61 protein-coding genes (1 of these 61 cut by a window edge) are annotated in these 53,663 nt (G+C 67.9%); 24 read left to right on the top strand and 37 right to left on the bottom strand.

Annotation, left to right across the window (positions count from 1 at the left end; all coding sequences use genetic code 11):
* Positions 1-105 precede the first annotated feature (105 nt).
* The gene (locus MUG95_RS03000; RefSeq protein ID WP_247009595.1) at positions 106-546 is read left to right on the top strand and encodes a DUF2240 family protein; all 441 of its coding nucleotides are present in this window, start codon (positions 106-108) and stop codon (positions 544-546) included.
* Complete coding sequence (locus MUG95_RS02995) at positions 546-929, top strand: DUF7993 family protein (protein ID WP_247009594.1); 384 nt, start codon at positions 546-548, stop codon at positions 927-929. The genes MUG95_RS03000 and MUG95_RS02995 overlap by 1 nt, the downstream gene beginning before the upstream one ends.
* 15 nt (positions 930-944) lie before the next feature.
* On the opposite strand, the gene MUG95_RS02990 is transcribed toward MUG95_RS02995, so the two are convergent.
* A complete protein-coding gene (locus MUG95_RS02990) occupies positions 945-1,598 on the bottom strand; it encodes an HAD family hydrolase (RefSeq protein ID WP_247009593.1) in 654 nt (217 codons plus the stop codon).
* A gap of 107 nt (positions 1,599-1,705) precedes the next feature.
* Here MUG95_RS02990 and MUG95_RS02985 point away from each other — a divergent pair, with 107 nt between their 5' ends.
* Positions 1,706-2,440, top strand: coding sequence for an SIMPL domain-containing protein (locus tag MUG95_RS02985; RefSeq protein ID WP_247009592.1), 735 nt, complete (start codon positions 1,706-1,708; stop codon positions 2,438-2,440).
* 39 nt (positions 2,441-2,479) lie between these two features.
* Positions 2,480-3,331, top strand: coding sequence for an orotidine-5'-phosphate decarboxylase (gene pyrF, locus MUG95_RS02980; protein WP_247009591.1), 852 nt, complete (start codon positions 2,480-2,482; stop codon positions 3,329-3,331).
* A gap of 8 nt (positions 3,332-3,339) precedes the next feature.
* Here the strand turns inward: pyrF and MUG95_RS02975 are convergent, their stop codons facing one another.
* Positions 3,340-3,540, bottom strand: coding sequence for a hypothetical protein (locus tag MUG95_RS02975; protein ID WP_247009590.1), 201 nt, complete (start codon positions 3,538-3,540; stop codon positions 3,340-3,342).
* 80 nt (positions 3,541-3,620) lie between these two features.
* Here MUG95_RS02975 and MUG95_RS02970 point away from each other — a divergent pair, with 80 nt between their 5' ends.
* Positions 3,621-4,193: a J domain-containing protein gene (locus MUG95_RS02970; RefSeq protein ID WP_247009589.1), complete on the top strand. Its 573-nt coding sequence runs from the start codon at positions 3,621-3,623 to the stop codon at positions 4,191-4,193.
* Here MUG95_RS02970 and MUG95_RS02965 read toward each other — a convergent pair.
* Positions 4,190-5,074 (bottom strand): MBL fold metallo-hydrolase, encoded by an 885-nt coding sequence (locus MUG95_RS02965; RefSeq protein ID WP_247009588.1) that lies wholly within the window; start codon positions 5,072-5,074, stop codon positions 4,190-4,192. The genes MUG95_RS02970 and MUG95_RS02965 overlap by 4 nt on opposite strands.
* A 99-nt stretch (positions 5,075-5,173) precedes the next feature.
* Between MUG95_RS02965 and MUG95_RS02960 the strand changes: the two genes are divergently transcribed.
* Positions 5,174-5,851: a phosphoglycolate phosphatase gene (locus MUG95_RS02960; RefSeq protein ID WP_247009587.1), complete on the top strand. Its 678-nt coding sequence runs from the start codon at positions 5,174-5,176 to the stop codon at positions 5,849-5,851.
* On the opposite strand, the gene MUG95_RS02955 is transcribed toward MUG95_RS02960, so the two are convergent.
* Complete coding sequence (locus MUG95_RS02955) at positions 5,848-7,098, bottom strand: ZIP family metal transporter (RefSeq protein WP_247009586.1); 1,251 nt, start codon at positions 7,096-7,098, stop codon at positions 5,848-5,850. The genes MUG95_RS02960 and MUG95_RS02955 overlap by 4 nt on opposite strands.
* A complete protein-coding gene (locus MUG95_RS02950) occupies positions 7,099-8,355 on the bottom strand; it encodes a multicopper oxidase domain-containing protein (protein ID WP_372608190.1) in 1,257 nt (418 codons plus the stop codon). It lies immediately after the preceding gene.
* A 315-nt stretch (positions 8,356-8,670) separates the two neighbouring features.
* Between MUG95_RS02950 and MUG95_RS02945 the strand changes: the two genes are divergently transcribed.
* Positions 8,671-10,305, top strand: coding sequence for a GTPBP1 family GTP-binding protein (locus MUG95_RS02945; protein WP_247009584.1), 1,635 nt, complete (start codon positions 8,671-8,673; stop codon positions 10,303-10,305).
* A 1-nt stretch (position 10,306) separates the two neighbouring features.
* Here the strand turns inward: MUG95_RS02945 and MUG95_RS02940 are convergent, their stop codons facing one another.
* Genes MUG95_RS02940 through mch form a run of 3 tightly spaced genes read right to left on the bottom strand, consistent with a single transcriptional unit; the run spans position 10,307 to position 12,442 of the window.
* Positions 10,307-10,975 (bottom strand): HAD family hydrolase, encoded by a 669-nt coding sequence (locus MUG95_RS02940; protein ID WP_247009583.1) that lies wholly within the window; start codon positions 10,973-10,975, stop codon positions 10,307-10,309.
* A gap of 58 nt (positions 10,976-11,033) precedes the next feature.
* Entirely contained in the window at positions 11,034-11,513 is a 480-nt protein-coding gene (locus MUG95_RS02935; protein ID WP_247009582.1) for a double winged helix-containing putative transcriptional regulator, read from the bottom strand.
* Positions 11,510-12,442: a methenyltetrahydromethanopterin cyclohydrolase gene (mch, locus tag MUG95_RS02930; RefSeq protein WP_247009581.1), complete on the bottom strand. Its 933-nt coding sequence runs from the start codon at positions 12,440-12,442 to the stop codon at positions 11,510-11,512. Before mch ends, MUG95_RS02935 begins: the two co-directional genes overlap by 4 nt.
* Before the next feature lie 133 nt (positions 12,443-12,575).
* On the opposite strand from mch, the gene MUG95_RS02925 reads away from it, so the two are divergent.
* On the top strand, positions 12,576-12,869 hold the full coding sequence (locus tag MUG95_RS02925) for a DUF7967 family protein (protein ID WP_247009580.1): 294 nt from the start codon (positions 12,576-12,578) through the stop codon (positions 12,867-12,869).
* 9 nt (positions 12,870-12,878) lie between these two features.
* Here MUG95_RS02925 and MUG95_RS02920 read toward each other — a convergent pair whose 3' ends face one another.
* Positions 12,879-13,196, bottom strand: a complete 318-nt coding sequence (locus MUG95_RS02920; protein ID WP_247009579.1) for a thiamine-binding protein — start codon at positions 13,194-13,196, stop codon at positions 12,879-12,881.
* Positions 13,197-13,294: 98 nt separating this feature from the next.
* On the opposite strand from MUG95_RS02920, the gene MUG95_RS02915 reads away from it, so the two are divergent.
* A complete protein-coding gene (locus MUG95_RS02915) occupies positions 13,295-14,170 on the top strand; it encodes a homoserine kinase (protein WP_247009578.1) in 876 nt (291 codons plus the stop codon).
* Here MUG95_RS02915 and MUG95_RS02910 read toward each other — a convergent pair.
* The 4 genes from MUG95_RS02910 to MUG95_RS02895 form a co-directional block, all read right to left on the bottom strand.
* Positions 14,167-15,708, bottom strand: coding sequence for a DUF6114 domain-containing protein (locus tag MUG95_RS02910; RefSeq protein WP_247009577.1), 1,542 nt, complete (start codon positions 15,706-15,708; stop codon positions 14,167-14,169). The genes MUG95_RS02915 and MUG95_RS02910 overlap by 4 nt on opposite strands.
* Positions 15,709-15,841: 133 nt before the next feature.
* Positions 15,842-17,104, bottom strand: coding sequence for an MFS transporter (locus tag MUG95_RS02905; protein ID WP_247009576.1), 1,263 nt, complete (start codon positions 17,102-17,104; stop codon positions 15,842-15,844).
* A 121-nt stretch (positions 17,105-17,225) separates the two neighbouring features.
* Positions 17,226-17,699 carry a pyridoxamine 5'-phosphate oxidase family protein gene (locus MUG95_RS02900; RefSeq protein ID WP_247009575.1) on the bottom strand — a complete coding sequence of 158 codons (474 nt, stop codon included), beginning with the start codon at positions 17,697-17,699 and terminating at the stop codon, positions 17,226-17,228.
* Between the two features lie 79 nt (positions 17,700-17,778).
* Positions 17,779-18,138, bottom strand: coding sequence for a hypothetical protein (locus tag MUG95_RS02895; RefSeq protein ID WP_247009574.1), 360 nt, complete (start codon positions 18,136-18,138; stop codon positions 17,779-17,781).
* Between the two features lie 162 nt (positions 18,139-18,300).
* Here MUG95_RS02895 and MUG95_RS02890 point away from each other — a divergent pair, with 162 nt between their 5' ends.
* Positions 18,301-19,665 carry a hypothetical protein gene (locus MUG95_RS02890; RefSeq protein ID WP_247009573.1) on the top strand — a complete coding sequence of 455 codons (1,365 nt, stop codon included), beginning with the start codon at positions 18,301-18,303 and terminating at the stop codon, positions 19,663-19,665.
* On the opposite strand, the gene MUG95_RS02885 is transcribed toward MUG95_RS02890, so the two are convergent.
* From MUG95_RS02885 to MUG95_RS02875, 3 genes are all read right to left on the bottom strand, one after another.
* The gene (locus MUG95_RS02885) at positions 19,662-20,357 is read right to left on the bottom strand and encodes a TMEM165/GDT1 family protein (RefSeq protein ID WP_247009572.1); all 696 of its coding nucleotides are present in this window, start codon (positions 20,355-20,357) and stop codon (positions 19,662-19,664) included. The genes MUG95_RS02890 and MUG95_RS02885 overlap by 4 nt on opposite strands.
* A complete protein-coding gene (locus MUG95_RS02880; RefSeq protein ID WP_247009571.1) occupies positions 20,354-21,052 on the bottom strand; it encodes a metal-dependent transcriptional regulator in 699 nt (232 codons plus the stop codon). The genes MUG95_RS02885 and MUG95_RS02880 overlap by 4 nt, the downstream gene beginning before the upstream one ends.
* Before the next feature lie 121 nt (positions 21,053-21,173).
* Complete coding sequence (locus MUG95_RS02875; protein ID WP_247009570.1) at positions 21,174-21,428, bottom strand: hypothetical protein; 255 nt, start codon at positions 21,426-21,428, stop codon at positions 21,174-21,176.
* A gap of 94 nt (positions 21,429-21,522) precedes the next feature.
* On the opposite strand from MUG95_RS02875, the gene MUG95_RS02870 reads away from it, so the two are divergent.
* Both MUG95_RS02870 and MUG95_RS02865 read left to right on the top strand, forming a co-directional pair.
* Complete coding sequence (locus MUG95_RS02870) at positions 21,523-22,836, top strand: PQQ-dependent sugar dehydrogenase (protein ID WP_247009569.1); 1,314 nt, start codon at positions 21,523-21,525, stop codon at positions 22,834-22,836.
* A 68-nt stretch (positions 22,837-22,904) separates the two neighbouring features.
* Entirely contained in the window at positions 22,905-24,269 is a 1,365-nt protein-coding gene (locus tag MUG95_RS02865) for a PAS domain-containing sensor histidine kinase (RefSeq protein ID WP_247009568.1), read from the top strand.
* Between the two features lie 16 nt (positions 24,270-24,285).
* Here the strand turns inward: MUG95_RS02865 and MUG95_RS02860 are convergent, their stop codons facing one another.
* The 3 genes from MUG95_RS02860 to MUG95_RS02850 all read right to left on the bottom strand — a co-directional run bounded on the left by MUG95_RS02860 (position 24,286) and on the right by MUG95_RS02850 (position 25,534).
* Positions 24,286-24,441: a rubrerythrin-like domain-containing protein gene (locus tag MUG95_RS02860; RefSeq protein ID WP_247009567.1), complete on the bottom strand. Its 156-nt coding sequence runs from the start codon at positions 24,439-24,441 to the stop codon at positions 24,286-24,288.
* A 107-nt stretch (positions 24,442-24,548) separates the two neighbouring features.
* Positions 24,549-25,325 (bottom strand): DICT sensory domain-containing protein, encoded by a 777-nt coding sequence (locus MUG95_RS02855; RefSeq protein ID WP_247009566.1) that lies wholly within the window; start codon positions 25,323-25,325, stop codon positions 24,549-24,551.
* A 56-nt stretch (positions 25,326-25,381) separates the two neighbouring features.
* Positions 25,382-25,534 (bottom strand): hypothetical protein, encoded by a 153-nt coding sequence (locus tag MUG95_RS02850; RefSeq protein ID WP_247009565.1) that lies wholly within the window; start codon positions 25,532-25,534, stop codon positions 25,382-25,384.
* 125 nt (positions 25,535-25,659) lie between these two features.
* Between MUG95_RS02850 and MUG95_RS02845 the strand changes: the two genes are divergently transcribed.
* A complete protein-coding gene (locus MUG95_RS02845; protein WP_247009564.1) occupies positions 25,660-26,301 on the top strand; it encodes a hypothetical protein in 642 nt (213 codons plus the stop codon).
* On the top strand, positions 26,301-26,984 hold the full coding sequence (locus MUG95_RS02840; protein WP_247009563.1) for a metal-dependent hydrolase: 684 nt from the start codon (positions 26,301-26,303) through the stop codon (positions 26,982-26,984). Before MUG95_RS02845 ends, MUG95_RS02840 begins: the two co-directional genes overlap by 1 nt.
* Here the strand turns inward: MUG95_RS02840 and MUG95_RS02835 are convergent.
* From MUG95_RS02835 to MUG95_RS02820, 4 genes are read right to left on the bottom strand one after another with little or no spacing between them, the layout of a single operon-like run.
* A complete protein-coding gene (locus MUG95_RS02835; RefSeq protein ID WP_247009562.1) occupies positions 26,981-27,823 on the bottom strand; it encodes a beta-keto acid cleavage family enzyme in 843 nt (280 codons plus the stop codon). The genes MUG95_RS02840 and MUG95_RS02835 overlap by 4 nt on opposite strands.
* The gene (locus MUG95_RS02830; RefSeq protein WP_247009561.1) at positions 27,820-27,999 is read right to left on the bottom strand and encodes a hypothetical protein; all 180 of its coding nucleotides are present in this window, start codon (positions 27,997-27,999) and stop codon (positions 27,820-27,822) included. Before MUG95_RS02830 ends, MUG95_RS02835 begins: the two co-directional genes overlap by 4 nt.
* A gap of 44 nt (positions 28,000-28,043) precedes the next feature.
* Entirely contained in the window at positions 28,044-29,600 is a 1,557-nt protein-coding gene (locus tag MUG95_RS02825; protein WP_247009560.1) for an Abi-alpha family protein, read from the bottom strand.
* Positions 29,597-30,940: a DUF445 domain-containing protein gene (locus MUG95_RS02820; protein WP_247009559.1), complete on the bottom strand. Its 1,344-nt coding sequence runs from the start codon at positions 30,938-30,940 to the stop codon at positions 29,597-29,599. Before MUG95_RS02820 ends, MUG95_RS02825 begins: the two co-directional genes overlap by 4 nt.
* A gap of 244 nt (positions 30,941-31,184) precedes the next feature.
* Between MUG95_RS02820 and MUG95_RS02815 the strand changes: the two genes are divergently transcribed.
* The 5 genes from MUG95_RS02815 to MUG95_RS02795 all read left to right on the top strand — a co-directional run bounded on the left by MUG95_RS02815 (position 31,185) and on the right by MUG95_RS02795 (position 34,839).
* Positions 31,185-31,877, top strand: a complete 693-nt coding sequence (locus tag MUG95_RS02815; protein WP_247009558.1) for a magnesium transporter CorA family protein — start codon at positions 31,185-31,187, stop codon at positions 31,875-31,877.
* A 141-nt stretch (positions 31,878-32,018) separates the two neighbouring features.
* Complete coding sequence (locus MUG95_RS02810) at positions 32,019-32,630, top strand: VOC family protein (protein ID WP_247009557.1); 612 nt, start codon at positions 32,019-32,021, stop codon at positions 32,628-32,630.
* A 126-nt stretch (positions 32,631-32,756) separates the two neighbouring features.
* Positions 32,757-33,539 carry a CbiX/SirB N-terminal domain-containing protein gene (locus MUG95_RS02805; RefSeq protein WP_247009556.1) on the top strand — a complete coding sequence of 261 codons (783 nt, stop codon included), beginning with the start codon at positions 32,757-32,759 and terminating at the stop codon, positions 33,537-33,539.
* Positions 33,540-33,620: 81 nt separating this feature from the next.
* Positions 33,621-34,292 carry a sugar phosphate isomerase/epimerase family protein gene (locus MUG95_RS02800; protein ID WP_247009555.1) on the top strand — a complete coding sequence of 224 codons (672 nt, stop codon included), beginning with the start codon at positions 33,621-33,623 and terminating at the stop codon, positions 34,290-34,292.
* Positions 34,285-34,839 carry a hypothetical protein gene (locus tag MUG95_RS02795; protein ID WP_247009554.1) on the top strand — a complete coding sequence of 185 codons (555 nt, stop codon included), beginning with the start codon at positions 34,285-34,287 and terminating at the stop codon, positions 34,837-34,839. Before MUG95_RS02800 ends, MUG95_RS02795 begins: the two co-directional genes overlap by 8 nt.
* A gap of 127 nt (positions 34,840-34,966) precedes the next feature.
* Here MUG95_RS02795 and MUG95_RS02790 read toward each other — a convergent pair whose 3' ends face one another.
* From MUG95_RS02790 to cobN, 3 genes are read right to left on the bottom strand one after another with little or no spacing between them, the layout of a single operon-like run.
* Positions 34,967-35,725, bottom strand: coding sequence for a cobalt-precorrin-7 (C(5))-methyltransferase (locus tag MUG95_RS02790; RefSeq protein ID WP_247009553.1), 759 nt, complete (start codon positions 35,723-35,725; stop codon positions 34,967-34,969).
* Positions 35,722-36,429, bottom strand: coding sequence for a precorrin-8X methylmutase (locus MUG95_RS02785; RefSeq protein ID WP_247009552.1), 708 nt, complete (start codon positions 36,427-36,429; stop codon positions 35,722-35,724). The genes MUG95_RS02790 and MUG95_RS02785 overlap by 4 nt, the downstream gene beginning before the upstream one ends.
* Complete coding sequence (gene cobN, locus MUG95_RS02780) at positions 36,419-40,321, bottom strand: cobaltochelatase subunit CobN (RefSeq protein WP_247009551.1); 3,903 nt, start codon at positions 40,319-40,321, stop codon at positions 36,419-36,421. Before cobN ends, MUG95_RS02785 begins: the two co-directional genes overlap by 11 nt.
* A 34-nt stretch (positions 40,322-40,355) precedes the next feature.
* Between cobN and MUG95_RS02775 the strand changes: the two genes are divergently transcribed.
* Genes MUG95_RS02775 through MUG95_RS02765 form a run of 3 tightly spaced genes read left to right on the top strand, consistent with a single transcriptional unit; the run spans position 40,356 to position 43,518 of the window.
* Complete coding sequence (locus MUG95_RS02775) at positions 40,356-42,509, top strand: ATP-binding protein (protein ID WP_247009550.1); 2,154 nt, start codon at positions 40,356-40,358, stop codon at positions 42,507-42,509.
* A gap of 59 nt (positions 42,510-42,568) precedes the next feature.
* A complete protein-coding gene (locus MUG95_RS02770; RefSeq protein ID WP_247009549.1) occupies positions 42,569-42,754 on the top strand; it encodes a CbtB domain-containing protein in 186 nt (61 codons plus the stop codon).
* The gene (locus MUG95_RS02765; RefSeq protein ID WP_247009548.1) at positions 42,754-43,518 is read left to right on the top strand and encodes a CbtA family protein; all 765 of its coding nucleotides are present in this window, start codon (positions 42,754-42,756) and stop codon (positions 43,516-43,518) included. Before MUG95_RS02770 ends, MUG95_RS02765 begins: the two co-directional genes overlap by 1 nt.
* A 14-nt stretch (positions 43,519-43,532) precedes the next feature.
* Here the strand turns inward: MUG95_RS02765 and MUG95_RS02760 are convergent, their stop codons facing one another.
* From MUG95_RS02760 to cbiT, 11 genes are read right to left on the bottom strand one after another with little or no spacing between them, the layout of a single operon-like run.
* Complete coding sequence (locus MUG95_RS02760; RefSeq protein ID WP_247009547.1) at positions 43,533-44,771, bottom strand: outer membrane protein assembly factor BamB family protein; 1,239 nt, start codon at positions 44,769-44,771, stop codon at positions 43,533-43,535.
* Entirely contained in the window at positions 44,764-45,135 is a 372-nt protein-coding gene (locus MUG95_RS02755) for a DUF3209 family protein (RefSeq protein WP_247009546.1), read from the bottom strand. The genes MUG95_RS02760 and MUG95_RS02755 overlap by 8 nt, the downstream gene beginning before the upstream one ends.
* A 13-nt stretch (positions 45,136-45,148) precedes the next feature.
* Positions 45,149-46,381 (bottom strand): CbiX/SirB N-terminal domain-containing protein, encoded by a 1,233-nt coding sequence (locus tag MUG95_RS02750; RefSeq protein ID WP_247009545.1) that lies wholly within the window; start codon positions 46,379-46,381, stop codon positions 45,149-45,151.
* Positions 46,378-47,067 carry a cobalamin biosynthesis protein gene (locus MUG95_RS02745; protein WP_247009544.1) on the bottom strand — a complete coding sequence of 230 codons (690 nt, stop codon included), beginning with the start codon at positions 47,065-47,067 and terminating at the stop codon, positions 46,378-46,380. Before MUG95_RS02745 ends, MUG95_RS02750 begins: the two co-directional genes overlap by 4 nt.
* On the bottom strand, positions 47,064-47,288 hold the full coding sequence (locus tag MUG95_RS02740; RefSeq protein ID WP_247009543.1) for a ferredoxin: 225 nt from the start codon (positions 47,286-47,288) through the stop codon (positions 47,064-47,066). The genes MUG95_RS02745 and MUG95_RS02740 overlap by 4 nt, the downstream gene beginning before the upstream one ends.
* The gene (gene cobJ, locus MUG95_RS02735) at positions 47,288-48,268 is read right to left on the bottom strand and encodes a precorrin-3B C(17)-methyltransferase (protein WP_247009542.1); all 981 of its coding nucleotides are present in this window, start codon (positions 48,266-48,268) and stop codon (positions 47,288-47,290) included. The genes MUG95_RS02740 and cobJ overlap by 1 nt, the downstream gene beginning before the upstream one ends.
* Before the next feature lie 3 nt (positions 48,269-48,271).
* The gene (locus tag MUG95_RS02730; RefSeq protein WP_247009541.1) at positions 48,272-49,183 is read right to left on the bottom strand and encodes a precorrin-3B C(17)-methyltransferase; all 912 of its coding nucleotides are present in this window, start codon (positions 49,181-49,183) and stop codon (positions 48,272-48,274) included.
* A gap of 1 nt (position 49,184) precedes the next feature.
* Positions 49,185-50,189: a cobalt-precorrin 5A hydrolase gene (cbiG, locus tag MUG95_RS02725; RefSeq protein WP_247009540.1), complete on the bottom strand. Its 1,005-nt coding sequence runs from the start codon at positions 50,187-50,189 to the stop codon at positions 49,185-49,187.
* The gene (locus tag MUG95_RS02720) at positions 50,189-51,121 is read right to left on the bottom strand and encodes a cobalt-precorrin-4/precorrin-4 C(11)-methyltransferase (RefSeq protein WP_247009539.1); all 933 of its coding nucleotides are present in this window, start codon (positions 51,119-51,121) and stop codon (positions 50,189-50,191) included. The genes cbiG and MUG95_RS02720 overlap by 1 nt, the downstream gene beginning before the upstream one ends.
* On the bottom strand, positions 51,114-51,878 hold the full coding sequence (locus MUG95_RS02715) for a cobalt-factor II C(20)-methyltransferase (RefSeq protein WP_247009538.1): 765 nt from the start codon (positions 51,876-51,878) through the stop codon (positions 51,114-51,116). Before MUG95_RS02715 ends, MUG95_RS02720 begins: the two co-directional genes overlap by 8 nt.
* Positions 51,875-52,465 carry a precorrin-6Y C5,15-methyltransferase (decarboxylating) subunit CbiT gene (gene cbiT, locus MUG95_RS02710; protein WP_247009537.1) on the bottom strand — a complete coding sequence of 197 codons (591 nt, stop codon included), beginning with the start codon at positions 52,463-52,465 and terminating at the stop codon, positions 51,875-51,877. Before cbiT ends, MUG95_RS02715 begins: the two co-directional genes overlap by 4 nt.
* Before the next feature lie 118 nt (positions 52,466-52,583).
* Here cbiT and MUG95_RS02705 point away from each other — a divergent pair, with 118 nt between their 5' ends.
* Together MUG95_RS02705 and MUG95_RS02700 are read left to right on the top strand one after the other, a co-directional pair.
* The gene (locus MUG95_RS02705) at positions 52,584-53,399 is read left to right on the top strand and encodes a DUF7839 domain-containing protein (RefSeq protein ID WP_247009536.1); all 816 of its coding nucleotides are present in this window, start codon (positions 52,584-52,586) and stop codon (positions 53,397-53,399) included.
* A 52-nt stretch (positions 53,400-53,451) separates the two neighbouring features.
* Positions 53,452-53,663, top strand: partial view of a DUF7998 family protein gene (locus MUG95_RS02700; protein ID WP_247009535.1) — the start only. Its footprint extends 355 nt past the window's final position; only the first 212 of its 567 coding nucleotides appear in the window; the start codon lies at positions 53,452-53,454; the stop codon falls past the right edge of the window.

Raw genomic sequence — 53,663 nt, 5'->3', positions numbered from 1 at the left:
GTCGGAAACGAGGGGCACGCCGTCGACCGGTCCCCACCACGGGCACAGGCGAGGCCCGCGCCGCCACCGGCAGGTTTACCCTTCGCCCGGTTTCGAAAGAAAACGATGAGTTTGCGGACGGCCGTGGCGGTTCCGTTCCGACAGGCGGGACAGGCGAGCATGCCCGAAAGCGAGTTCGTCGTCGCCCTCTCGTTGGACCGCGACTGGTTCACGCCCGACCAGGCGAAGCGACTGCTCGACGTGGCCGCCAGCGAGGGGGTCGTGACGCGCACGGACGGTCAGGTGACGGTCGAATTCTCCGCCGACGACGTCGAAGTACCGGAGGGGTTCGTGCCCGAGGAGTCCATCCTCCAAGAGCGGTCGACGTTCGAGCGACTCCTCTCGGCCATCGAGGACGCCGGCGTCGAGAAGCAGTCGGCCGTCGCTGAAATCAACGCACTACAGGCTGACCTCGGCGTCACCGTCGAGGCTGCCGCCGTCGTGTACGCCCGTCGCCGCGGCGTCGACGTGGCCGCCGACGCAGAACGCGCCATCGGTGACCTGTGATGGTCGAGGACCGCATCACCGACGGCCGCCGTATCGGGCAACTGCTCGCCTCCGAGGTGACGGGCCGCGAGTCGGGTGTCCTCGGCGACATGGCAGTCGTCGACGCCGACCCGGACGCCGACCCCACCGACGACGGAACGTTCGCCTACCGGGTCGCACTCGCCGGCGACCCCATCGCCGAAACGTACGTCCACCCCGACCGGCTCCGAATCGAGCTCCTGACCGGTGTCGAACGGGGCGCGGCCGCCGCCGAGCGTGCCGACCTGCGGGTCAGACCGAAGGCAGTCGAGCCACCGCGGACGCTCGTGTTCGTCGAGAGCGGTGCCGAAGTCAAGTCGGCGGTGGATGTCGTGGCTGTCGCGAACGAACGAGAGAGCGACTGAGACGGCTGCCCCGCCTCAGACAGACGCGAGAACGTCGGGCAGTCGCTCGGCTATCTCCGCACGCTCGACGGTCGCCGCCGCGGCCGGATGGGGGGACGGGCCGTCGGGGTAGGTTACCTGCACGGGTCGGAGGCCGGCCGCCGCCGCGCCCGCGATGTCGACTTCCGGGCGGTCACCGACGTAGGCCGCCCGCGCCGGGTCGACGTTCAGGTCGGCACAGACGCGCTCGAACGCGCCAGAATCGGGTTTTCCGGCCGGCAGTTCGCCGGTGATGACGACGGTATCGAACAGGGTCGTCCAGCCGAGGCGGTCGAGTTTGTCACGCTGTGCGGCCAGCGGTCCGTCGGTGAGCAGGCCGACCCGGTAGGAGTCTCGGAGGCGTCGGACCAACTCGGCCGCACCGGGAACGGGCCGAAGTGCCTCGCCGACTGCCTCGCGGTAGGCCGCGGCGACGGCCGCCGCCGCCTCGTCGGCGACGAGTCGCTCGAAGATGGGGGCACGGGTCTCCGTCGCCTCTACGGCCCCGTGCGTGTCGAGATAGACGGCGCGGTCCACGTCGGCCGTCCCGACGCGTGCCGTCGCATCGTCGAGGAGTCGCTGTCTGTGGCGGTCCGTGACGGCCAACGTGTCGTCGAGGTCGAACACCACTGCGGCCAACGCCGACTCCATTATTCCCGGCGTAGCGGCCGGCGGGATTTGAGTCTTCCCCGTTGTGTCAAACCGGTGTTTGAGTCACCGGCGAGGTTACGTTCACCAGCGTCGTCTCTCCACCTGCCATGCGATACCGCAACGTCTTGGTGGCCGCTGTCGTCGTCGCCCTCCTGGCGGCGGGGACGGCGGGCGCGGTGCTGACGACTGGTTCGAGCGGACAAACAGCCCAACACGCGGGCGACCGGACGGTCACCGTCTCCGGGGACGGGAGTGCCAGCGCGGCCCCGGACCGCGCCGTCGTCGTCGCCGCCGTCGTCGTCGAGGGTGACGACCCGGCGGCCATCCGCGACGACCTCGCCACCGGTGCCGAACGTCTCCGCTCGGCCCTCGAAGAGGCGGGCGTTCCCGACAGTCAGGTGACGACCGGCGAGTACAACATCCGCGAGAACCGCCCGCGCCGTCCGGACGCTGAACCCGACGCGCAGTACCGCGGCGTCCACGCCTTCGAGGTGGAACTCGCCGACACCGACGACACGGGGGCCGTCGTGGACGCGGCCGCCGGCGCGGGCGCGGAGATACAGACCGTCCGGTTTACCCTCTCGGCGGAGAGCCGTGACGAACTGCGCGACGAGGCACTGACGAGCGCGATGGCGGACGCCGAACGGCAGGCCGACACCATCGCCGACGCGAGTGACCTCCGCGTCACCGGCGTCGCCAGCGTGGACGCCACGAGCAGTCGCGTCCGGCCGTTCGCCCTCGACGTTGCGGCGGCCGAGAGTGCCGACGGCGGGACGGCCATCGAGTCCGGCGACGTGTCCGTCTCGGCCAGCGTCACCGTCGTCTACAACGCCACCGGCTGAATGGGAATCTTGTAGTGGGTGCCGGCGCATCGGCCGGTAATGACGTTCTTCGACGACCTCGCCGACCGCATCGCGGCGGTCGACAGCGTGGTCTCCGTGGGACTGGACCCCGACGTGGACCGTCTCCCCGAGCACTTGCTCGACCACGACCTGCCCCGGTGGGCGTTCAACCGCCGCATCGTCGACGCGACGCACGAACACGCCGCCTGTTACAAGCCCAACGCGGCCTTCTACGAGGACGCCGACGGCTGGCGGGCACTGGCAGAGACGATCGCCTACGCCCACGGCAAGGACGTGCCAGTCCTGTTGGACGCAAAGCGGGGCGACATCGGCAACACCGCACGCCAGTACGCCGACCTGCTCGACACCGCCGACGCCATCACGGTCAACCCGTTCATGGGCCGTGACTCGCTGGAACCGTTCCTCGACCGCACCGACGCGGGCGTGTTCGTCCTCTGTCGCACCTCCAACCCCGGCGGCGCGGACCTCCAGAACCTCGAACTCGCCTCGGGCGAACCCGTCTACGAACGCGTCGCGGCCCTCGCGGACACGTGGAACCGCAACGGCAACGTCGGCCTCGTCGTCGGCGCGACCAACCCCGAGGAACTCGCCGAGATTCGCGACATCGTGCCCGACATCCCCTTCCTCGTGCCGGGCGTCGGCGCGCAGGGCGGCGACGCCGAGGCCGCCGTCGAGTACGGACTCGCCGACGGGGTCGGCCTCGTCAACTCCTCGCGGGGCATCATCTTCGCCGGGGAAGGCGAGGCACGGAGTGCCTCGGGACAGGCGAGCGGGGAGCGGAGTGACCCGCGAGGCATGGGTGAAAACTTCCACAAGGCGTCGGGCGAGGCAGCCAAGCGGCTGAAGAAGCGACTGAACCAGTACCGGTAGCGACGCTCTCAGAACCGGTACGTGTCCACGCCGTCGGGTGGGTCCTCCCCCGTGGTGCGGTCACGGCTGCCGTCGACTTCGGACAGACACTCCACGCAGAGGCCCGTCTCCTCGTCGAAGTGTTTCGAGCAGACGAGTTTCCCACACCGCCGGCAGGTGTGCCTCACTTCCCCGGTAACACAGATTTCACAGCTGCCGGAGACACTCATGTGGGGAGCTAGCACGGCCAGCGGTTTGAACCTACCCCACGAGCGGGAGGCTTACAGTCGTCGCACCCGTATCCAAGGGTGTGCATCACGAGCGGCTCATTTCGGGGATTGCAGTTGCCCTCGCGGTCTCGGCAGGCGTCCTCGCCGTTCTCGCTGTCGTCTACAACCTCGCCATCCTCGCCATCGCGCTGGCACTCGGTGCCGCCGCGTACTTCATGTGGTATCAGGCGAGCGGCCGCCTCGCGGCCCGCGTCTACCGGTCCGTCGAACAGCAGGCGGCCGACGGGCGGAGCGCGCGCACTCGCACGAGACGCACCGGCGGGACAGGGGGTGCGACGCGCGAAACCGGCGGCTTCGGGGCCGGACCCCGGGAGGACTGGACGCCCCCGGGCGGTCAGGGCCGTGGGCGACGAAGCACGCGGACCAACGGCGGGCGACAGGGGCGACAGCGGCAACGACGCACCGCGCCCTCGACGACCGAGGGGCCGAGCGAACGGGAGGCGTACCGACTGCTCGGCGTCGAACCCGGCGCGGACGAGGAGCGCGTCAAGCGCGCCTACCGCGAGAAAGTCAAGGAGGTTCACCCCGACACGGAGGACGGCGACGAGGAAGAATTCAAGCGGGTCAATCGAGCGTACGAACGGCTGACCTAGCCGTCGAGGTACCGGAGGACGCCGACCACGTCCCGGCGGACGGTCGGACTGTCCCACTCGGGGCGGAGAACGTCGAGCATCGCGTTCAGGTCGTCACCGACACGCTCGCGGGCGTCCCGGACCGCATCGACCCACGCTGGAAGCATCTCGGCGTAGGCGTCCAGTTCGGCGACCGCTTCACCGCGTTTCCCGGGTCCGAAGTGACTGTACAGCGTCCGCTCCGGGCCAAGTTCGCGTAGTCGCTCGACGGTTGCGAGGTTCGCTTCGAGGTCGAAACTCGGGGGCGGCGTCGTCGGAACGACGCCCTCCCCTTCGGGGTCGAACGCGCCCACGGCGTCGGCACCGAACAGCATGCCGCTGTCGGGGTCGAACCCGACGAAGTGGTGGGGCGCGTGGCCGGGGGCGTCGTACACGTCCAGCACCCGGTTGCCGAAATCCAACCGGTCGCCGTCCGAGAGCGCGCGACACCGCGCTTCGGGCACGCGGTCCGGGTCGCCGTAGGGGGCATCCATCCCGATGGCCGCCTCGACGCTCTCCACGAGGCGGTCTAGTCGCTCTGGGTCCGTGAGGTAGGGATAGCCGCGCTCGTGGACGAGTACTTCGGCGTTCTCACAGGCCGCGAGCAGTCGGCCCGCGCCGGCGGCGTGGTCGAGGTGGACGTGACTGACGACGATAGACCCGACATCGCCGGGGTCGATGTCGAGGACCGCCAACGCGTCGAGGATGCGTTCGGCCCCGGAGACGGTGCCGGCGTCGAGAATCGCGGGTCGGTCGGCGTCGAGGACGTACGTGGCCAGTGCGTTCTCCATCCCGAAGAGGCGGTTGTCGACGAGATACGTGTCCGGGCAGTCCGTGACCGGCACGGGGTGGGCGTCGTCCATGTCCGACCCTCGGACCGCGGTCACTTATGCTGTGGGCGATTCAGTGACCGATATGAGACTCACGACCGACCGCACGAGAACTGTCCCGGCGGTGGACCCGTGACGCCGCCGCTGGCCGTCGACATCGACGGGACGCTCACCGGCCCGAACCGAGGCCTCGACCCGCAGGTGATACCAGCCCTGCGGGAGTGGGACGCGCCGCTGGTGTTCGCCACGGGGAAGTCCTTCGCCTACCCCGTCGCGCTCTGTGAGTTCCTCGCACTCTCTCCGGCGGTCATCGCGGAGAACGGCGGCGTCGTCTACGTGGAGGCGACCGACGAGATAACCTACGCCGGCGACCCCGAGGCCGTCGCCACGGTGGCCGAGGCGTACCGGGACGTGGGACACGACCTCGGATGGGGGGCGGTGGACTTCGTGAACCGCTGGCGCGAGACGGAACTGGCGGTCAGCCGCGAGTCACCGCTCGCCCCCTTGGAGACCATCGCCGCCGACCACGGCCTCGAAGTCGTCGACACGGGGTTCGCCTACCACGTCAAACCGCCCGACGTGAGCAAGGGGCAGGGCCTCGAACTCGTCGCCGACGAACTCGACCTCGACCCGGCCGCGTTCGTCGCCATCGGGGATTCCGAAAACGACGTGTCCACGTTCGAGGTGGCCGGCCGGGCCATCGCCGTGGCGAACGCCGACGACGCCGCACGCGCCGCGGCCGACGAGGTGACTGACGGGAGCTACGGCGACGGGTTCCTCGAAGCCGTCGAGGGACTCCAGGACGTCTAAAGGACGACCAGCAAGTCGGTCGCGTACATCAGGGCGAACCCACTGAGCGCGGCGAGGAGGTTCGTCGCCGTGCCGAGACGCCCCTGCCGGCGTATCATCCCGGCTATCTCGACGGTGACCTGCAGGATTGCACCCACGCCCACTGCGAGGAAGAGTGCCCCGAGCGTCGGCGAGAAGGCGAACCCGCCCACCCACCCCCCGAGAACGACGGGTCCGCCGGCCAGCAGACCCATCGCGAGGAAGTGACGGAGTGCGGGACGCTCGCCGCGGGCCACGGGTGCCACGACGGCTGGCCCCTCGGTGACGTTGTGAACTATGAACCCGACGACGAGGAAGGCTCCGAGCGAGACGTGTCCGAGCGCGAACGCGCTCCCGATGGCGAGCCCTTCCGCGAGATTGTGGAGTCCGATACCGAGGGCGACGAGGTACGCGAGTGCAAGCGGCGACTGTCGCTCACCGCCGCTCCACGCCGAGACGGCTTGGACCAGCAGGAACGCGCCGACGACGCCCAGCACCACGAGTAGATTGCCTTCGAAGGCACCGGGAACCGCCTCGGCCAATTCGAGGGCTTCGAACCCGGCATCGAATGCCAAGAAAGCGAGCACGCCCGAGGCGAAGGTCAGCGCGGCGTGTATCCATCGGTCGGAGAGGCCACGCATGAACGGGAACCAGAGCATCCCGAGCAGGACGGGAATCACGCCGACGAAGACGCCGACGAGCGCGAGCGTCCACAGCGTCCCGCCGGTGACGCCCGGCGACGGCTGGGGTGCGACGATGCCGTGGTGGACCGTCGCGCCGTCGGCGAGGACGAGGGCTGTCTCGATGTCCCACCCCGGCGTCCAGTGGTACGGGACGACGACGCGCGAGGACTCCATCGGTTGGAGCGTCCGGGGGTTCGCACCGCCATCAGTGACCGAGAACGACCAGTAGGCGTCGTTCACGAGGACCTGCTCCACCCGGACCGGCTCCGGTCCGTTGTTGACGACGTGTAAGATTACCGTCCCGTCGTCCGGGAGCGTCGCGTGGCTGACGGTTACGTCGGGCGGTGCTCCACCCGTCGAAAGACCGGCGAACGGCGAGAGCGCGAACAGGCCGACGAGGACCAGCGCGAGCAACAAAAGCGGCAGGGCTGCTCCCAGCCACCGGGGAATGCCGAACGGCGCGCGTTCGGTAGCCGTCCCGCCGTCTGTGCGGGCGTCGGGTGCTCTCCGGTCGCTCGCGTCGGTATCGGGGCTCTGTTCGGCCATTCAGACCACCTCGAAGAAGCTCATCCAGCCCAGTTCGGCGAACTCCGACTGGTGGGCGTGGAACATGTACAGGCCCGGGTCGTGGTCGCTGTAGTCCAGTTCGAGGATGCCGCGCTGTGCCTGACACTGCATCACGGTGTCGACGGTTTCGTGGGTCGGCAGCAGTGTCGTCCCGTGGTCGTAGTAGTCGAAGAACTGCGAGTGTGTGTGGAACGAATTGATGGGGTCGAACTCGATGGTGTTGACGAGGTAGACGCGGACCGGCCGCTCGCGGTCTATCTGGACTGGCCGTTTCGTCTCGCCGGGTGCCCAGTTGCCGTCGCCGTCGGTTTCGCCGACCCCGTAGGCGAACGCACGGGTGTTCGCGGCGTAGACTTCGTTGTCGCCGTCGAAGTTCGTGTCGAACCCGTTCATCACCATGACGAGTTCCTGCACCGCGTCGTTCTCCTCGTACTCGTGGTTGCGCGACTTCGCGCGAGCGACCAGTTCCGCACGGAGCTCCGGCGTAATCTGTGAGGGGTGGAACCCACAGTAGTCCGACGGCTGTTCACGGACGCGTTCGGGGTCCGGGTCGACGATGACCGTCCCGTACATCCCGCGGTGGATGTGTTCTTTCAGCGGGAGCGCGTGGCAGTGATACAGGTGACAGCCCATCGGTTCGGCCTGCCACTCGTAGGTGAACGTCTCGCCCGTCTCTATCAGGCCGGGGCCGTTCTGCGGGATGCCGTCCATCCGTGGGTTCACGTTCTTGACGTGTGGATGGATGGTGTGGCCGTGCCGGTTGCCGTTCGTGAGTTCGATGCGAATGATGTCCCCTTCGGTCACCCGGATGGTCGGACCCGGCACTTGGCCGTTGTAGGCCCACACCGGGAACTCGATGCCCGGCGCGACTTCCACGGTGGTCCGGCTGACGCTGAACTCGTACTCCCGTATCCGCTGGCCGTCAGTCTCGACGACGCGCTGTGGGACGGACTCCTGCCCGTCGTAACCCGTGTTGAACTGCCGGAGGAACTCGTGGGGGTCGAACGTCGACCCGCTGTACTCCCCGCTGGCTCCGAAGTTGCCGTGTTCGTCGTCGTCGTGGCCACCGGATGCGGTCCCAGTCCCCGATGCCCCAACGAGGGCGGCCCCCGCGAGGCCAAGGCCACCGAGGACCCCGCGTCTGCTGACGGCCGCGTCGTCCCGAACTGCGTCGACGAGCCGTGACTGCAGGCCGTCGGTCACCGCCGCCGCCCGTTCGTAGTCGATACGTCCCATCTCACCGCCACCCCGCGTGTCGACGAGCCACCGACCGCCGCCGGGGACCGCCCCCGACCAGCCGTACCGGCCCGTGCCGTCTGTCAGTCGCACTATCGTCGGTTCCCTGTCGGTCCATACGGAGTGGATTAGACACGTCTAATTAAAGACTTCGAATACCGAGAAAAAGCGGTTCGGCATAAAGAGAAATGCGACCAACATCCGGACGTGACAATAGCACACAGTCGTGATACGAGGTAGTACACGCCTGCAATCCGTAGTTTTCGGCCGACGGGGCGGGGAAGGCTTTTGTACGCGCCACCGTAACCGGGAGGCATGAGCCCCGACCGGGCCGTCCTCGAACGCGCCATCGAGCGCGGCGAGGAGGAGGGCGGCAGCGTCGAGTTCAAGGAACGGCTCACCGAGAGTCTGCACGCACGGGACGGCCGCTTCGAGAGTCTGGCCGCCCAACTTCGCCACCGGGTCCTCTCGGGTGACGGCGAGGCCACCTACGTCGTCGGCGTCACCGACGACGGCGGCATCGCGGGCATCGACCCCGACGACTTCTCCGAGTCGATGGATGTCCTCTCGCTTCTGGCCGAGGAGGCCGGCGCGCACATCGAGGAGGTAGAGACGTGGGGCGTGGACGGCGTGGGGGCCGACGGGAACGGCGAGACGAGCGGCATCGTCGGCGTCGCCACCGTCCGCGAAGGCTCGGTCATGGAGGACGACGAACACATCGTCGTCGGCACGGCGGGCCACGTCGACCACGGGAAGTCCACGCTCGTCGGGTCGCTCGTGACCGGCGAGGCCGACGACGGCGAAGGGGGTACGCGGTCGTTCCTCGACGTTCAGCCACACGAAGTCGAGCGTGGCCTGTCGGCGGACCTCTCGTACGGCGTCTACGGCTTCGACGAGGACGGCCCGGTTCGGATGGACAACCCACATCGCAAGGACGACCGTGCTCGCGTCGTGGAGGAGGGCGACCGTCTCGTCTCCTTCGTCGACACGGTGGGCCACGAACCGTGGCTCCGCACCACGATTCGGGGCCTCGTCGGGCAGAAACTCGACTACGGCCTGCTCACCGTCGCGGCCGACGACGGCCCGACGAAGACCACCCGCGAACACTTGGGCATCCTGCTCGCCACCGACCTACCGACCATCGTCGCCATCACCAAGGTCGACCTCGTAGACGAGGACCGGGTTCGGGAGGTCGAACGCGAAGTCGAACGCCTGCTCCGCGAAGTGGACAAGACGCCGCTCCGCGTCGACCGCCACGGCGTCGACGCGGCGATAGAGGAAATAAACGAGACGGTCGTTCCCGTGTTGACCACGAGCGCGGTGACGACGACGGGGCTGGACGAACTGGACGAACTGTTCGAGCACCTGCCCAAGACGGCCGGGGCCGACCGGCGGGACGAGGACTTCTGCATGTACGTCGACCGGACGTACAACGTCACGGGCGTCGGTGCCGTCGCGTCCGGGACGGTCCGCTCCGGGACGGTCGAGGCCGGTGACGACCTGCTGTTGGGGCCGATGCAGGACGGGTCGTTCCGCGAGGTGGAGGTCCGCTCCATCGAGATGCACTACCACCGCGTGGACGAGGCGGAGGCCGGACGCATCGTCGGCATCGCGCTGAAAGGCGTCGCCGAAGTCGACATCGAGCGCGGGATGGTCCTCCTCCCGCGGGACGCCGACCCGGACCCCGTCCGGGAGTTCGAGGCCGAAGTGATGGTGCTGAACCACCCCACCCGCATCGGCAACGGCTACGAACCGGTCGTCCACCTCGAAACAGTCAGCGAGGCGGCCGCGTTCTACCCGGAGGGGGGCCAACTCCTGCCCGGCGATACCGGCCGCGCCCGGGTCCGGTTCAAGTTCCGCCCCTACCACATCGAGGACGGACAGAAGTTCGTCTTCCGCGAGGGGAGTTCGAAGGGCGTCGGCACCGTCACCGACGTGACGCCCGAGTGAATCACTCCCACGGCGGCGGCGTCAACTCTCCGAGCGACCCGAGGAGGTAGTCCGGCGCGGTCATGTGCTGGTTCTCGTCCGAGACGAGGGCGGCTCCGATACCGGCGGCATCGGCACCCCACACGTCCGACTCGACGGAGTTTCCCACGTGGATAACCCGGCGTGGGCGGGCATCGAGGGCGCGGATGGCCTCGTGGAACGGTGCGGGTTCGGGCTTTGGAGCCGTATCGTAGCCGCCGTAGACCACTTCGTCGAAGGCGTCCGCGATGCCCAGCGTCGAGAGCTTCGGGTCCTGTGTCTCGGGGCCGCCGTTGGTGACGAGGCCGAGGGCGTAGCGGTCACGGAGGTACTCGACCGCGTCCACGGCACCGGGGAGCGGCGTCACGTCCCCGTGGTCACGCATCGAGGCGTAGACGGTCGCGAGTTGCCGACCGAGTTTCGGGTCACGGTCCGCACGCTCGGCGAGGGTGGTGAACGCCTCCTCCCGTCGCTCGGCTTTCGTCTCGTCAGTAATTACCTGCACGTACAGTTGCTGGCGGTACTCCTCCGCGGTGAAGAACGGTTCGACCCCCAACTGGTCGAACGACCGCGCTAACAGTTCCGCCGACGACTCGCGGTACTCACAGAGCGTCCCGTCGAGGTCTAGTGTCACCGCCTCGACCGAGTTCATCGATTCGGCCTTTGCAGCCGATGGTGTAAAGCGTTGTGCGGCGGTGCCCCACGCTCGGTCACGCAGTGTAGCCCTCCCCCGTCCGCGTCGCGAGGCCGAACACCACCGCCCAGTCGAGCAAGCGGGCAACGCGCACGGTCCACGTCCCCTCCCAGTCTGCGTGCCGGTTGCGTTCCCACGTTGGTACCACCTCACGGACGCGCTCGAAGGTCTCCGCCGCCGAGAGCGGACCGTCGGCGTCCGCGAGCGCGTCGAGTACCGCCGCGACGCCGAACACGTTGTCACGGAACGGGGCCGCCAGCGCGTCGGGGTCCACCTCGCGTCGCTCGCGCCGGTAGCCCCGGTCGGTCCGCGTCGCGAGACCCAGCGCGTCGAGGAACGGGAGCCACGCGTCGGCGTCCGCGCGAGTGGCCACGTCGGTGCGGTCGACGATGCGCGCACAGCAGTCGTCGGTGGACTCCGGCACCAGCGGAACGGCCGCGTGTGCGTCCCGCAAAACCGCGAGCGCGACCGGTTCGGGGGCCACCTTGTACTTCACAGGCCGAAGCTCTCGGCGAGCAAGTCGTGGTTCACCTCGCCGTACACCTCCGTCGGGCCGCCGACGACGTCGACGGTCACCTGTGCGGGGGCGAACAGCGTCTCGGGCACCTCGTAGAAGTCCCAGTCGGCCTCGGCGAAGATGTCCGCGAAGGGCGTCCCGTACTCGTCCGTCGCCGTCGACGGCACCTCGTCGAAGCGGTCGAACGGTTCGTCGACGACGAGGTGAACGCGGCCGCCGTAGGCCAGCGCGTCGTTGGTTCGGGCGATGGCCTCCTGTTCGTCCGCGCCGACGGGCGCGACGGGCGCGCTCCCGGTGGCCGAGAGGACGTCGAGCGGGTCGTAGCCCAGTTCCGAGAGCCGGAACACCGCGAGTTCCGCGGCCCGTGCGGCCGTCTGGACGCTGCCGGTGATGCTCGCGGCCGAGAACGCGGGCAGGAAGACGCCGCTCTCGGGTACGTCCGCCATCTCGGCGACCTGTTCGACCACGCTCGCGTCCGGGACAGTGTCCGTCTCGACGGCGAGGACGGCGAAGTCGAACTCGTCGCGGTAGCCGACGCGCTGGTATATCTCCTCGGCGGCGACCAGCGCGCGGGCCGGGCCGCTGCCGAGTCCCTCGAACTCCCCGGCGGTGACCTCCCACCCGGCCTTCTGTGAACAGAGCAGGGCCAGCGCGGGGTGGTCGGTCGACAGTTCGACGTGGGTCAGCGGCGCGCTGGCGACTGATTCGAGCGTCGTGCTGACAGTCGAGAGACCAGCGGTCTGTATCTCCGTCAGGAGCAATCCGGCCTCGATGCCGCCGGGGCCGTCGACGCCGAAGTCAAGCACTATCGCTTCGGATTCGAGCGGTCGGACCGCGACGTTCAGTTCGTCGGCGAAGTCGATGGCCTCGTCGACGAGGTCCGTCGCCATCCGGTTGAGACTCTCCATACCCCCGCTTCGACTCGCCTCCTTTTAGACTTGGGCCTCCTATCCCGACGGCGAGACGCCGCCGGTGCCGGACGATTCTCGCCGGATGAGAACCGGCACGACCCTTGAGGTGCCCACTCGCGTACCTCCGACTATGGCCCACACAGCGACGACCGGTGACACGACGCGGGTGTGGATGGTCGAGCGAACGTTCTCCGCGGACTCGCCTCAAATCCTCGTCATCGTCTACGCGACGCCGGACGGGGAGCAGTACCTCCGGAAAGAGCGCGCGTTCAACCGCTTCGGGGGGTCGGCCCCGGACGTGACTGCCGCACTCGACGCGGCAGTCTCCGACCTCGCGCCGGTCGAGGACGCCGAGCGACGCGAGCGGTACGCGGCCGAAGCCGACCGGATGCGGGACCGCCACGACCCGGACGACAGCGTGTGAGTGGCCCGGCTACCCCTCGCGCTCGCTCGTGGCCGGGTGACCGAGTTCACGCTCGACGGCGGCGACTTTCTCGCTCGCCGAAACCTCCCGCGTCCGCTTGTCGTCGACCTTCAGGAATGTACTCACGCGGTCCCCGTCGACCGCCTCGTGGGCGGCCCGCGCGGCGTCGAACAGAGTGGCGGCGTCGGCCGCCTCGATTGTCGTGCCCATCGGCGTCGTCTCGTAGACGACGTCGAAGTCGTCCAAAGCGGCGACGGCGTTCGCCACCTCTTCGGCCATGCTCCCCTGCTGGACCGGTGCGACGCTGAGGAATCCAACGACGGTCATGAGGGACGGTAGGTGACGGGCGGCTAAATTCCCCCGGTCCCGGCGACGGAAACTCGTAGTTCGCTACCTTTTTGCCGCCAGTCGGGGAAGGCACGGGCATGCTGACCGTCCGGGCACCGGCGACGAGCGCGAACCTCGGTAGCGGGTTCGACGTGTTCGGCGTCGCGCTCGAACGCCCGGCGGACGTGGTGCGCGTCGAGAAGGCCGACGAGACCACCATCGAACTCACCGGCGTCGGGAGCCAGTACATCCCCGAGGACCCCGAGAAGAACACCGTCGGGGCCGTCGCGGAGGCACTCGACGCCCCCGCGCGAATCCAAATCGATAAGGGGGTCCGGCCGGCCTCGGGGCTGGGCTCTTCCGCCGCGAGTGCCGCCGCGGCCGCCGTCGGTCTCAACGAACTCTACGACCGCGGTCTCTCCCGGGAAGAGTTGGTTCCCATCGCCGCGGAGGGTGAGGCCGTCGTCTCCGGCGACGCCCACGACGACAACGTCGCCCCGTCCATCATGGGTGGGTTCACCATCGCCACCGACCACGGCGTCTCGAAGGTGGACGCGGACATTCCGCTGGTCGCCTGCCTCCCGGACATCGTCGTCTCGACGCGGGACGCGCGGCGGGTCGTCCCCGACTCCGCCCGCGTCGAGCAGTTGGTCGAGACGGTCGGCTGGGCGGCCACGCTCACCACCGGGATGCACCGTGACGACCCGTCCCTCGTCGGCGAGGGAATGAACGACACCGTCGTCACTCCCGCCCGGGCGAAACTCATCGACGGGTACGACGAGGTCCGCGAGGCTGCACTCGGTGCGGGCGCGACTGGTGTCACGATAAGCGGTGCCGGGCCGACGGTCATCGCGGCCTGCGAGCGACCGGACCGCCGGGATGTCGGGACGGCGATGATAGACGCCTTCGAGCGGTCCGGCGTCGACGCGCGAGTTTACCAGACCAGCATCGGCGACGGGGCGACGCTCTTCTAGTACCGCTGTCGTTCTCCGCTCCCGGTCCACTCGAACGGGGTGTCGGGTGTCGAGTCTTCGCCACCCAGCGGGTCGCTCCACGCGATACAGAGGTTGCCGCCGACGATGCCGACCAACATCCCGAAGACGAGCCCACCGAACGCACCGACCAGCGAGATAATCGAGATGGCGATGCCGGTCACGCCGGCGAGCGTCGAGAGGTCGGGTCGCAGGAGCGCGAACAGTCCGCAAGCGGCGACCATCGCGCCCCAGACGATGCCGAGTGCCGCGTTCCCCATGCCGGCGGTGAGCGGAATCGTCTGCAGGTACAGTGGAATGGCGGCTATCATCACGCCGGAGAGAATCAGGAGGGCCGACCCCGAGAGCGGCCGCTTCGCTCGCATCGCCGCGAGCCCACTCTTGTCCGCGAGCGGGTTCGTAGTCGGCGACGGGGCATCGGACGCGGACGACTCGGACGCCGGACTCGGGGCTGGCTCCTCGTCCGGTTCCCGGAGGTCGCGCAGGTCGGGTGCCTCGATGTCGAGGTCGATTGTCTCCCGAGTGAACCCCGTGTAGAGGCCGGTGAGGGCACCGAACGTCGTGAACGCCACGACGCCCGGAAGGCCGACTTGCGGGAACGCGTCCCACACGGCCGTCCCGGCGACGGCGACGACGCCGAGGGCGACGCCGTACGCGACACCGAGCGCGGTCCCAGCTACACTCTTGGCCGCCGGTGCGAGTTTCGTCGTCCCGACGGGCTTCGAGGCGACGTCTATGATTCGGGAGACGACGGCGACGAACACTGTCCCCAACGCCACACACCCGACGAGCCACACGAGGACGCCCGTGAAAGTTCCCTGTGACCCGACGAGCCACGCCAACCCGCGGAACAGCCAGTTGGCGTTGACGAGGATGTACACCGCGCTCACGATACCGGCGGCGACGATGCCGATATAGCCTGCCGTCTCCCCGTACGGGGCGACGCCCGACACCGTCAGCCAGTTCTCCGGGATGAACGACCGCGACGTGTGGAGCACGCCGTACACCGTCCCCATCACGGTACTGTATATCACGATACCGAAGATGACGGCGAAATCAGCCAGCGGGAAAATCGGGATTTCGACGAACGGGACGTTGCTGTTTAGCAGCAAGAACGCCGGGAAGAGGTAGGCGAAAAGCCCGAACCCGATGACGTTCCCGTAGATTGCACCCGACGCCGTCGCAGTCACCGTGAGCGGCGACTTGTGGAGCAACGGCACCAGCGTCTTCTTGGTGATGACGCTCTCCCGCGACACCATGATGGCCGTGTTCGAGAGGGATTCTATCGACCGCCCCACCCAGACGCCGAACAGCGACCCGAACGTCAGGGTCATCCCGAACCACACCCCCCATGCGACGACCATGCTCTGGGACCCGACGAGCCACCCGAAGTACCGCATCGAGTTCCACCCCTCGATACCGTGGATGAAGGCACCCCCCAGAACGGCACCGACGACGGCCCCGACTAGTGCCGCGACCTGTTCGTTCCGTCCAAACGTGTCTGTTTCGAGTACGCTCATAGTTCCAAACGCCCCGCGAGCCCCCACACGCGCGGCCGTGTTACCCACTGTATACCGAACCGCCTCAAAAGTGTTCTGCACGGACTAGCCGGCGATTTATGTCGGCAGTGTTCTGTCGACGGACCACAGCGCGTCAACCAGCACGCTCCGCCGGCGCGGCCGAGGAGAGGCGCGCCACCACGAGACAGAGAACCCCGCCGCCACCGCCGACGGCGGCCGCTCCGAGCCCCGCGACTTGGACGGCCTGTGTGAACCCGATCGCGGGTGCGGCCACGGCGATGACTGCACCCATCGCTATCGGCGTGAGCGTCGCCGTCACCCGGCCGCCCGCCTCCGCGAGACTGACGAGGCCAGCCCGGAGCGACTGCGGGGCGAGGCCGGTGATGATGCTCCGGTACAGCGACAGCGTGAGGCCGAAGCCGACGCCGGTGACGAGGATGGCGACGCTCGCGACGACGATACCGGGAGCGAACAGGACGCCGGCCAGTCCGACGGCGAGGCAGGCGTTCGCGCCGAGCAAGGGGTAGAACCGTGACGCGAACAGTCCGGTGATGCGACCGGCCTGACTGGCCGCCGCCGCGAAGGAGACGCTGCCGACGGCCGTGAGGAGACCCGCCTGTACCGGCGTCCCGTCGATGAGTTGGACGACGATGATGGAGTTGTACGTGAGAAACGCAATCCAGACGACGACGGGGAGCGTTCGCCCCACGACGAGCGAGAGGACGCGTGGCCGCCGGACTAGTCCGACCAGCGCGCGACTGTACGACTGCTCCGTGCCGCCGTCTGCCGCTTCCGTCGTCGAGTCGACCGCGGTCGGTTCGTCGAACCCGACGTACACGAACGCCGCTATCGGGAACGCCACGGCGTACAAGAGGAAGGGGTACTGCCACGCCGCCGCGACCAGGACCCCGGCGAGCAGCGGGAACGCGGCCTGACTCAGGCCGGAGACGGTAAAGCGAAGCCCCTGCGCCATCGCCTCCCGGGACCCCGCGTACAGGTCACCGATGCTCGTGATGAGCGTCGGCACGATACCCGCGAAGCCGATGCCCTGTAGGAGGCGCAACCCGAGCGCGACGCGGAAGTCCGTCGTGAACGCGATGGCAGTCCCGGTCAGTCCGAACAGCAGGAGCGCGGTGACGAGAATCGGTTTGCGCCCGTACCGGTCCGCGAGGACACCCGCTACCGGGACGATGACGATGCCCGGCGCGGTGAACAGCGAAATCATCAGGCCGACGTTCGCCGCCGTCGTCCCGAACGGTTCGATGAGCGAATCCAGCACCGGCGACAGGAGTGCCGTCCCAACGACCGGGGGAATGTTCGCCAATAGCAACAGTCGGAAATTCCGGTCGTCGAGGACGGCGGCATCGTCGCCGAGGAGGGAGTCGAGTGAAACCACGTGGTTGTCGTCTCGCAACCGTCGGTACCGCTTAAATCACGCGACTGGCACACGTCTCTGTCCCGAACGTTCGGGACAGTCCTCGCCCGTCGCAACCGGCGAGAGTGCCCGCCGTCGCCGGTCACTCCTCGGGTTCGAGGGCCGGCGGGAGGCCGGTGTGTTTGAGTCCGGTCCGGTCCTCGATTTCGAACCGGTACACTTTGACGCCCCGCGACAGCGCGGCACTCTCGAACACGTCCGGCCGCCACGCGGTTTTCAGTGCCTCGTTGGACTCGTCCCACTCCGACTCCGGCACTTCCTCGACGGTTCCCGACAGGAGCGCGCTCTCCCACATGAAACTGGCCGTGGCGTCGTACACGAGGAACGTCGCAGTCTCGGCCCGTTCGGTCAACTCCTCTTTGCGACTGTTCGCCCCGAGGAGGTACACGAAGTACAGACTCGACTCGCCGTCGTACCCGAACGACAGCGGAATCATGTACGGGCCGTTCTCGGACGGGAGTCCGAGGACGCCGACGCGCTGTCCCGACAGGAACCCGTCTATCTCGTCGCCGTCCATCCGCTCTATCCCCGTCGATTCGAGTTCTTCGATGGACATACCTTCGAACTACCACGATCGCGGTGATAAACGAGGGGGAAAATACCAGTTATTGTATATTTTACGGAGGGGTGCCCACTCAGACGCCCGGCACACCGACGGCTCCGAACTCGGTGACGCCCGCGGTTGCGAGGACGTAGAGGACGGCGAGCGTCGCTACCCACGCGACGAGCGCGATACCGCCAGCACTCAGCCAGCCACCGGGGTACCGCCACTTGATGACCGCGAGGTACGAGAGCAGGACGAGTGCCGGGCCGACCAGCGGGATGCCACCGACGAGGAAGCCGACGATGCCCCAGACGAGTGCCCCGATGAGTGCCGTGGTGACGGCGTAGGCGTAGTCGCGCGTCCCGGTGATGACGGTGGCACCGATGTGGATGCCGAGCGCGCCAACGAGGAGACTGACGACGAATACCACGAGGTTATCGACGAGTGCCATACCGACCGTTCGACGAGACGTGTAAAAAACGCGACGGCCACGTCGTCCACACCCGCCGACGGCCCACGCTGTCCGGGGTGGCCGTCGGCGGGTACTGCCGCCCCGTCTACCCGAATATATTCGGATACAGGGATTCGGGCGGGCGGCACCGACGGACGACGTATGAGCGCGATTCCCGGCGACATCGACACGGGGAGTCAGCCGCCGATGACCGTCCCGCTCAGACACTTCCTCGTCGCACTCGCCTTCCTGCTCGCCGGTGCGGTGCTCGGCGGCTTGGACGCCGTCGGCGTCGCGCCCGGGACGCCGCGACTCGCCCACGTCCACCTCCTGCTGGTCGGGTGGGTCTGTCTCACCATCATGGGAGCCATGACGCAGTTCGTCCCGGTGTGGTCCGGGACGGAACTACACTCTAAGCGACTCGCGACCCTCCAGTTGTGGCTCGCCGTCGCCGGTCTGCTCGGTCTCGCTACGGGGTTTCTCACCGGGTGGTTCCGCCTGCTCGCTCCGGCGGGGGGCCTGCTCCTCGCGGGGTTCTGGGTCTTCGCGTACAACGTCGGCCGCACGCTCGCCGGACAGGACGGCTACGACGTGACGGAGCGACACTTCGCGCTCGCGCTCGCGTTCTTCGTGCTGGCGACGGCACTCGGCCACCTCCTCGCAGTCGACGCGGCGTGGCCGCTCCTCACCGGACTCCCGGTCACTCGGGGACGGGTCCTCGGCGCGCACGTCACGCTCGCGCTGTTCGGCGGCGTCCTGACGACGGTCATCGGCGCGCTCTACCAACTCGGGACGATGTTCACGCAGACGGACCTGCACGGCGTCGACACCACCATCCGAACCGTCGAATCGGTCGGCTACCCGGTCGGTGTCCTCGCGCTCTCGGCGGGCCGTCTCGCGGACGTTCTGTGGCTCGCCCGGGGTGGCGGCGTCCTCGTCGTCGTCGCCGTGTTCGGGTTCGCCGTCGTCCTCGCGCGGCGACTCGCCGAGACGCCGGTGGACTGGACGCCGATGCTCTCGCGGTACGTCGTCGCCCTCGGGATGGCCGCGTGGTCGCTCCTGACCGTCGGGCCGTGGTTCCGGGACCCGACTCGCCCGGGCGTGCTGTACGGCGCGCCCGGGACGGCACACCTCCTCGCCGCCGGCGTCGTCGGCTTCGTCGTGCTGGGCACGCTCTATCACATCGTGCCGTTCATCGTCTGGATCCACCGGTACAGCGACCGCATCGGCTTCGAGAGCGTCCCGATGGTCGACGACCTCTACGACGCCCGCCTCGCGGCCGTCGATTTCGTCGCCATCGGTGCCGGGACTGCCCTGCTGGTCGTCGCCGGACTGGTCCCGCTCCCCCCAACCGTGGTCGCCGTCGCCGGTGTCCTCCTCTCGGTCGGTGCCGCCGTCTTCACGCTCAACATGGTGTTGGTGGTCAGGCGGCACGGGTCCCGGTCGGTCGTCGCTATCGTGTTCGACGCGTCGGCCGACGAGACACCAGCGGAGCAGGCGGACGGAGCGACGACGGGCGACCGCTAAATCGCCGCGAGGAGGAGGCCGCTGAGCGTTCCCACCACAGTCTCCCAGACGGAGAACCCGGTCAGCAGTGCCAGCACGGTGTCGGCGGCGAAGAAGGCGAACAAGCCGGCACCGAACAGGTGGGCCTTGCGGACGTTGAACCGGTGGGAGAACTTGTGGAAGAAGACGGCGTTGGCGATACTCACCGGGATGATGGCCGCCATCTCGCCCACCCAGATGGCCGGGTTCGCGCCGTACTGGAGCGCGAGGCTAATCGTCACGAGTTGGGTCTTGTCCCCGAACTCGCCCGTCGCCATCATGGCGAAGATGGGAACGAAACTCCCGAACGACGACGGGAGGCTCCCGACGACGGGGAGTTCGTACTCCTCGACGGCGGCGATGCCGCTCCCGTCGGTGTCTATCGGGTCCTCGCCGGACGCGGGTGCCGACCGGACGAGCAGGACGGCGAAGACGAAAAACAGGATGGCAGTGATGGCGTCGAGGGCCACCGTCGGGAGCGCGCCCCGGAGCGCGTTCCCGAACCAGATTTCGAGCGCGGTCCACCCGGCGAAGGCCGCCCCCGCCGCCGAGACGACGACGACGGGGCTGTACCGCGTCGAGAGGGCGGCGATGAGGAACTGAACCTTCTCGCCCGGCAGTACGGCTAACTGTGCAGTCAGGGCGACGAGCGCGACTTCGAGGAACCCGGTCATGCGCCCGGTTCGGCCGGCTGTCCGGCACTGTCAGTCGCGTCGGCGGGACTCACACCGATGTTCGCGGCGACGGCCGCCGGGAGATGTTGCTCGCCGTCGTCGTGGCGTACGGTGACCATCCCGATGGGTGCCTGCTCGGTGACGACGAGTTCCCGCCCCGGGACGATTCCCGCGTCCGAGAGGTACTGGAGTTCCTCCTCGTCACGGTCACGGACTCGCTCGACGACCACGCGGTCACCCACGGCGAACTCCGAGAGCGGTTGCGCGTCGTCGTCCCCCGGCGGTTCCAGCGTCGCCGCGGGAATCGGGTCGCCGTGCGGGTCGACCCGCGGGTCGTTCAGGGCCTCCGCGATGCGAGCCTCCAGTTCCTCGCTGATGTGGTGTTCCAGCACGTCCGCCTCGTCGTGTACGTCCGTCCACTCGTAGTCCAACTGCTCGACGAGAAACGATTCGAGGAGACGGTGGTGCCGGATGATTTCGACCGCGACCGTCTCGCCTTCCGGGGTCAACTCCACGCCCGCGTACTTCTCTCTGGTCACCAACCCCCTGTCGGCGAGTTTCTCCATCATACTCGTCACCGTCGGGGACGTCACGTCGAGATACTCCGCCACCGCCGAGTTCCCCACCGGCGATTCGCCGTCGCGCTGGAGTTCGTAGACCGCTTTGAGGTAGTCCTCCATCACGTCGCTCAGCATTCGTACGTGGTTTAGACACGTCTAACAAATAAGAGTGTCGTCAGCAAAAAACCGGTGTGGCGACTCGAAGAGCGCAGGCTACCGGTCCGCGAGACTGCAGGAGAACCCGTGTGGAGGGTGGTCAGTTGAACTCGACGGGGAGTTCGATGCGACCGGAGGAGTGGAGGACGGCGGCGACGCCGATGCCGATGAGGACCGCACCGCCGGCGACACCGGCGGCGGGGACGGCCCAGACCGAGAGGGGTGCGTTCACGACTGCTGGGGAGTACGTGGCGAGACTCAGGAAGTCGACGATAAACGCGAGGCCACAGACCAACAGCAACGCACCGAGCAACCAACTCGGGGTCGGCGTCGCGGGTTTATCTCTTACTCGCATAGCCTGTGCTTGCACGTCCGAGGAAATATGTGTTTCTCCCGTGTCGGGCCACGTATCGTGAACACTTTTGCGGTCACTTCCCTGTGTGGTACCCATGGGTCGGACTCGCCGCGAACTGCTTCGTGACGGTGCCCTCGCGCTGTCGGTGGGCCTCGCCGGGTGCCAGTCGTCGCCCTCGGGTGACTCCGCGGACTCGGGCGACGATATCCCGGCTGTCGTCCGCGCCGAACCGGTCGCCAGTGGGTTCGCCGCACCGCTCGGCGTCGAGACGGTCCCCGGCGACGACCGGCGGTTCGTCGTCGACCAGCGTGGCGTCGTCGACGTCTTCGACGGCGACGGCGTCAGGGACCGGTCGTATCTCGACGTGCGGGACCGCCTCGTCTCGCTGAACCCCGGGTACGACGAGCGCGGGTTGCTCGGCCTCGCGTTCCACCCGGACTTCGCCGACAACGGACGGCTCTACGCCCGGTACAGCGCGCCACTGCGGGACGGAATGCCGGAGGGGTTCGACCACACGTTCGTCCTCTCGGAGTTCACGGCCGACGCCGGTGCGGCCCGCGTCGACCCCGGTACCGAGCGGCGGCTGTTGGAGATTCCGGAGCCACAGCGCAACCACAACGCCGGCGCGCTCGCGTTCGGGCCGGACGGGTACCTCTACGTCGCCGTCGGCGACGGCGGTGGCGGCGGCGACGCCGGACCCGGCCACGTCGACGACTGGTACGACGGTACCGACGGCGGCAACGGGCAGGACGTGGAATCGAACTTGCTCGGGAGCGTCCTCCGAATCGACGTGGACCAGCGGGGCGGTGACAGACCGTACGGCGTCCCCGAGGACAACCCGCTCGTCGGGTCGGCCGGACTCGACGAACACTACGCGTGGGGCTTTCGAAACCCGTGGCGTCTCTCCTTCGACGGCACCGACCTGTACGTCGCCGACGTGGGCCAACAGGATTTCGAGGAGGTGAACCGTGTCGTCGCCGGCGGGAACTACGGCTGGAACGTCAGAGAGGGGACACACTGCTACGGCGCGAACTCGTGTCCCGCCGAGACGCCGGACGGCACCCCGCTACGTGACCCGATAATCGAGTACAGCCACGGCGGTGACGGCCCGACCGGTGTGGCGGTTATCGGCGGCTATCGCTACCGCGGGGACGCGATGCCGTCGCTCCGCGGAACGTACGTGTTCGGTGACTACCGACTCTCGGGGACGCTGTTCGTCGCACGGCCCAGCGACGCGGGACTGTGGTCGGTGTCGACCCCCACGCTGGACACGACGGCGGGGCCGGTTCCGTCGAACGCACTCGCCTTCGGCCGTGACAGAGACGGCGAACTGTACCTCTGTACGACGGAGAACAGCGGCCCACGCGGGACCACCGGCCGAGTGTACCGACTCCTCGGCGGTGCTTGAGGGGTCCGCGAGAGTGAGATTCCCCACCGCCCAAACCGTTTTAATCACAGACTGTGAAATATAATGTCATGGCCGTCGACGGCGATGTCGCGTCGCTACTCGAGTACACGCAGGACAAGGTAGTCGTCGTCGACAGAACCGGCGAGTTCGTGTGGGTGAACTCCGCGGCCGACCGGATTCTGGGGTTCGACCCGGACGAACTCGTCGGCGAGTGTGCCTTCGAGTACATTCACCCGGACGACGTGACGAGGGCGCGCGCAGTGTTCGAGCGGGTCATCACTGCCGAGGCGGAGACGACCGAGACGGTCCGCTATCGTCACCGTACCACGGACGGGTCGTGGGTGTGGCTCGAATCGCGCCTCTCGAACCTCCGGAACTCCACGCTCGGTGGCTACGTCGTCAGTTCGCGCGACATCAGCGAGCAGATGAACACGGAAGCACGCCTCACCGAACTCACGCGGACGGTCAACGACGTGCTGTGGATGTTCGACGCCGAGTGGTCGGAACTGCTCTTCATCAATCCGGCCTACGAGGAGGTCTACGGGGGGTCGAGGTTGACACTCCGCGACAACCCGACGGCCTTCCTCGACCGTATTCACCCCGACGACCGCTCGCTCGTCGAGGACGCGATGGCTCGCCTCTCCGCCGGTGAATCCGTCGACGTAGAACACCGGGTGAACCCGGACATGAACTACGACGTGTGGGTCTCGGTGCGGGGTCAGCCCGTCGTCAACGACGGTGACGTGGTCCGCATCGCCGGGTTCAGCCGCGACGTGACCGACCGCCGCGGCCGTCGCCAGCAACTCACGGTGATGGACAACCTCCTCCGGCACAACCTCCGGAACGAGTTGAGTGTCGTCCTCGGTCACGCCGAGATGATAACCAACGGACGCGGTGACGCCACGGCGAGTGCGGAGGCTATCCGGGAGACGTGCGAGACACTCATCGAGACGGCCGAGAAACAGCGACGGATAATCGAACTGCTCACCGACTCCAAGGGGCGGGAACGACTCGACCTGACCGAGACAGTCGTCGACGCCGTCGACACCGTGCGAGAGCGGTTCCCGTCGGCACGTATCGACTTGACCGCCCCCGAGTCGGTGTCGGCGAGTGCACACCACCAGTTCGGCCTCGCGGTCATCGAACTCATCGAGAACGCGATTCAGTGTCATCCCGAGACTGACGGCGAGGTAGAGGTAATCGTTCAGCCGTACCCGGAGGTGGTCGAGGTGTCAGTCCAGGACGCTTGCCCGCCGATTCCCGAGCAAGAGATACAGGTCCTGACCGGCAAGCGAGAGATGGAGGACATCTATCACACCTCGGGACTCGGCCTGTGGCTGGTCTACTGGGTCGTCCACCGCTCGGACGGGACAATTACCTTCGACAGAAGTAGTCCGACTGGCAACACGGTCACGGTGACGCTCTCCCCCTGACGGCGCGGTCAGGTCCTCACTCTGGCCGGGGACGGCTGATGTTCTGCACCCGCCCCTCGCACTCGGGGCACGCGGTGACCCGTTCGTCACTACAGACCCGTGCCCCGCAGTCTACACACTCGTAGAGCTGTTCGTCGGCGTCCTGCGGTGCCGGGTCCGACGGTATTGGCATGACTACACGTCACACACTCTCCGATATAACTGTTGTGACTCTCGACTGAAAGAATCTCTCGATTTCACCACGAGATGCAAACAGTTGGTCACCAACCGCCGGCTCCGTCAGAGGGTTCGCTCGATGTACCGATTGATTCGGCGTGTCTTGTCGGTGTCGAACGTCCACGTCCCAACCCACTCGTTCGGGCCGGTTTCGTAGGCGACGAGTGCCGCGTGGTCCGTCGTCTCGTCGTCCGGGTCGACACAGACGACGAACCACGCGTGCTGGTATTCGTCGGTGTACCCGCCGTGAAGCGACGCGCCGAACTCCCGGGGTGGCACCCAGTCCGGGACGCCGTACATGTGAACCGCCGTGTCGCTGTCCGCGACTTTCGCGTAGACGTTGTAGGTTCCGCGCTCGTCCTCGACCCGTGACGTACGCTGGAACGACGACCGGAGGATACACCCCGACTGTTCCAGCGCGAGTCGCTCGACGTACCGAGAGATGAGGATGAGCGGCATCTTTTCGCTGTTCGACTCGGGGTAGCCACGGAGGTGAAACGGTTCGTCGGTGAGTTCCCGGAGGACGACGGGGGGACGAACCTGTGTCACCGACTGCGCACCCGTGATGTAGAGGTCCGAGTTGACCAGTAGGATGGTTTCCTCGAGTTCGGTGAGCGGCGACGAGGCGACGACTTCACCCCCTCTGAGAAGGACGACAGTGTCGTCTTGCTCGTCGGGTACGTCCGCCTCCTCGACGGCGACCGGTTGGCCGGAGAACAGTTTCTCCAAGGTGTTCTGTATCGGCTCCGGCCGCGTCCGGTTCAGGACGGCGAGTGAGAGGTCCTTCCCGGAACTGTCCGGAATGAACTCTCGAATCGAGTCGGCGGTAGCGGTGGCCATCGAGCATGTGATACGTTCTCGATGCTCAAAAGCGATGTGACGGACTCACTGCTTAATTAGTCCTCACGCACGTCGTGTGGTCCCAACGGCCCGTGTTCGGGACAGACACCGACTATCGGCGTCGCATTGAGACAGCAGGCCCGGCGGTTCGTGGCCACCAGACCCGTCGTGAGGGACGCGCCACACCGCCGACAGTACGGGTCGGCCATGCCAATTCGTCACATCGGGAGCCACCTAAGGCCGTCGCTCTCGGTACCGCCGCGTGACGGAGAACAGGGAACCGAGACGGAGGGGCCGCCCGTGGACTTATGCTCGTCTCCGCGTATGAGTGTGTATGCCACCCACGCTGGTGACCGTGGCTGTCGGCGTCCTCGTCGGCCTCGCGCTTCTCGGTACGGCGTTCGACCGCCGGTCGCTGTTCGCGGTGGTCGGCGTCGCCGCCGTCCCGGACCTCGACGCGGTGGCGAGCCTCTACGTTCCCGGCGTGACCAACGCACTCCTGCACACAGGCTGGATACCTCTCGTCGCGGGGTGTCTCCTCTACTGGGACACCCAGCGGCGCGATACGTCGTGGCTGGCCGACCGCTACGGCTGGCGGGGCGTCCGGGTCGCGTGGGTCGCCGTCGCCGTCTACGCCGTCGCCGGTATCGGCCTCGACCTGTTCAGCCAAGACGCGGTGAATCTCCTCTATCCGGTTCACGACCGCTTCTACTCGCTCGTCGGACGGTTCACAATCTCGACAGGGGACGGCCTCGTTCAGACGTACGTCGAGGTGGGCGGACGACGACTGGTCGCCGTGACGACGCAAGGGACGACCGCCGACTACCACGTCGCCTCGTGGGTGAACCCGACCCCCGGCACCGGGAACCCGCCCGGCGTCGAGCGGCGCGTTCGCCTCCTCGCCTCCGGCTGGCAGGCCGTCGTCGTCGCCGCCGCGGCAGTCGCCACCGCGGTTACACTCGGGAGGGACCGGTAGTGCCCTCTACCGTCGTCCACGTCGGCTTCGGACTGCTGTTGGCCGGGGCACTCTACCGCGGACGGTTCGACCGCCGGTTCCTCGCCGTCCTGCTCGCCGTCGCCGTCCTCACGGACCTCGACGTGTTCGCGGGCTTCCTGTTCCGCGGTGCCCACCGCGCGCTGGGCCACACGCTCCTCGTCCCGCTCGCGGGTGCCGCCCTGCTCGTCTACGACACGCGCGTCCGCCCGGACTCGTGGCTGACGGCGCGGGTCGGGTCGCACGGCGTGAACGCCGCGTGGGCCGTCCTGTTCGCCCACGTGTTCGCGTACGTCCTGCTAGATTACGCCCACTACGACGGGGTGAACCTGTTCTACCCGCTGTTCGACCAGTTCTACCGGCTCGGGGGCGAACTCGCGCTCTCCTCGACGGACGGCCTCGTCCAGACGTTCGTGGAGTTCGCCACGGCCGAGGAGGGCGGGGCCGCGGCGGAGGGCGTCACCGTCGACGTGGGGTCGGTCGGGACGACACAGGACACCCACATCTCGAATCCGGTCCAACCGACCGCGGAGACGGACCCGCAACCGAAACAGGTCGAACGAGTCGCCTACGTCGCAGTCGGCGGCTGGCAACTCTACTTCGCCGCCACCGGCCTGTTCGTCCTCCTCGCCCGGCGGCTACAGGGGGAACGGTCCGATGCCTAGAGGTTCAGTATCTCCCGGGCCTGTTCGGGCGTGGCGACCGGTCGCCCCAGCGTCTCGGCGATGTCCGCGACTCGCTCGACCAGTTGGGCGTTGCTCTGGGCGAGTTCGCCCTCCCGGTAGTAGACGTTGTCTTCCAGTCCGACGCGGACGTGCCCGCCGAAGAGGATGCCCATCGTGGCGAAGGGCAACTGGTGGCGACCGAACCCGAGCGTGTTGAACAGCGCGCCGTCGGGCAGGTTGTCGATGGCGTTGAGGAAGTTCCGCGGCCGCGGCGGGGTGAGCGTCCCCGGCCCGAAGATGAGCGTCCCGTACACCGGGTCCGCCAACTCTCGGCGGTCGAGCAGGCCGTGTACCTCGTTGAGGTGGCCGTCGTTGAATATCTCCATCTCGGGTTTGATGCCCCGCTCGGCCATCTCGTCGTAGACGCGGTTCACGTCCGCGACGGTGTTCTCGGTGGTGAGGTGGTCGTAGCGGTTCAGCGGCCCCATGTCGAGCGACGCCATCTCCGGTGCCGGGTCGGTCCGCAGGGGTTGGAGCCGTGTCTCGATGGGCGCGCCCGTCCCGCCTGTCGAGTGCTGGACGACGATGTTGTCGGTCTGTTCGCGGACGGCGTCTGTCACTTCCTGAAACCGCGCCGTCGAGAAGGCGCGCTCGCCGCTGTCCTGCCGGGCGTGGAGGTGGACGATTGACGCGCCCGCCTGCTCGGCGGCCGCGGCCGCCGCGCCGAGTTCGTCGGGGGTCTCGGGCAGGTTCGGGTTCGCTTCCTTGCCGTGGACGCCGCCAGCCAGTGCCGCGGTGACGATGACCGGGTCGGCGTCGAGATACGACTGGTAACTCATTCCTCGTGTGCGAGGTATATCTCGCAGTCCGTCTCGTGGTTCAACGCGAAGCGGTCGGTACAGATGTCGGCACGCATCGGCTGGACGAACTCCTCGGCGGCCGTGCAGTAGGGGCGTGGCTCGTCGAAGGAACTGCCGTCAGCGTCGGCGCGGTAGTCGAGGTACGGACACGACATACCACCCTCCACGGGGGACAGTGGCAAAACAGTCCGGGTCGGTTTCACCAGTTCCCGCCGCGGAACTCCGTCCCGCTGTCGAGTTCTCCCTCGCTCGGCGGTCCGTCGATGGCCTCCATCCCGTCGGCGTCGCTCGTGCTCTCGTCGGGCACGTCGTAGACGCCCGCGGCGTCGTCGTCGATTTCGACGGGGAGACACACCCTACAGAAGTCGAAGCCGAACGGCGTCAGGTGGATGCTCCGGCGTATCATCTTCGCCCGCCGTGCCTCCTCGATGGCTTGGTCCACGTCCGGCTGGGCCTCGATGACCTGATAGCGTTTGAGGTCCTCGACCGGTTCGTCCGAGAACCAGATGAGGCCGAGGCGTTGGAGGTTGTTCAGATACGCCGTGACGCGGGACTCGTAGCGGCACCCGGCCTCTTCGCTTATCATCGTCAACCCCGCCGCCACCAGTTTCGAGGTAATCGGAATGTAGCCCACGTCTCTGATGTCGACGGACGGCTGTGGCCCCTCCGTGGCGAGCAGTCGCAGGATACGCCCCTCGTCGGGCGAGATGGAGTCGAGAATCCGCGGGAATGCGGGGTGGAAACCGGGGTCGTCTCGGTCGACCTTCGCCGCCTCGTCCATGAGTCGTTCGCCCCGCTCCTGTAACCGTTCGAGCGCCATCCGCCGGTGTCTCTCTTCGGACTGGCCGTCGCCGTCCTCGTCGGTGTCCGCGATGCCTTCCGGCGGCTCGAACCCGAGGTCGTCGAGTTCGCCGAAGACGATGGACCGGCTCCTGTCGAGCATGTCGGCGGGCGACTCGGCGGTCATCGCCGCCTGTGCCATTCGCGTCCCGGTTCTGACCCCGGAGCGGACCGAGTACTCCGTACTCCGCTGTGTGGCCGCGGTGACGATGCGGGCGATGCGGAACCGGTCGCTCATCTCCGCGGCCGCGTTGGTGTCGCCGAACTCCGTGTCCACCGCGTCGAGGAACGAGTTCACGTCGTCGTCGCCGTCCGCGTCGCCGGACACCGAGAGACCGACGCCCAAGTCGTCCAGCCACGAGTCCATCTCTTCGCCCGCGCCGCCGGTCGACCCGCTCTCGGTCACGTCGAGCATCGACAGGACGCTATCCGCCGCCGACTCGACGGCTCTGGGGTCGGTCAGCCCCGTGTCGAACACCCCCATCATGTCCTCGACGACGGAGCCCGACCCGGACGGGTCCGCGAGTGCCGCCTCCATCACCGAGAGGGCTCCGTCGGTCATCGCGGTGTCACCGACCGTCCCGTCGAGGCTCGCCTCGAGGATGGCGACGACTTCCTCGGCGTGGTCGGGGTTCGTCGGGTCGACGATTGCCTCTTCGAGCACCGAGAGCATCCGCTCGAACTCCTCGGATTCGACGGCGGTGTCGCCGAGGAACGTCCGCTCGAACACCGAGAGGAGACGGTCGAACCCGTCGCCGTCGAGTCCCACGGTGTCGTTGACTGCGGTGTCGAGGATGTCGAACATCCGCCCGAGGTCCGTCGGGTCCATGTTCGCCCAGTCGACATCGGGGGCGTCGAAACCGACGTCTTCGGACGTTATCTCGTCCGGCTTCCACGCGGGGAACTCGTCCGTCATACCGCGGTCACCACCAGTAGCTGTATCCACCCGGCGACGAATCCGAGGACGGCACCGACGAGGATGAGCAGCCACTCGTCCTCACGGAACCCGTCCCGCAGCATCGGGACGAACTCCTCGGGCGGCAACTCCTTCATCCGCTCGGCCATGAGTTGCTGGATGGCGACGCTTCGTTCCTCGTTGAACGTCGCGTCTTCGAGCGGTTCGAGCGTGTACTCGACACCTTGTGTGGCGATGGATTCACGGATGCGCTCGTACTCCTCGCTACCGGTCGTCATCCGAACGAGGGGCTGTGCGACGCCGACTGCCTCGTCGACGGCCGGCCGTAACGCGTCCTGAATCATCTTGTGCGTGCGGTCGGATTGGCTCCCGTGGAGCAGGTTCTGAGCTATATTTTCGATCGTAATAACGTTCTCGGCGACGAGTTCGGCGTACGTCTCGGAGGCCTCGTCTTGGCGTTTGATGAACAGCCCCTGTATCTTGAGCGGGCCGATTTTGTGCTCCTGTACCGGGTTGAAAATCGCCTTGATAGCGATGAGGTTCGTGAAGTAGCCGACGAACACCCCCGAGAGTGGGAGTACCCACCACTCGCCGATGAAGACGAACAGCGGGATAGAGAAGATGCCGAGGAAGGTACCGAGGTAAAAGCCCGAATTGACGAGGAACTTCAGTTCCCGGTCCCCCACGTCGAGGAAGATGCTGTTGAGCAGTCGCCGGTTCTCCTCTAAGTGTTCGATGACCATCAGCTTGATGTCGAGCAGTTGGTCGATGTGTTCCCCGATTTGGACGGTGATGTGCTCGATGGCCTCCGGAACTTTGGCCTCGATGCGGGCGTGGACTGCCCGCTGGATGGGTTCGGGCAGGTCCTGCCACAGTTCGGGATGCTCGTCCCGGATTATCTCCTCGACGCGAGCGTGGATGTCTCCGCGGATGCTCCCCACGACGTGTTCGGCGATACGCTCCGGGTCGAAGCGTTCGTAGAACTCGCGTTGGCTGGCGAGTTTGGCGATACCGTTGTCGACGTTGAGGCTCCCCATCTTCCCTGCCCGCGACGGGATGATGCCCTGCCAGCCGACGCGTCCCTCCATCACGCCCGGAATCTGCTGTATCTTCTTCGGGAGCAACTGCGCGAGGTGTTCCATCCCGGGAACTTTGATGCCGCGGGCATCGACGGGATGGAAGAGGAGACGGATGCCAACCCAGTTCGTGGCGTACCCGATGATGCCTGTAATCGGCGGAATCATCACGAGGCTCCAGTCGATGCTGGCGGGGAGGCTCACGGGAAGTCCCGCGAGGCTGGTGACGAGGGCGAACGACAGGTGCCAATCGAGTGCCAACATTGGTCTTCAATTCCCGCACTTCGCTGTTGCCGAACGGCGGAACAGGACTCAGGACGGACGGCCCACACACCACGTGTGTGGTTGGCCGTCCGACCGGAGTTGCGACACGCCCGTTCCCCCGAACTGGCTGTCTCGGTTTGTCGGATGGTATCTGCGGTGTAATTTAATACTGCCGTATTATGATGGCGTCAACTAAAAGACTTTACGCCAGTAACATGTTACTGTCCCGAAGTGAGGGCATACAATGAGCGACGACAACTCACCCATCGGTGCGATCTTCAAGGTGCAGCGTGACGCAATCAAAAACGGTCAGACGCTCGTCGAGAACGCCGTGAACGTCCCGGCGGACGTCAGTGACAGCTTCTACAGTACGCTGGACGACCAGCGCGAGGCCCAACAGCGGACCATCAAGTTCGGCCAGACCGCCATCAATCAGGTCCTCGATACGGTCGAGTCCACCTCGCCCGGTGCCGAGGACGAAATCGCGGAAATCCGCGAAACCGTCAACAGTGGGTTCGATTCCGTCCTCGACCAGCACGACGACCTGGTCGACACCATCGACGAGAACTACGAGGACGGCATGGAGCAGGTCGACGAAATCCTCGACGGCCTCGGGGAGCAGATGGACGTGCTGCTCGACGCCAACGAGGAACTCGAAGAGCAGACGCTCGACGCCTTCGACAGCGTCCTCGAACAGTACGAGGAACTGCAGGACACGCTCGAAGAGCAGATCGACGAGTTCGACGAGGAACTCGCCGAGCAGACCGAGCAGTTCGAGGAACGCCTCTCCGAACAGCTCGACCGCTACCAGGAGCAGATCGACGACCTCGAAGGCCGCTTCGAGGACCTGCAGGACGAAGTCGAGGAGACCGTCGAGGAGGCCCAGACCAACGTCGGTCTCGACGACGGCGAAGAAGAAGCCGAAGCCGAGGAGTAACCGCACTCCGGGTCACGTGCCACGGTTCTAACACGCGGCCTCGCTGTCACACGCTCCCTATTCTTTCGCCCGGTTCCGACGACGGCCTTCGTGCCGACTGCTCGGGGTCAGGTATATCCTCGTCTGTCCCCAACAACTGGTATGTCAAACGACACACCGGCGACCGCAGAACGGCCCGAGAGCCCCTTTCACACCACCGGGACGGACCACGTCACGATTTGGGGGAGCAACGAAGAAGACACCCTCTCGTTCTACCGTGACCTGCTCGGCATGCCGCTGGTACTCCGCCAGCCGAACCTCGACGACCCGTCACAGACTCACCTCTTCTTCGACACCGGTGACGGCCGCATCCTGACGGTGTTCGTCAGCGACGACCGGCAGTCCAACCGGCAACCGCTCCGGGGCGGCACGGGGTCGGTCCACCACCTCGCGTTCGGCATCGACGCCGACGAGTACGAGGACGTGATGGCGGCCCTCGACGAGGCCGGACACGGGTACAACATGTTCGACCGTGGTATCTTCCACTCGCTGTACACCCGCGACCACAACGGACTGGTCATCGAACTCGCCGCCGACAAGTACGAGTTCCCCGACGAGCGACGCGCCGAGGTACTCGCGGCGACTCAGCGAATCCGTGAGGAAGACGGGGCCGACTACGCACACGACGAGCACATGCGGGCCGCGCTGGAAGAACTCGGCATCGATGTCATCGAGAACGACCTTCCCGACGCCGAGACAGGTGCCGGCGTGTAGGTTTCCCCGGGGCGTGTCCGAACGCCCGGTCGACCCGCATGACCAAAACTTACTTGTCGGTCTCTCCCATCTCGATACACAAGCCCGGTTGAAGTAGTACAACCGAGTTTGTAATAGGAGGGGCACATGACAGGTGACGCACTCGTACTCATCGGCCGAGACGGCACACACGAGACGGCGACGTTAGAGACGCACGCGGACCGTATCGAAGCGCGCGGGACGGTCGACGCTGCACACGTGGTGACGTACTCGGAGGAACCGGTTCGGGAACTCCGCGCGGACCTGCAATCGATGGCGGCAGACACGCTGTTTGTCCTGCCGGCGGCACTCGCACACAGTCACGAGACGACGGAGGTGCTGCCGCGGGTGTTCCCGTATCTCGACGGCGATGTGCGGTACTGCGAACCCATCGGCCGGACCCCCGTCGTCACGGACCTCGTGGCCGACCGGGCCGCCGAGGCCGTTCCGGCCACCGCCGACACGACGCTCGTCCTCGTCGGACAGGGCAACAGTTCACAGTCCTACCACCGGCAGATGACCGAGTACCACGCACAACGCGTCGCCGACCGTGCTACCTACGCCGACGTGGTCACCTGCTATCTCCTCCAGAACCCGGCCGTCGAGTGCGTGCGGTACAACGTCGACACGGAACGTGCCGTCGCAGTCCCCCTCTTCCTGACGGAAAACGAAACGACGACCGACCGCATCCCGGCGAAACTCGAACTGGACCGCGGTGGCGTCGCCTACGCCGACCCGCTCGGCGAATCCCGTCTCGTCACGGAGGCGATTCACCGGGAAATCACCCGCAAGCGTGCCCTCGACGACAGTGCGGGCAGTGCGTCGTTCGAGGCCGAGTTGGCCGAGAACGCGCGTTCGGTCGCCACGGACGGCGAGGGACCGCTCTCCTAGTCCGCGCTGGGGTCCCCTCTCGACGGTGCCCGGATACGTCGGAGTCCGAAAGTTAAGTATCGGACGTACATCATCTACCCCATGCACGTCGTCGGCAAGTGTCCGCCAGACGGTGACGCGCTCGCGGCCGCGGCCGACCGGGGGTTCGATGCGGTCGAACTCTATCTCACGACCGAGACGCTCGACGTGGGAGCGGTTCAGCAGGCGGTCGAGTCCGCCCCGGTCGCCGTGAGTTCGGTCCACACACCGCACGTTCGCCCTCAGCAACGGGACGTTCTCGCCCGGACCGACGACCTCGCCGCTCGTCTCGACGCCTACCTCGTCGTTCACTCCCAGTACGCCCACCACGCGCACATCCCCGACTTCGAGCGGGTGGGTTTCGAGAGCAGGTACGGGTACGAGAACAACCCCGGTGCGAGTCCGCACTACCTCAGGAACGCGATTCTGGATGTCGGCCACAGTCTCGTCCTCGACACGGCGCACCTGTACATGGCCACCGACCACTATCGCGAGGAACTCGAATCGCTCCTGACGACGTACCCGGAGCAAATCGAACTGGTCCACTTGACCGACGCGACGCCGCTGGCCGACGGCCTACCGTTCGGAGCCGGCGACATCGACCTCCAGACGACGACGGGACTCCTCGCGGACCGGTTCGAGGGGGATGTCGTCCTCGAAGTTATGCCCGACGACCAATCGGCCGCACTCGCTGCCGTGGCCGACTGGACCACTGGAACCCCCACCGATGAGTGACGACGAGCGGCGTGTGTTACACGAGCAAGACCCGCTCGGGGCGTCGGTCGACGACGTCGACGAGACAGCCCTCGACGCGTTGCTGACGGACTATCAGGTCGCCAGCGACGAGGGCCGCTACCGTGACCAGTTCCTCCACTACACGTACTACCTCACGCTCGTGGTACTCGGACTGGTGCTGAACTTCGGGTACGACCTCTGGCAGAGGCCTGCTACGTCGCCGCTCGTCTGGACACTCTTCGCAGGCGGGGCCGCCACGGTGTTTTTCGTGTTGCTCGTCTGGGCCGAGGGGTTCCGTCACGCCCGGAACGCCTGCTGGGCACGTCAGGCGGAAATCGAGGAGTACCTCGCAACCGTCCAGCCCGGACTCCTCCGCTCGAACGAGAGTATCCCGAACCGGTTGACCTTCGAGTACGAGTACAGGGACAAGAGTTGGCTCGAACGGCGAGAGGTCGCACGCGATATCAAGTATCTGCTCCTGACTTTTGTCGCCGTGAGTGCCCTCGTTACTGCGTTTTATCTCGGTGCCTGGATAGCCTCGCTCTAGCAACTGTGCGGCCGCCCCGTATCTGCCCCGCGTCGACGGAGCGGCGTCTCTCGACGCACAGTAAGGACGACAGCCAGCGGACACACGTCCCACGGGTGCCCGACAGACACGAGACGAGGGAGGGCACTCAGTCCGTTCGCACGACCAGCACCGAGAGGTCCGAGAACGGCGTGTCCTCGGGGCCGTCGCCACCTGCGTGGTCGGCGAGGCTCCCGAGTGTCGTCCGCGTTATCGCTTCGTCCGCGTGTGTCAACCGTTCGAGTACCAGTGCCGTCAGCGATGGGGTCGCCCCCGCGTCCAGCAGGTCGGCGGCCACGTCGCCGGGCATCAGGTCGTATGGCCGCGGGAGGACGAGCAGGTGGCGGTCCCCGACGGCACCGCGCAGTCGCTCCGTTTCGGCCCGCAACTCGCCGCTCTTGTGGAGCGTGACGAACTCGCTGTCCTCCATCGGTGTTCGCGCCCGCGAAGCAGCCATCTGGAGCGCGGAGATGCCGGGCACGACCCGCACGGGCGCGTCGACGGCTGTCTCGACCTTGCCGAGGAACTGATACCCCGAGTGGTTCGGGTCGCCCATCAGGACGGCCACGCCGGTGGCACCCGCGTCGACGCGCTCGGCGAACCGCGCCAGCATCTCCCCCTCGTCGCGGTACCCGCAGGTCAGCAGGTCCGCCCCGGTCAGGTCTGCGACGAACTCGACCACCGTCTCGAACCCGACCACCACGTCGGCGTCCTCGATGGCCCGCTTCCCGCGCGGTGTCAGGAACTCGGTGTTCCCGGGACCGATACCGACGGCACGGACCGGGTCGGCCGGGTCCGTGGCCTCGGGAGTGCTGGCCGCGACGCTCGCGGGGTCCGGCCCCGAATCGAGGTCGTAGTCGTCGCTCACAGGTCTACGTCCCCACTCCGGGCGTCGCTGGCGACGTGGACGAGTTCGTTCGTCAGTCCCGCCGCGAGGCCGCTCCCGCCGCGCCGCCCCACGTTCGTGATGGCAGGGACGCCGTACTCGGCGGCCACCTCACGGAGTCGTTCGCGGCTCTCGGCGGCCTTCACGAACCCGACTGGCGTCGCCACGACGACGGCCGGTCGTGTGCCCTCGGCGATGCAGTCGGCGAGTGCCAGCGCGGCCGTCGGCGCGTTCCCGACGACGGCTATCGCGCCGTCGTAGACGCCCTGCCGGTCGAGTTCCAGCACGGACGCGGCCGTTCTGGTCATGCCGGTCTCGGCCGCCAACTCCGCCCCGTTGCCGATGGCCTTCCGCACCTCGCAGTCGTGACCCCGGCCCGTGATGCCGGCCTTCACCATCGTGATGTCGGTGACGATGGGTGCCTCCTCGCGGACGGCCCGGGCACCGGACACGACCGGTTCGCTCTCGGACTCGCCGCTGAACCGCACGAGGTGCTGGAACTCGGGGTCGCCGGTCGCGTGGACGGACTTCTGCCGAATCCGGTCGGCCAGCGTCTCGTCGGGGACGAGTTCGCGCACGCGGTCCATCGACATAGCCGCGATGTCCATCGCGTTCTCTGTCGTCGCGCCGAGGTCCGCGTACTCCTCGAACGCCTCGTCCGATTCGCTCGCACCGTCAGTCGTCATCGCTCGTCACCTCCTCTGTGTCGTGGCCGGGAGCGTCACGCGCCGCTCGGCCTTCCAGTTCCGCGTCGGCTTCGAGGTTCACGTCCCGGAGCCGGTCCGCCGTCTCCTCGTCTGCGTCCCACAGCCCCCGGTCGATGGCCTCGAGCAGCGTCTCCGTGATGGAGTCGAGTGCCCACGGGTTCACGTCCGTTAGCCACTCGCGCCGGTCGGCGTCGAAGGCGTACTTCTCGGCCACGTCCGTCCAGAGCGTGTCCGAGACGACGCCGGTGGTGGCGTCCCAGCCCAGCACCACGTCGACGGTGGACGAGAGGTCGCCGGCACCCTTGTAGCCGTGTTCCGCCATCGAGTCCAGCCACTCGGGGTTGAGGACGCGGGCGCGCATCGCCTTGCGCACCTTCTCCTCGTTCGTGTAGACGTCGACGTTGTCCGGGTCCGAGGAGTCGCCGACGTAGGACGCCGGTTCCTCGCCCGCCGTCTCGGCGACGGCGGTGATGAACCCGCCGTGGAAAGCGTACCAGTCCGAGGAGTCGAACTCGTCCTGCTCGGCGGTATCCTCTATCTTGACGGTCGCCTCGACGTTCCCGAGGCGTCGCTCGAAGGCGTCGTGGGCCTCGGCGACGCTCCCGCGGGACCCCATCGCGTAGCCGCCCCACTGGACGTACACGTCCGCGAGGTCGCCCCGGTCGTCCCAGTTGCCCTCGTCGACGGCCTTGTTCGTCCCCGCGCCGTAGCCGCCGGGTTTGGTCGTGAACACGCGGTGCTTTGCGGCCGATTCGGGGTTCTCGACGCCCTGTTCGCGCAACTCGGCGGCCTCCTCCTCGACGTGTTTCTTCACGTAGTTCATCTCGTGGGGTTCGTCCAGTTCGACCACCGCGTCCACCGCGTCGTGGACGACGCTCGCGGCTTGGGGGAACGCGTCCCGGAACAGTCCCGAGACCCGCGTGGTCACGTCGATGCGCGGGCGGTCGAGTTCGTCCAGCGGAATCGGTGCCACGTCGTCGATTCGTCCGGCCTCGGTCCACTCCGGTTCGACTCCCATCAGCGCGAGTACCTGTGCGATGGTCTCGCCGCGCGTGCGGACGGTCGGTGTCCCCCACGCGACGACGCCGATTTCCTCGGGGTACTCGCCCTCCGCGCGGCGGTGTCGTTCCGCGACGCCGTGGGCTACTTCGCTCCCGACTTCCCACGCGCTCTTTGCCGGAACCTTCCGGGGGTCGAGCGTGTAGAAGTTCCGCGCCGTCGGCAGGAGGTCGACGCCGCCCCGCGTGGGCGCGCCGGACCCACCCGGCGGGACGTACTCGCCCGACAGTGCGTCGGCGGTGCGGGGAATCTCCTCGCTGGCCCCGTCGACGCGCGGGGCGACTTCCGCACAGATGTAGTCGATTGCCTCGCGCAGTTCTTCGTGCGCACCGGACCGGGCGCGAGCGTCACCGAGCGGGTCGATATCGACCACGAGGAGGTTCGCGTTCACCTCGTCGTCCGGCCCGGCTTCGGCCTCCGAGTACGGGATGTCGAACCCCTCGGCGGCCAGCGTCTCCACGAGGGCCAGACTCGCCTCGTACACCTCGTCGGCGGCCTCGGCGTAGGTCATCCCGAGGGCGTCGTCGTAGGCCCCGGGGTCGTTCAACATCCGGTCGTGGTCCACGCCGAGGACGCCGGCGACGGCCTGTCTGAGCGAGGGACCGCCGGGATTCTCCAGTCGCGTGAGCGCGACGAGGTACTCGACGAGTCGGTCCCCCGCTGGTGGTTCGCCCATGGTGTGGAGGCCCTTCCGAATCTGGGTGGTCTTCACGTCGGTCAGGTACTCGTGGACGCGTTCGACCAACTCGTCCGTGTCCACCTCGTCGCCGGAGACTGCGCCCGCCGCGAGCGTCGTCCCGGCTTCGTCGGGTCCGCGTACGTCTGCCTTCTCGTCGATGTCGCCCGCGATGCCCAACTCCACCGCGAGGTCCAACTCGTCGACTTTCTCCCGGAGGAGGGCCGCGAGGTGGTCGCCGTCGTCGGTCCGGGCGTCCTCCATCCCGGCCTCCCGGTAGCGGCCGGCCAGTTCCTCTAACTCCGCGAGTTCGTCGTAGGTGCCGGCGTTGGACATGACCGGCGTGAGGTAGTCCACGACGGCGGCGTAGGAGCGTCGCTTGGCCTGTGTTCCCTCCCCGGGGTTGTTGACGATGTAGGGGTAGACGTTGGGTAGGTCGTCTATCAGTTGGTCGGGCGCGCTCGCGCCGCCGAGGCCGACTGTCTTGCCCGGGAGCCACTCCAGCGAGCCGTGGGTGCCGAGGTGGACCACGGCGTCGGCGTCGTAGGTGTTGCGGAGCCACCCGTAGAAGGCCACGTAGTCGTGTGGTGGCTGGAGGTCCGAGTCGTGATACACCTTCGAGGGGTCCATCCCGAACCCGCGCGGGGGCTGGACCGTCACGAGGACGTTCCCGAACTCGACGCCGGGGATGGCGAAGGGCCGCTCCGGTGGGTCGCCCCACTCTTCGCGGACGTTCTCGCGGAACCGCTCGTTCTTGTCGCGGAACCACTCGGTATACTGGTCGGGCGAGACCGTATCGACCGACAGTTCGCGCACGTCTTCCGGGGCGACCCAGCGGTCCTCGAGCGTGAGCTGGGCGGTCAACCGCTCGACCAGCGACTGGCCGCTCTCGGGGGCCTTGCCGTCCAAGTCGTAGCCGCGCGCTCGCAGTTCGTCGAGGAGGTTGACCGTGCTCTCGGGACTGTCGAGGCCGAAGGCCGTCCCGATGCCGTCGTCGCTCGGCGGGTAGTTGTGGAGGACGACGGCCACCCGCTTGTCCTCGTTGGGTGTGTGTCGGAGTTCGGCCCAGTTGACGGCGAGACGGGCGGCGTGGTCGACCCGGCCGTCCATCGGGACGTGCTGTTTCGGCGCGCTCCCGATGTCCGCCTCGTCGTCCATCCGCTCTTTCCCGCTGATGGGATGCGTGACCACGTTGCCGTCGAACTCCGGGAGAGCCACGGAGAGTGCCAACTCGAAGCCCATCACGCCGGTGTCGCTGGACTGGTACCGGGAGCGCGAGCGCATCGTCGTGACCGTCTGGAGGACGGGGACGCCCAGTCTGTCGAGGAACACGTCCTCCGCGGCGTCGCCCTCGTCGCTGGCCGACCGGCCGCGTTCGTCCATCGAGAGCGAGAACATGAACGAGGAGAGCACGGCGTCGACCACGGCGTCGCCGTCGTCGTCCAGCAACCACTCCTCGGTAATCGTCTCGGCGTCCCACTGGCCGTCCTCGTCGGTCGCGGGGTTACAGAATATCGGGAGGGCGTTCGCACCCGCCGCTTCGAGGGCTCGGACCTGCGCGTCGACGTACCGGGTGTTCTCGTGCGTCCAGTGGGACTCGTAGAACCACACCGCGACGGTCGGTTTCTCGGGGTCGAACGTCTCGACGATGTCCGCGTAGCCTGCGGCCGGGTGGTCGGGGTGGTAGACGCCCTCCGTCGGGAGTTCCACGGGGTCGTCGTACTCGATTTTGCCGGCAGTGTCCCCGAACTCTGCCGCGAGATACCGCAGACAGTTGGCGACGTTCGCCGTCCCGCCCCGGTCGAGATACTCGTATATGTCGTCGCGGTCCGACGGTGCCACGGAGGTATCCTCGAACGCGAAGGCGTCGCCGGTGGCCTTGACGACCAGCGGGACGCCCGCCTCCCGGAGGCGTGAGACGGCGTGGTCGTATCCCGGCATGCTGTCCTGTCCCCCGTGTAACCACAGGACGACAGCCGTCGCATCGGTCAGTTCGTCCACGAACGCGTCGACGTCGGTCCCGTCGTCGAAGTCGCTCTCCGAGCGAGCGACGAGGTCGACGGGAACGCGTTCGGCGGCCCGCTGGACGGCCCCCAGTTCGTTCTCGGTCGCGGTGTAGAGTCCGATTGTCTGCATAACGTTGTTAAACCTCTGTTGTCTTAACGCAAGTATGGTTGATTTCGCCGCGGGCAAAAAACCTTCGCAGGCCGGCCCGGAGCGGCCCGATTTCGGTGCTATCGTCGGTCAGCGGGAACTCAAGCGGGCTTTACTCGTCGTCGCCGTGAACGACGCCATCGACGGCGTGCTGGTCCGCGGGGAGAAGGGAACCGCCAAATCCACCGCGGTCAGGGCACTGGTCGACCTGCTGCCGACACAGCAGGCCGTCGCGGACTGTCCGTACGGCTGTCACCCGACGGAGCCGTCGATGCAGTGTGCGTCGTGCCTCGACCGGACGGACCCGCCCGTCGAGGAGCGTGCCGTCCCCCTCGTTACGCTTCCGCTGGGTGCGACGCGTGACCGCGTGGTCGGCACGCTCTCGGTCGGTGACGCCCTCGACGGCACTAAAGAGTTCGAGCCCGGACTGTTGGCGCGGGCGCATCGGGGCATCCTCTACGTGGACGAGGTGAACCTGCTCGACGACCACCTCGTCGACGTGCTGCTCGACGCCGCGGCGAGCGGTGTCAATCGCGTCGAGCGCGACGGAGTGAGCGTCTCCCACCCCGCGGACTTTACCCTCGTGGGCACGATGAACCCCGAGGAGGGGGACCTGCGACCACAGTTGCGTGACCGCTTCGCGGTGCAAGTCGAAGTGACCGGCTGTCCCGACATCGACGACCGGGTAGCCATCATCGAACAGGCCGTCGACGGCGAGGCCGACCGGGACGCCGAACCGACCGACTACGGCCGCAAGCTTCGCACTGCCCGTGACCGTCTCGACGACGTGACGCTCCCCGAGTCGTTCGCCGCCGACATCGCGGAACTCTGTCGGGACGCCGGTGTCGACGGCCACCGTGGGGACATCGCTACCGCCCGGACTGCTCGGACGCTGGCGGCGCTCGACGGCCGCACGAACGTCCTCGAACCGGACGTGCGCCGTGCGGCCGAACTCGCCTTGCCCCACCGCTTACAGTCTCGCCCCTTCGAGGACGCGCCGGACCCCGAGGACGTAGTCGAGGACCACTTCGAGGACGAGAGTGCCGAGGGCGGCGACGGCGACACTGAATCCCAGCAGTCGCCTGCCGACGGAGCCACCGGCGACGAGGACGGTGGCGACAGTGCCGACACGGGCGACGACGATGCCGGAGCGGACGGTGAGGCCGAGGAGGGCGACGCCCCTCGGGACGGTGACGACGGCGCGTCGCCCGAGGAGAACGCGGACGGTGACGCGGAGACGGATACCGAGGGCACGGACGCCGACCCGTCGCAGGACCCGGGGGCCGATTCCGGCGCGGCCGAGGCATCGAGCGGCGGGGACGACCGGGACGCTGACGGCCCGGACGCGGACGCCGACGACGCGGACCGCGACGAGGCCACGCCAATCGTTCCGGGCGGCGCGCGGGCGGGCGTCGGCGAGAGTGCTGCCCCGGACCTGCCGCAGTCGGACGCGCTCGACACGACTGCCGACTCGGGGTCCCGGTCCGGCGGTGCCACGGACACCGCCCGCGGGTCGCGTGTCAGAACCAAGCCCGCGGACACGGGCGACAGCGTGGACGCGGCGGCGTCGGTCCGGGCGGCGGCCCGGCGCGGGAGTGACGCCGTGGATAGCCGGGACCTGCGTGCCTCCGTCCGCGCCTCGGACACCGGCGCGCTCGTCCTGTTCGTCGTCGACGCTAGCGCGTCGATGCACCCCGCGATGCGCGCGGCGAAAGGGACAGTGCTGGAACTGCTGAAGGACGCGTATCAGCATCGCGACGAGGTGGGGTTCGTCGCCGTCGCCGGGGACTCGGCCGACGTGGTCCTCCCACCGACCGACAGCGTCTCGCTCGCGGCACGCCACCTGAAGGACCTCCCGACCGGCGACCGGACGCCGCTCCCCGACGGACTCAGAACCGCGGCCGAGGTCCTCGACCGCGCCGACCCGGCGTCGGCCGTCGTCGTCCTCGTGACCGACGGCAGAGCGAACGTTGCGGACGGGAGTCCCACCGCCGAGACTCGCCGGGCGGCCCGCGAACTCGCCGACCGAGACGCGTCTCTTCTCCTCGTCGACGCCGGCGACGACGGCGTCGGCGTCACCGACCACGTCCTCGACGCGACGGACGGCCGCCGCGTCCCCCTCTCGGCACTGTCGGCGGACCGCGTCGACGCCGCCGTGGACGAAAGCTGAGTTTTGCGTACTCGAAAGCTTTACAACTAAGCTTGCTCTTTTTCAACCGTAGCTTACCAATGGCGACAGCGAACACCGTTCACGGACGTATCGAAGACGCACGGCCACAGTTGACCGCACCCCGCGTGGCACTCGGACTGGCACTCGTCGCGATACTCGGGTTCACGCTCATGTTCGTGCAGGACCCACTCGTGCACGACTCCCTCCACAACGCCCGGCACGCGGCGGGCATCACCTGTCACTGATGCTCCAGTCGTATCTCGTCCGCGGGCTGAAGGCCGGCCTCGTCGGCGGCCTCGCCTTCGGCGTGTTCGTCGCCCTCGTCGCCAACCCGCTCGTGGGCTTCACCGAGGCACTGGCAGGCGGCCACGACCACGGTGAGACTGCGGGTCACGACGAGGCGAGTCACCACGCCGAGAGTACGACCGGCGTCCTCGATGCCGTCTCGACGGATGCCGTGAGCGTCGTCGCGGGCGTGTTCTGGGGACTGCTCTTGGGCGTCGTCGCGTTCGGCGTCGTGTTCTACTTCCTCGAACCCGCGATACCGGGGGCCGAGGACACGGCGTCGTATCTGGTCGGCGGTGCCGGGTTCCTCACCGTCTCGGGTGCCCCGTGGCTCGTGCTTCCGCCACAGCCACCGGGCGTCGAGAGCGCGATTCCGGTCGACACGCGACTCCTCTGGTACGCCGGCGCGATGCTGGCCGGTGCCGTGGCCTGCGTGCTCGCCGGCTACGCGTACAACCGAGTCCGGTCGCGGGGCCGAGGTCAGGCACTCCTCGCCGCCGCCGTTCCGCTCGGAACCCTTCTCGCGCTCCCGCTCGTCGCGCCCGGAACGACCGGCACCGCGGCGATTCCGTCGGCCGCTGCCTTCGGCTTCCGCGCGCTCGTCGTCGTCGGGCAACTCGGCCTGTGGCTGGTCCTCGCCGCGGCGCACGCGTGGCTGCTCGGTCGGACGACGACACAGCCGTCGGCCGTCGCGGCGTCTCACGACGCGCCGTCGGCCGACTGACACCGTCGAAAAATTCAGTTCTCGGTGACGATTCGGAGGCGGTACGTACCGCGAACGCGTTCCTCGTCGTGGTAGGTGACCGGTTCCTCGATGGACGCAACCACACCGTCCGCGAGGCTCGCCGCCGTCACGACGCCGTCGCTTCCGACTGTCCGCCGTTGTCCGCCCTCGATACCGAGGACTGTCAGCCCGTGTGACTCGGGCGTCCGGGACCGGAAGTGCTGCGCGCCGGGTACTGCGACGCTGTCACCGTCCGTACCGACGCCGGAGGCGAACCCGCCCACGCCGGTCCGCCACCGCACCTCTCCGCCCGGCGTGACACCGACCGCCGTGTTTTCCTGCGGATGTCTCGCGTCCGTCTCCCGTCCCTCCTCGGGGTAGGTGTTGCCGGTGACGAACACGGCTCCGCACGCATCCGCGTGAACGTGGTTCGGGTACGCGTAGACGCGCTCGCCGGCCACGAGTTCGGGCGTCGCCAGCGGGAGCCGCCACTGCTCCACGCCGGTTTCGTCCAGCCGATACCCGCAGAAGTCGCCGTGGCTGGCGACCACGACGCCGTCCCCGTGGAGTGCAACGTCGCCGACGCGCCGCCCGCCGTCGGTGCCGGGGTCCCACGTCGTCGTCGGGGTGCCCGACTCCGCATCGAGGACGACCAGCCCGTGCTGGTGGTCGCCGGGACAGCGGTTGTACGCGACGGCGACCCTGTCCGCGTCGGCGGCGAGGCTGATGGGCGAGGCGTCCGCCCGGTACCGCCACCGAATCGTCCCGTCCGTGTCGAACGCGGCGACGACACTCTCGAACCGTCGGCCGCCGCCAGCCGACGCCGCAGACTCCTGCTGTTCGCCGGAGCGTTCGTACCGGCGCACGGCGGCGTAGATGCGGTCGCCGTCCGTCTCGATGTCGGCGACGAACGGGAGGAGAAACCGCGTCTCTCGGTCGGCCGTACCCACGTCCTCGGCCGCCTCGTACCGCCACCGCTCCGCGCCGGTCGCCGCGTCGTAGGCCCGCACCGCACCCGAGACGCCACGCTCTCCAGCGACGAGACACTCCGCGGTCGCGGCCAGCGAGACGACACAGCCCTCACCGTCGGCCCGCCACTGTTCGGTCAGGCCGTGGTCGAACGCGACGACCGTACCGTCCGCCGTTCCCGCGACGACGCGCTCGTCCCCGACGAGGACGGCCGACCGGCGACCGAGGTGGCGTGACCCGGCCGGGTCGACATCCCCGAGACGTGCGGTCCGCGGGCTACGCATCGACCGGGAACGCCTCGTGGAGGTGGTGGTGTGCCTCGCCGAACCCGTCGAGGACGCTCTCTGCCTGTTCGGTCAGTCGGTGAACCGCCCGCTCGGCGTCCCGGACAGCCACGAGTCGGCCGCGCGCGTAGTCGTACTCCGGGTCCTCCGGGTCCATCGCGGCGATTTCCTCCTCCAGTTCGACGAGGGCCGCGTCGAGATGGCGTTCGATTTCGGGCAGTGTCTCGGCCGCCGCGAGGGCCGCGATTGGCCCTTCGAGACTCCCTTCGAGCTCTTGTTCCGCGTGCTTGCGCGTACTCTCGTCGCCGATACCGAGTGCCGTCATCACGCCCAATCGCAGGGCTTCGAGTTCGTCACAGCTCATAAATCAGGTGTCGCTATAGCGTTTGGTCTACGATGTCGCTGACGATGCGGTCCCGGTCGAGGTGGGACGAGACGATGCGGTCGGCGTCCTCGCTCTCGACGCCGCCGTACCACACGCCGTCGGGGTAGACGGCGACCATCGGCCCCTCGCCACAGCGGCCGAGACAGGACGAGCGCGTGACCCGAGCGTCACACGCCTCCGAGTCCCGGACGGACTGGCGGAGGTTCTCGAGGACGGCGGGCGCGCCGTCGGCCGCGCAGGTCTGGTTCGTACAGACAGCGACGTGTTTCTCGGGGGCGTCGTGGACGTGCGGGTCGTCGGCCACGTCCTCCCTGTCGGCGTGGGTCTCCTGATGGGTCAGCGCGCGCAACATCGCCCGCGCGCCGCCCACGTCCTCCTCGTAGCCGTCGAGTTCCACCTTGTACTTGCAGGTGTCACAGGACATCTCGACGCTCCCGGTCCGGGCCGCCTGCCAGCGGTCGCCGAGCACGTCCAGTAGCCGGGAGTCGGTGCCGAGCGGGTCGCCCGCCGCCGCGTCGACGTACGGGTACTCGGCGTCGAACTCGTCGGCCCCGTCCCGGATGCGCCCGGTCAACACGCCGTCGCCGAGCATGTAGGGCAGGACGACCACGGCGTCGGGCCGTCGCTTGGCCGCCGCGTGGAGCGCGTCGGACAGCTCCGGCTCCGTGACGCCGATGAAGGCGGCGTCGACTCCCGCGAAGTCCCGTCCCTCGTCGAGCAGGCGCGCGAGTTTGAACACGTCGCCGTTCGCGTCCGGGTCGCTCGACCCACGGGCACAGAGGACGACGAGTACGTCGTCCGTACTGCGGTCGACGCCCAACTCCCGCTCGACGGTGGCCGCTCGGTCGTCGAGTAAGTCCACCAGTGCGGGGTGGATGCCGAGGTGCGCGCCGTTGTTCACGGTCAGTCCGTCGTGTTCGCTCCGGGCGCGCTGGACGGCGAGCGGCACGTCGTTTTTGACGTGGCTGGCCGCGAACAGCGAGAGCGGGACGACGGTCACCTCCGAGACGGTTCCGGCCAGCCCCGCAATGGCCTCGGGAATCGCCGGTTCCGCGAGTTCGAGGAACCCGGCGTCGACGGGGACACCGAGTCGGTCTTCGAGCGCGGCCGCGAGCGTGCGGACCTGCTCGTTGGACTTCTCGCGGCGTGACCCGTGCCCGACCAGCAGGACCGCCTCGTCGTCGAACGCCCCGCCCGCCTCGCCGCCGCTGGTCGACCGACTCATCGCTCGTCCCCCGCCGCGGCGTCCAGTTCCCGTGCCTGCTCGACGCTCTGTCTGAGTTTCCGTCGACGCGACGGCGCGAACAGACCGGTGTCCTCGCTCCCGTCGTAGAGCCACGTCCCGACCTCGGGGACGCGCTGGTCGTCGACGCCGAACCAGTAGCCGCCCGAGGACGTTTCACTCACGTCGTCCGTCGGGGCGTCCACGGGTGCGGTGGCGAGGAGTCCGTCGATGGTCTCCAGCAACCGCCGGTCGTCGGCGACGAACGAGAGGCCGACCGTCCCTGCCGACTGCTTGAAACAAACCGTACCACAACCTTCCAGTAGCCCGCGGAGCAGTTGTCGGTCGTGGTCCAGCGCGCCCAGTCGGTAGCCGCCGGGGTCGCCGTCGCGCGGGAGGCCGAAGGCGGCCGACGCCCGTTCTGCGAGGTCACCGAACACTTGCACCGTGAACTCCTCCTCCGTCCGGGTGAGTGCGGTGTCGTGTGCGTACTCGCGTTCGTGGATGCGTCGGTCGACCTGCTCTGCCCCGGCGATGGCCGCCAGCCGTCGGGCGGCCGTCTCGTCGTTGGTCCGCACCCGCACGCAGTCGGCAGTCAGGTCGCCGTCACCGACCACCCGGCCCCAGAAGTACGCCGTCTCGGGGTGGGCCGCGAGCAGGTCCGACGGGATGCCGGTCTCGACGCTCATCGTTCCTCCACGCTGATGGCGTCGACCGGACAGGCCGCGGCGGCCTGCGCTGCGTCCGCCAGTCGGTCGTCGTCGACGGTCACGCGTTCGGTCGTCCCGTCTCGCTCCGCGCCGTCGAGCGTCGCGAGACCGTCCTCGGCCTCCTCGAACCGGTCGTCCCGCACGAGGCAGGCGAACACGCCGTCGCAGGCCTCGCGGTCGAGGGTGATGGTGTAGGTCATCAGTAGTCGTACTTCGTCTCGTAGCCCCGAGGCGTCACCATCCGGTCGTCCCAGACGTACGTCTCCTCGTTGCCGACGAGCAGGGTGGTCGTCATGTCTATCAGGTCCGTCTCGCCCAGTTCGGGGAGGTCCGCGAGGTCGACGATTTCGACTTCCTCGTCCTCGCGGCCCGCGGCGTGGACGACGCCGACCGGCGTCTCGGGGTCGCGGTGTTCGAGCAGTATCTCACAGCACTTCTCGAAGTTGTCGCGGCGCTTGCGACTCCACGGGTTGTAGATGGCGATGGTGAACCCCTCCTTGGCCGTCGCGTGCAGGCGCGACTCGATGGTAGGCATGTCCGTGAGGTGGTCCGACAGCGAGATGGACACCGTGTCGTTGACCAGCGGCGCGCCCACACGGGCGGCACACGACTGGGCCGCCGGGACGCCGGGCACCACGTCGAACTCGAGCATCGACGCCGTCGCGCCCTTCGACTCGATGATTTCGAGTGCCAGTCCCGCCAGCGCGTACACGTTGGGGTCGCCGCTCCCGATGATGGCCACGTCGTTGCCCGCCAGTGCCCGGTCGATGGCCTCCTCGGTCCGGGACACTTCACCACACATCGGCGTGTCGTAGACGTCCTCGGCGTCGTCGGTAATCTCGTCTGGCAGGAGTTCGACGTAGGTGGTGTAACCGACGATGTGTTCGGCGTCGGCGAGCGCGGCCTTCGCGCGGTCGGTCATGCCCTCGGGTTGGCCGGGGCCGAGGCCGACGGCTATCAACTGGCCCGGGTCGGCGTCGAAGTCCTCGACTGTCGCGCCGACCTCCTCCTCCTCGTCGGCGTCCGAACTCGCACCGCACCCCGAGGAACTCGTGTCCGAGGACGCCCCGCACTTCGAGTCCGTCGACGCGTCCGTCGTGGCGGTCGACCCGCCGCACGTGGACGAGGTGTCTGTCTCCGTGTCTGTGCTCGCGTCCGTGGTGGTATCGTCAGTACTCATTGTTTAGAAATCCTCCACGTCACGCCCGCCGCGCGGGGTGACGAGGTACTCGCGGTAGTCGTTCTCCCAGACCTCCGTCTCGTGGGTGCCGACGAGGATGGACGACCCCATCCCGCCGACCTTCTCGTCGTGGTCGGTAACCTCGCCGAGGGTGGTGACCGTCTCCGTCTCGCCGTCGAGGTTGCGCCCGGCGTCACCCCGCCCGGCGTCGTTCACGATGGCGACGGGCACGTCGTCGGCCCGTTCCTCGCGGATGACCTCGATTGCGCGCTCGTAGTCGCGCCAGCAGTTGTAGAGGACGACGACGAACCCCGAGATGGCCGCCGCCCGGAGTTTCTCCTCTATTTCCTCCCACCCGCGCCACTTGTCCGACAGCGAGACGGTACAGAAGTCGTTCGAGAGCGGCGCGCCGAGGTTCGCCGCGCCGCCAAGTGCCGCCGTGACGCCGGGGACGATTTCGATTGGCACGTCCGTCGCGCCCTCCTCCTCGGCCATCGTGAACACGAGGTCGCTCTTCCCGTAGACGTTCGGGTCGCCGCCGGAGACGTGAGCCACGTCCTCGCCCGCCCGGACGCGTTCGAACGCCTCCCGAGCGAGTTCGACCTGCCGACCCATCGTCGACCGAACGAGCGTCTGTGTGGAGCCGTCCGGCCGTTCGAGGACGGTCCCCTCTTCGCCCGCCACGGTCCCGCCGTCGGCGGCCGCCTCGACTGCCGCGCTCTCGGGCGGGAGCGTCCCGTCCCGTCGCAGGAACTCCTGATACAGGTTCGAGGCGACCACGCAGTCGGCAGTCCTGATGACCTCCTTCGCTCGCTGGGTCATCCCGCCGGGCAGTCCCGGTCCGATACCCACGACGGAAAGTGTCCCGTAGTCGTCCTCGTTCGTCGCGGTTTCGGCGGTGTCTTCGGCCGCCATGTCACTTCCCCACCGCCACGGTCACGGCGTCGTCGTACCGTTCCTTCTCGGCGAGCAGTTCGTGCTCGCGCCCGCCGGCGATGGCACTGGCCTCCGAGATACCCGGCCAGCCGATGAGTTCCTTCGACCGGGAGGGCGTCGGCCCCTCGAACCGCTCCAGCGTCTCCTTCTCGAAGGAGACGACGCCGAGACCCAACTCCTCGGCCGCGGCCAACAGTCCCTCTTCTTCTTCCTTCCGAGTCCCGGTGGCGACGAACTCCACGTCGTCGACGCCGTACTCTGTGCCGTCGAGGGCACGCTTCCACGCCGTGAGGAACTGTGCTTTCTTCGCGCCCGAGACGCTGCCCGTGCCGAGGACGACGCCGTCGTCGCCGTTACGCTTCAGCACCGTCACGTCGTCGCCGACGAGGACGGCCCGCGGGCCGTCGAGGCGTTCGACCGCGCCCAGTTCGTCGTCCAGCACCGCGAGGTTCGTCGCCACCGTCGAGTCGCCGTTGACGACGTGGGTGTCGAGTGCCTTCGCGCGTTCCTCGACGCCCTGCTTGCCCGCCGCCTCGGAGGCGGTCGTCACCGCGGGAACGGCTCCCATCGAGGCGAGGTCGTCGGCCACTTGGTTCGCACCGTGGTGGCCGCCCGTGATGGGAATCGCCCACGTCAGTTCCTCGTCGACGACGACGATGGCGGGGTCGTCCCACTTGTCGTCGAGGAGCGGCGCAGTCTTGCGCATCGCAATCCCCGAGGCCATCAGGCCGACGAAACAGTCGTATTCGCCCCAGTGTTCGGCGAACACGTCGCCGTGGTACTCGATGACATCGATGGATTCGTAGCGGTCGCCGATGCCGTCGACGATGTCCGCGGCCGTCTCCATCTTGCGCTCGAAGGAGATTATCGCGATTTCCTCCGCGACCTCCCCGTCGCTGTCCGGCGTGGCGCAGTGGCCCCCGTCTCCGTCGCCGTCCGATGCGTCCGTTCCGTTCGTGGTCTCGTCGTCTGTGTCCGTACTCATCAGTCGTCTGCCTCCGTTTCCGCGTCCGCGCCGTCGTCGCTCCCGCGCGATGCCCAGCCGTCGTAGAGATACGACCGCTCGTAGCCCGCGCCCGTCACGGCGTCGCCGATGAGGACCAGTGCGGAGGCCCGGTATCCGGCGCGCTCGACTCGCTCGCCGATGGTGGCGATAGTGCCTTCGATGACCTCCTCGTCGGGCCAGGAGGCGTGGTAGACCACTGCGACCGGTGTCTCGGGGTCGTGTCCCTCGGCCAGCAAGCGGTCCATCGTCTCCGCGACGGCGTGGGTCCCGAGGTAGATACAGGTAGTCACGTCGCCCATCCCGACGAACTCGGAGATGTGGTCGTCCTCGTCGGAGAGCGTCTTCCCCTGTGGTCGGGTGAACGCGACGTGATTCGACACCTCGTTGAGTGTGAGTTGCGTGCGGAGCGTCGCGCTGGCGGCGAACGCCGCCGTCACGCCGGGGACGAAGTACGTCGGGACGCCCTCGTGTTCCAGCGCGTCCATCTGTTCGAGTGCCGCCCCGTAGATGGCCGGGTCGCCGCTGTGCAAGCGCACGACGTTCTCGCCGCGTTCGTGGGCGTCACGCATCAGCGGTACCAGTTCTTCGAGGTCCTTGCCGATGGACGACACCGTCTCGGCGTCGGCGCAGTAGGCGTCCAGCAGTTCGCTGTTGACCAGCGACCCGGCGTGGACCACGAGGTCGGCCGCTTCGACGAGTTCCCGTCCGGCGACGGTCAGCAGTTTCGGGTCGCCCGGCCCGGCCCCGATGAACGGAATCCCGTCCTGTTCGTCCCCGGCCGTGTGTTCGTACACGCGAGCGTCGCGCTCTCTCGTGCGCGCTTCGCCCTCGGCGTCGATTGCCGCTTGCGGGGTCGTCGCGCCCGAGGAGTCGCCGTCGTCCCTTCCGGTATCGTCTTGCGGGTCAGTCATCCGAGCGCACCTCCGGGTGGTCGTCGCCACAGGCGGCCCCTTCGGCGCGCTCGGCCCTCGTCGTCGACTCGTCCGTCTCGAACGCCGCCGTCGCTAGCTCGTCGTCCAGTCCGGGCCGCTCGGCGTAGGCGAGCGTGTAGTAATCGCGCTCGGCGAGGTCGGTCGGGTCGTCAGTCACGGCCGTCTCGCCCTGTTCCATGAACAGGCGACGGCCGTAGGTCACCTCGTAGCCCGCCTCGACCAACCCCTCGTGAGTGGCCGGGGCGTCGGTGACTTTGAACAGCACCATCCGGTCGGGGCCGGTCGGGGAGGCACCGCGCGCGCCTTCCCGAAGTGACAGCCCCGACCCGGCGGGGATTTCGACGCCGAGTGCCGTGGCGAAGGCGGTGACCGCGCTCACGCCGGGGACGATTTCGAGGTCCACCTCGGGGTGGAACGCGTCGAGCGTCCGCCGGAGGTGTCCGAACGTCGAGTAGACGTTCGGGTCGCCCAGCGTCACGAAGGCGGCCTCGCCGTCGCGTGCCTGCGGGGCGATCTCCGCGGCCGCCTCCTTCCACGCTCGCCGGAGTTCTTCCTCGTCGCGGGTCATCGGGAAATCGAGGTCGCCGATGCGTTCCTCGGGGACGTGTTCAGTGGCGACCGACCGCGAGAGACGCCCCGGCGAGTACACCACGTCGGCGGCTTCGAGGACTCGCTTCCCACGGACGGTCACGAGGTCGCCCTGTCCGGGACCGAGGCCGACGCCGTAGAGCGTCATCGCCTCCCTCCACGGGCCGGGCGGCCGCCGTCGGCGGCCACGTCGTCACCGGCCCCGCCCACGAGCATGTAGACCGGGTTCTCCGAGTCGAAACTCGTCGCCCCGGCGAGTTCGTAGCCGTGGCTGACTTGGAACTGGACGACTTCCTCCAGCAGGTCACGGTCACGGAACGCCTCGGTGGCCGCGCCGGCGACCTCTAGCCGCGAGACGTTCATGACGACACGGTCGACGCCGGCCTCGACGGCGAAATCGAGGACGGCCTCGTAGTTGCGACTGCCACCGAGGAAGAGCGCGTCTGCGTCGCTCGGTAGCCCGTCCGGGGCCTCCGCCGCACGGAGGTCCACCTCGGCCTCGGTGTCGTTCTCGGCGAGGTTCTTGCGTGTCGTGTCGAGTCTGTCCGCCTTCCGTTCGAGCGCGGTGACACGGCCGGCCCGTCGCGCCGCCTCGATGGTGACGGCACCGGTGCAGGAACCGACCTCCGCGAAGTGGTCCGACGCCCGCAAATCGAGTTTCGAGAGCAGGACGGCACGCACTTCCGGCTTGGTCGGCCCCGCCTTCGCGTCGTGCGGGAGCATTACACGGGACATCACTGTCTACAAGTGCAGTAGCGCGTAAAACAATTTTGGTTGTATTAAGGAAACCCGAGTTGTGTTTCGGCGGGTCGCCGTGGCAAAATACTTGCATTGCGCGCCCCGAGTGGTGGTAATGGCAGGGAACGCGGGCGAGTCCGAGGACGCGAACGTCCTGCGGAGCAAACGCGACGCCACGCGCTACCAGATTCTCGTGGAGATAGCCGAGCGGCAACCGGCGGTCAGCCAACAGGAGGTTGCCACGGCAATCGGCGTCACCTCACAGGCCGTCAGCGACTACCTCCAGGACCTCATCAAGCAGGGCTTCGTCGAGAAGCACGGGCGAGGCCGGTACGAGGTGACCAAGGAGGGCGTCGATTGGCTCATCTCACAGACCGACTCCCTCCGGGAGTTCGTTCAGCACGTCAACGAGACGGTCATCGGGCAGGTGGAGGTGGAAACGGCACTCGCGACCGGGTCGATTTCCGAAGGGGACGCCGTCTCGCTCTCGATGCGTGACGGGGTTCTCCGGGCGACGCCGGGCGCGGCCGGGTCCGTGGCCGCCGTGGCAGTCACCGACGCCGACGAGGGCCAGGACGTGGGCGTGACCGACTTCGAGGGCGTCCTCGACTACGACCTCGGGGCCGTGACCGTCGTCTCGCTCCCTCGCGTCGACGACGGCGGGAGTAGCGTCATCGACTCCGACACCGTCGCCGAGTTCGCCGCCGACCACGACTTGCTCGCCACCGCCGGCGTCGAGGCACTCGCCGCCGCCCACGCCGCGGACCTCGACCCGGACGTTCGCTTCGCGACGGCACAGGCCGTCGAGGAGGCCGCGACGCGCGGTCTCGACGTTCTCCTGCTCGCCGTCACGAGTCGTCTGTCGGCCCACACTGACCGCCTCCGCGAGCAGAACGTCGGCTACGAGATGGTCGACGCCGCCGAGCACTGACCCGAACGTCTTCGGCACGAAGGCAACCAGCGTGCGGCCTGTAGGCTCGCGCATGAACATCCCGTCGCCGTTCTCCGCCGACGCGGCCGAGTTCGACAGCTACGACGAGTTCGTCCCCGACCACGTTCCGGCCCCCAGCGACGCACTCCGGGACCACGACGTGTTGGCCGGCCGTCCCCACCTCGCCACCCACCGCCTGAGTCGCGCGCTGTTCGAGGACCGCGGTGTCTACGACATGACGTTCGGCTACAACCTCGCGCGCCT

Origin of the sequence: Halorientalis litorea (genome assembly GCF_023028225.1) — an archaeon.
Taxonomy (GTDB): domain Archaea; phylum Halobacteriota; class Halobacteria; order Halobacteriales; family Haloarculaceae; genus Halorientalis; species Halorientalis litorea.
The sequence above is the reverse complement of the archived record's forward strand: the minus strand, read 5'-3'. Positions and strand labels throughout refer to the sequence as shown.

Excerpts from the sequence above, each read along its gene's own strand:
- MUG95_RS03000 (WP_247009595.1), top strand. The coding sequence starts at position 106 with ATGAGTTTGCGGACGGCCGTGGCGGTTCCGTTCCGACAGGCGGGACAG.
- MUG95_RS02995 (WP_247009594.1), top strand. The coding sequence starts at position 546 with ATGGTCGAGGACCGCATCACCGACGGCCGCCGTATCGGGCAACTGCTC.
- MUG95_RS02990 (WP_247009593.1), bottom strand. The coding sequence starts at position 1,598 with ATGGAGTCGGCGTTGGCCGCAGTGGTGTTCGACCTCGACGACACGTTG.
- MUG95_RS02985 (WP_247009592.1), top strand. The coding sequence starts at position 1,706 with ATGCGATACCGCAACGTCTTGGTGGCCGCTGTCGTCGTCGCCCTCCTG.
- pyrF (WP_247009591.1), top strand. The coding sequence starts at position 2,480 with ATGACGTTCTTCGACGACCTCGCCGACCGCATCGCGGCGGTCGACAGC.
- MUG95_RS02975 (WP_247009590.1), bottom strand. The coding sequence starts at position 3,540 with ATGAGTGTCTCCGGCAGCTGTGAAATCTGTGTTACCGGGGAAGTGAGG.
- MUG95_RS02965 (WP_247009588.1), bottom strand. The coding sequence starts at position 5,074 with ATGGACGACGCCCACCCCGTGCCGGTCACGGACTGCCCGGACACGTAT.
- MUG95_RS02955 (WP_247009586.1), bottom strand. The coding sequence starts at position 7,098 with ATGGCCGAACAGAGCCCCGATACCGACGCGAGCGACCGGAGAGCACCC.
- MUG95_RS02950 (WP_372608190.1), bottom strand. The coding sequence starts at position 8,355 with ATGGGACGTATCGACTACGAACGGGCGGCGGCGGTGACCGACGGCCTG.
- MUG95_RS02945 (WP_247009584.1), top strand. The coding sequence starts at position 8,671 with ATGAGCCCCGACCGGGCCGTCCTCGAACGCGCCATCGAGCGCGGCGAG.
- MUG95_RS02940 (WP_247009583.1), bottom strand. The coding sequence starts at position 10,975 with ATGAACTCGGTCGAGGCGGTGACACTAGACCTCGACGGGACGCTCTGT.
- mch (WP_247009581.1), bottom strand. The coding sequence starts at position 12,442 with ATGGAGAGTCTCAACCGGATGGCGACGGACCTCGTCGACGAGGCCATC.
- MUG95_RS02925 (WP_247009580.1), top strand. The coding sequence starts at position 12,576 with ATGGCCCACACAGCGACGACCGGTGACACGACGCGGGTGTGGATGGTC.
- MUG95_RS02920 (WP_247009579.1), bottom strand. The coding sequence starts at position 13,196 with ATGACCGTCGTTGGATTCCTCAGCGTCGCACCGGTCCAGCAGGGGAGC.
- MUG95_RS02915 (WP_247009578.1), top strand. The coding sequence starts at position 13,295 with ATGCTGACCGTCCGGGCACCGGCGACGAGCGCGAACCTCGGTAGCGGG.
- MUG95_RS02910 (WP_247009577.1), bottom strand. The coding sequence starts at position 15,708 with ATGAGCGTACTCGAAACAGACACGTTTGGACGGAACGAACAGGTCGCG.
- MUG95_RS02900 (WP_247009575.1), bottom strand. The coding sequence starts at position 17,699 with ATGTCCATCGAAGAACTCGAATCGACGGGGATAGAGCGGATGGACGGC.
- MUG95_RS02895 (WP_247009574.1), bottom strand. The coding sequence starts at position 18,138 with ATGGCACTCGTCGATAACCTCGTGGTATTCGTCGTCAGTCTCCTCGTT.
- MUG95_RS02890 (WP_247009573.1), top strand. The coding sequence starts at position 18,301 with ATGAGCGCGATTCCCGGCGACATCGACACGGGGAGTCAGCCGCCGATG.
- MUG95_RS02885 (WP_247009572.1), bottom strand. The coding sequence starts at position 20,357 with ATGACCGGGTTCCTCGAAGTCGCGCTCGTCGCCCTGACTGCACAGTTA.
- MUG95_RS02880 (WP_247009571.1), bottom strand. The coding sequence starts at position 21,052 with ATGCTGAGCGACGTGATGGAGGACTACCTCAAAGCGGTCTACGAACTC.
- MUG95_RS02875 (WP_247009570.1), bottom strand. The coding sequence starts at position 21,428 with ATGCGAGTAAGAGATAAACCCGCGACGCCGACCCCGAGTTGGTTGCTC.
- MUG95_RS02870 (WP_247009569.1), top strand. The coding sequence starts at position 21,523 with ATGGGTCGGACTCGCCGCGAACTGCTTCGTGACGGTGCCCTCGCGCTG.
- MUG95_RS02865 (WP_247009568.1), top strand. The coding sequence starts at position 22,905 with ATGGCCGTCGACGGCGATGTCGCGTCGCTACTCGAGTACACGCAGGAC.
- MUG95_RS02860 (WP_247009567.1), bottom strand. The coding sequence starts at position 24,441 with ATGCCAATACCGTCGGACCCGGCACCGCAGGACGCCGACGAACAGCTC.
- MUG95_RS02855 (WP_247009566.1), bottom strand. The coding sequence starts at position 25,325 with ATGGCCACCGCTACCGCCGACTCGATTCGAGAGTTCATTCCGGACAGT.
- MUG95_RS02850 (WP_247009565.1), bottom strand. The coding sequence starts at position 25,534 with ATGGCCGACCCGTACTGTCGGCGGTGTGGCGCGTCCCTCACGACGGGT.
- MUG95_RS02845 (WP_247009564.1), top strand. The coding sequence starts at position 25,660 with ATGCCACCCACGCTGGTGACCGTGGCTGTCGGCGTCCTCGTCGGCCTC.
- MUG95_RS02835 (WP_247009562.1), bottom strand. The coding sequence starts at position 27,823 with ATGAGTTACCAGTCGTATCTCGACGCCGACCCGGTCATCGTCACCGCG.
- MUG95_RS02830 (WP_247009561.1), bottom strand. The coding sequence starts at position 27,999 with ATGTCGTGTCCGTACCTCGACTACCGCGCCGACGCTGACGGCAGTTCC.
- MUG95_RS02825 (WP_247009560.1), bottom strand. The coding sequence starts at position 29,600 with ATGACGGACGAGTTCCCCGCGTGGAAGCCGGACGAGATAACGTCCGAA.
- MUG95_RS02820 (WP_247009559.1), bottom strand. The coding sequence starts at position 30,940 with ATGTTGGCACTCGATTGGCACCTGTCGTTCGCCCTCGTCACCAGCCTC.
- MUG95_RS02815 (WP_247009558.1), top strand. The coding sequence starts at position 31,185 with ATGAGCGACGACAACTCACCCATCGGTGCGATCTTCAAGGTGCAGCGT.
- MUG95_RS02810 (WP_247009557.1), top strand. The coding sequence starts at position 32,019 with ATGTCAAACGACACACCGGCGACCGCAGAACGGCCCGAGAGCCCCTTT.
- MUG95_RS02805 (WP_247009556.1), top strand. The coding sequence starts at position 32,757 with ATGACAGGTGACGCACTCGTACTCATCGGCCGAGACGGCACACACGAG.
- MUG95_RS02800 (WP_247009555.1), top strand. The coding sequence starts at position 33,621 with ATGCACGTCGTCGGCAAGTGTCCGCCAGACGGTGACGCGCTCGCGGCC.
- MUG95_RS02795 (WP_247009554.1), top strand. The coding sequence starts at position 34,285 with ATGAGTGACGACGAGCGGCGTGTGTTACACGAGCAAGACCCGCTCGGG.
- MUG95_RS02785 (WP_247009552.1), bottom strand. The coding sequence starts at position 36,429 with ATGACGACTGACGGTGCGAGCGAATCGGACGAGGCGTTCGAGGAGTAC.
- cobN (WP_247009551.1), bottom strand. The coding sequence starts at position 40,321 with ATGCAGACAATCGGACTCTACACCGCGACCGAGAACGAACTGGGGGCC.
- MUG95_RS02775 (WP_247009550.1), top strand. The coding sequence starts at position 40,356 with ATGGTTGATTTCGCCGCGGGCAAAAAACCTTCGCAGGCCGGCCCGGAG.
- MUG95_RS02770 (WP_247009549.1), top strand. The coding sequence starts at position 42,569 with ATGGCGACAGCGAACACCGTTCACGGACGTATCGAAGACGCACGGCCA.
- MUG95_RS02765 (WP_247009548.1), top strand. The coding sequence starts at position 42,754 with ATGCTCCAGTCGTATCTCGTCCGCGGGCTGAAGGCCGGCCTCGTCGGC.
- MUG95_RS02760 (WP_247009547.1), bottom strand. The coding sequence starts at position 44,771 with ATGCGTAGCCCGCGGACCGCACGTCTCGGGGATGTCGACCCGGCCGGG.
- MUG95_RS02755 (WP_247009546.1), bottom strand. The coding sequence starts at position 45,135 with ATGAGCTGTGACGAACTCGAAGCCCTGCGATTGGGCGTGATGACGGCA.
- MUG95_RS02750 (WP_247009545.1), bottom strand. The coding sequence starts at position 46,381 with ATGAGTCGGTCGACCAGCGGCGGCGAGGCGGGCGGGGCGTTCGACGAC.
- MUG95_RS02745 (WP_247009544.1), bottom strand. The coding sequence starts at position 47,067 with ATGAGCGTCGAGACCGGCATCCCGTCGGACCTGCTCGCGGCCCACCCC.
- MUG95_RS02740 (WP_247009543.1), bottom strand. The coding sequence starts at position 47,288 with ATGACCTACACCATCACCCTCGACCGCGAGGCCTGCGACGGCGTGTTC.
- cobJ (WP_247009542.1), bottom strand. The coding sequence starts at position 48,268 with ATGAGTACTGACGATACCACCACGGACGCGAGCACAGACACGGAGACA.
- MUG95_RS02730 (WP_247009541.1), bottom strand. The coding sequence starts at position 49,183 with ATGGCGGCCGAAGACACCGCCGAAACCGCGACGAACGAGGACGACTAC.
- cbiG (WP_247009540.1), bottom strand. The coding sequence starts at position 50,189 with ATGAGTACGGACACAGACGACGAGACCACGAACGGAACGGACGCATCG.
- MUG95_RS02720 (WP_247009539.1), bottom strand. The coding sequence starts at position 51,121 with ATGACTGACCCGCAAGACGATACCGGAAGGGACGACGGCGACTCCTCG.
- MUG95_RS02715 (WP_247009538.1), bottom strand. The coding sequence starts at position 51,878 with ATGACGCTCTACGGCGTCGGCCTCGGTCCCGGACAGGGCGACCTCGTG.
- cbiT (WP_247009537.1), bottom strand. The coding sequence starts at position 52,465 with ATGTCCCGTGTAATGCTCCCGCACGACGCGAAGGCGGGGCCGACCAAG.
- MUG95_RS02705 (WP_247009536.1), top strand. The coding sequence starts at position 52,584 with ATGGCAGGGAACGCGGGCGAGTCCGAGGACGCGAACGTCCTGCGGAGC.